Below are 57671 nucleotides of genomic sequence, written 5' to 3' on the forward strand. Positions count from 1 at the left end.
TACCTGAACTTACGATTTAAGAACTGACCCAGTTCAAACTATTTTTTTGCCTTCTAAACGGCTAAAAAAAATCTTTTGAACGTCTAAATAGTAACCAAAAAGAGTCAACCTATTTCAGTATAATACATAATAGATTACATTTAACCTACGCTAATCAAAGCGATCAAGAATATTTGTCTATTTATGGCAAAGCAAAAATTACCGAAAATAGACAAAAAGTGGATGACCTTTGGTCTTCATTTTTAAAAGTTTGGTTCAGTGGAAAAGACGATCCAAATCTAGCGTTACTTTGTGTAACGATTGAAGATGCATACTACTGGGATCAAAAAAATAATAAAGCGGTGACTATTTTTAAAATGGCAAAAGCGGCGATCACTGGCGAAAAAAGCGATACTAGTGATAAAGGAACATTAAATATATAAACATGGCAATATTAGGAAACATTATTAAAGGTGTTATTGAATTAAAAGACACCTTTTCTTCGGAAACAGATCATGCAGAAGCACAAAAAAAAGTCTTAACAGATTTGCTTCAAAAAGCTAAAGACACGCAATTTGGGAAGCATTATCGATTTGAAACGCTCTTAGAGTCTGCAAATCTTCAAAAAGCCTTTGCCGAGCATATACCTTATTTCGATTATAATAAAATTAATAAGGAATGGTGGCACAAACTTCACGAAGAGGAATCAGATGTTACCTGGCCTGGAAATCCGTCTTACTTTGCTATAAGTTCTGGTACAACTGGTAAAACTAGTAAACGTATTCCTGTGACTGACGATATGATTGATGCTATTAGAGACGCCGGAATTAAACAAGTTTTTGCTTTAAATAATTTTGATCTTCCTGCCGATTTTTTTGAAAAAGAAATTATGATGTTGGGTAGTTCTACAGATTTAGACGAAAAAGACGACCATCTTGAGGGTGAAATTAGCGGAATAACGGCAAGCAATATTCCTAATTGGTTTCGTAGTTATTATAAGCCAGGTATTGAAATTTCTCAAATTGAAGATTGGGACGAGCGCGTGCAACAGATTGCAGAACGCGCAGAAGAATGGGATATTGGGGCGCTTAGTGGAATTCCATCGTGGATAGAATTAATGCTTCAAAAAGTCATAGAATATCATGAATTAAAAAATATTCATGAGATTTGGCCAAACCTTCAAGTCTATACCTCTGGAGGTGTTGCTTTTGGGCCTTATGAAAAAAGTTTTAATGCGTTATTAGGAAAACCCGTAACGGTTATCGATACCTATTTGGCGTCCGAAGGATATATTGCTACACAAGTAAGACCAGAAACCGATGCCATGCAACTCAATACGGATAATGGTATTTATTTTGAATTTGTACCGTTCAAACCGAACTATATAAATGAAGACGGCTCACTTAAAGAGGAAGCACCAGCTTTGGCAATTAATGAAGTGGAATTAAATCAAGATTACGTTCTAATTATTAGTACAGTAAGTGGAGCATGGCGTTATTTAATTGGCGATACTATTGAATTTACCGATGTAGAACGTGCGGAAATTAAAATTACCGGTCGCACTAAGTTTTTCTTAAATACAGTTGGTTCGCAATTATCAGTAAATAAAATGGATACGGCTATGCGCGAATTAGAAGAAAAATTTGACACTACCATTCCAGAATACACTATCTGTGCCAAACGTGGAGAGGATGATGAATTTTACCATTGTTGGTATCTAGGATCAGAATTAAAAGGTGTTGATAATTCTGAAATTGCCAATGCTTTGGATGATAGCCTGAAAAGCGCGAATAAGAATTATAAAGTGGCTAGGAGTAAAGCGTTGCACGGCGTAAAGGTGGAAGTGATCTCACCAGAACGTTTTTACGATTGGAATGAACGAAATAAGAAAAAAGGTGGCCAGGTTAAAATGGAACGCGTTATGAACGAAGATAAGTTTGCGGAGTGGGAAGATTTTGTGAAACAGAATTAAGTTATTAATTATAATTATTCATTATCCTTTCTTTCAACGTTACTTATAACTCGTTTCTAACTTGAAAAAATAAATACTTGCAAACGACTAAATGTTTAAAATAACCCTTAGAGGACACTTTAGGGGTGTTTTTCATTTTAACATAATATTCCAATTAATTTACGTCATTAAAGAATTTCATAAAATCAATTTTCAATCGCACTTTTTTCTGCATCACGATGCTCTACTAATTCCATTATTTCTTCGGGAGATAAATAATATTTTGAAATTCTATCTTTATAGGTTTGGGTGATATCAGCATGATTAAGGATAAAATCCTTAGTTTTTAAAATATAATCCTCCATACCGTGTTTAACCGCAAAACTATCTGCACAACGTTCTGCTTCCACAATAGAATTTTCTGATAATAAATACGTAATACCAAACCAAATTAAATTAAGCTTGCTTCGATCTTGGTAATCCATAATATGACCTAACTCATGCCCAATCCAACCAATAAAAATATCATCAGGAATATGTCTTGTTAGAAACTCCTTATCTGCAATTTTAAATTTTTCACTTATTAAAATTATATAATTTCTATTTTTTCGGCTTCTGAAAAAACTACCCACAGTTGGCCTCGCTTGCATGGTCGATTTTTTTATATTCTTTTTAAATCGAAATTCAATATTGGTGTTTTCTAATTCAGGATAGTAGGATAAAGCTGTTTTTACATTGGTTCTTATATCTTCAGGGATTTTGTGCTGTGCACTCATATTGTAGAATAAAATTAATAAAGTTAGGATTATGAAGTTTTTCATATAATCGAAATGTAAGGGTTAGGTTCTAATTATATTAAAGGGTTTCGTAAAATTTTTGACCCATTTGGTGGGATAATTAAAATGGGTTTAAATAGTTACGGGCGCAAGCAGCATAGTAGTCTATTGTCTTCCAATCAAGACAAATCAATAATAAATAAAATTTATATACTTACTACAAATAATAGCACTAATAAACTATTAAATGTAGTATTTTTGTTTATCGAAATTTTTATAGAAAAAGGAGGAATTATAATTGTCTTTTCAACGTACCCAAGAAAAATTAAAAATATTGGCAGATGCTGCTAAATATGATGTCTCGTGTTCATCCAGTGGAAGTAAACGAGCCAACACCAATAAAGGATTAGGAGATGCCACTGGTATGGGAATATGTCATTCTTATACTGAAGACGGCCGCTGTGTGTCGCTATTAAAAATTCTTTTGACCAATCATTGCATTTTTGATTGCACATATTGCGTCACTAGAAAGAGTAATGATATAAAACGTGCCGCTTTTAAAGTTCAAGAAGTGGTAGATTTGACCATAAATTTTTATCGTAGGAATTATATCGAAGGACTTTTTCTAAGTTCTGGAATTTTCAAAAGCGCCGATTTCACCATGGAACGTTTGGTGGCTGTAGCTAAAAAACTTCGCTTAGAAGAAAACTTTAATGGATACATTCATCTTAAATCTATTCCGGGAGCTTCTGATGAGTTGATGCGAGAAGCTGGCCTATACGCAGATCGATTAAGTGTTAATATCGAGATTCCCACAGAAGCCGGACTCAAAAAACTGGCTCCAGATAAGAAGCGCGAAGATTTTATTAAACCAATGGTTAAGGTAAAGAATGAAATCATTCAGTATAAAGCCGAAAAGAAAATCATAAAAAGCACTCCTAAATTTGCTCCGGCAGGGCAGAGTACACAAATGATTATTGGGGCGAGTGGTGAAAATGATTTTCAGATTATGCAAACCTCAAATCATTTTTATAAAAATTATAACCTGAAACGTGTGTATTATTCAGGCTACGTGCCTATAAGTTATGATAATCGTTTACCGCAAATAGGAAGTGCGGTCCCGATGCTACGAGAAAATCGTTTATACCAAACCGATTGGCTCATGCGATTTTATGGGTTTGATGTTAGCGAAATTTTGAATGAACAACATCAGCATTTAGATTTAGATATTGATCCAAAATTAGGTTGGGCTTTACGAAATCTTCATGAATTTCCCGTAGATATCAATACTGCAGATAAACGCATGTTGGCAAGAATTCCAGGTTTGGGTATGAAATCGGTGTATAAAATTTTAAATGCTAGACGTTTTAGAAAATTGAATTGGGAACATCTTAAAAAAATTGGAATCGCACTCAATAGAGCTCAATATTTCATGGTCTGTGAGAGCAACCTCTATGAGAAACGAGATTTAACTGCAGAAAAAATAAAAGGTTTAATTCTTCAGAATTCCACAAGTAAATATCAGAAAAGTTTAAGCAATCAATTAAATCTATTCGGTTAGATGAAATACAAAAACTTAATTTACGACGGTACATTTGATGGATTTCTGTCTGCCGTATTTTATGTGTTTGAATATAAATTAGAGACAGTTAATATTCAAAATGAATTTGTAGTTCAGCAGGGGTTGTTTTCGGAAGTGGAGCGCATTATAACTGACGATGTTAAAGCCAATAGAGTTTGGCAAGGTTTAAAATCTAAGTTATCTACGCAAGGAAAGTATCAACTTTATTATGCTTTTTTGAGTGAACAGATCGGTGTAGAATTACTATTGTTAGACTATATACAGTATGCATTTTCTAAATCTAAAAATGTGGACAAGGATTATGCGCATCCGTCAGTTTTAAAAATTGCGCAAATTGCTAAATCTGTCGGACGTGAAAAGCATAGGATGGAAGCTTTTGTAAGGTTCAGATTAACTAGTGATAACATTTACTTTGCTAATATTGAACCCGATTTTAACGTGCTGCCATTAATAGAAAAACATTTTAAAAGACGTTACGCTGATCAAAAATGGCTAATTTATGACAAGAAACGCCATTACGGATTGTTTTATGATTTAGAGAAGGTAGAAATTATACGCATGGATTTTCCAGAAAATTTTGATTTCACAAAAACAGATGATAAGTTTTTTGCCGAACAAGAATTTGAATTTCAGAAATTATGGCAAGACTATTTTAAAGCAACTAATATCGCTTCACGAAAAAATATGAAACTCCATATTAGACATGTCCCTAAACGCTATTGGAAATATTTGAGCGAAAAACAACCCAATTAATGCTCGAGCTTTGCCACATATGCTTTTGCCCAATCTACAATTCGTGGTCCAAAACATTCTAAAATCGCATCGACACCAATCACACTCCCTTTTGCTAATCGTCCTAAAACGGCAATCGGTAAATTAGGTTTATCATCAGGAGAAATAACATAGCCATCTGCTGAAGTTTCGATGCCTAGTTCTGAATGAATGGGTTGAATCAACTTATTATCAAGTAAATTCTTTACTAGGAGCGTTTTAATATCCAGTATTTTCGGCTCATCCAAAATACTATTGATCATAACGGTACACACGATGGATTTTTCTTTGGAATTCGTTAAATGCCATCCATTGGAAATTAAGTTTATTTTTGGGTCATTGACAAATGCTAAGCTTAAAACATTAGCATCAATCAAAGTCAAGATTTGCTGCATACTTTCAATGGGTGGACCATAAGAATATCGTTTACTACGTTCATCCAAATCAATAACTTTTTTAATAATGTCATTATTTAATTTCGGATGGGAAAAAGACTTGTATAATGTGGGTTGGCAATGTCTCCAAACTTGTCCGATGCAAAAATCTAACGAAACAGGAACTTTTCCCAATGCCATATTTATATATGCTTGAATCAACTGCTCAGTTGGTATTTTTTCATCTTGAAGTAATTTATCTTGATAATCCGCATCTGCTAACCAATTCAAAATCTTAACTTCAATTGCCGTGGCAGTTAACTTGTGAGCTACAGCATTTTCGTTTAAATCCATAAAGATGCGTGACGCTATTTTTGCCATAGGCGCAATTAAAAAGTTGATGTCTTTTGGGTTTATTTCCGATTGCGCAACTGTTTCAATTTCAGCCTTAAAAAATTCTAATTCCTGTGTAGTAGGTTCGTACCAGTTATCAATGGTTTCATTAAGCGGCTTTGGTACCAAGGGCAATCCATCTAAAGAAAAAGGGATGAGCGTTAACTGTTGCTTTTTTACCTTATAATAAACGGTTTCTAATGTTGCATTATCCACCACTTTAAAATTCCCATAATTATTGATAACGAGATAGCGCATAACATCAATCATTCCCAATCCGAATCCTCTAATCCCAATAGTGAGACCGGTATTGTTTTTAATATCTCTTAATTCTGAAATAGGATAAGGAGTGTCATAAAGTCTCAATTCATTTTGGTTTGTGGCATGCGATTTCCACATAAGTAATTGTTCTGAAAGCTCAGTAGGTTGGTGACCAATGGTTAAAAGGACGTCATCGCAGATCCACGCCTTATTAGCCGTTTTAATCTCAATTTTATAATTATCAGAATAATTTATGGATTTAACTTCAGATTTTATAAGATTGAATGTCGCTAAATTTTTTACAGTTTTCTCGATAGATGAATAACGTTCAACTAAATATTTTCCAAGCTTATTTCTTGGAGGAAATGTGTCAATTTCACTAGGTTTTAAAGAAAAATTGCACCAGTCGTGATAAGAAGGAAAAGGCTCTATAACAATATCGGCATAAGTTATTTCAGGTCTTTTTTCAATACCGCTTAAAGCCCGTTCTGTAATGTTAATCCAGTTAGAATCGGGTTGAGCATCATGCCACACATAGCCTGCACCAAGTTGTTCGGAGTTTTCAAAAACAATGATGTCCACAACTTTATTTGATTTAGACAACTGCTCCAGTAAATTTTCTAGTGCATAAAGACCTCTTGGACCTAAACCAATAATAGCAAGCTTTTTCATGAATCGAAATTAATAAAAAACCACCTTAAATAAAGGTGGCTATATATATTTAAATAGTATTTGTTTTACTAAAATTGGTATCTCACACCTAAGGCGATATCAAAATCTAAGTCATCGTTATAATCACCAAAACCAAGTTCTGGTCTAAAATCTAAAGACAATAAGAGCGGAAAATCAAAACTATATTCTACCCCGACATTACCTGCGATAAATACAAATGTTTCATTATAATCTCTACCATAATCGCGGTCAAACCCATTGTCAAAATCATAAGATCCAAGACCACCACCAGCTCCTGCGTACCAATTAAAATCGCCATCTAATTGCCAAACCCATTGGTAAAGACCAGCAACTTTAAAGCCATCGTAGTTATCTCCACTTCTCCAGCCTAAATCTACTTCCAATCGGTTGTTATCGCTTAAAGCGCGTTGGTAAGAGATTTCAGGTCCAAAACCATCACCTCCACCTAATCTTAAACCAATAGCATTTTTGGAAATGTCTTGAGCATTGGTAACCGTAGCAAATCCCATTAAAATTGTACTTAATAAAATTAATTTCTTCATAATATTTTGAGTTAAAAATTCTTAGTTTTAGCAATCTTAAAATTGCATATTATTGTAATGTCAAAATTAGCAGTAAATTGAATACTTAGCCATAATTTTAAGATAAAATTATAACCCGTCTAAGTCTATTGTTAACGCTTATGCAAAATGAAAACATTAAAGAATTACAAAATTTAAAATCGCAATTAAAAGGCGAGTTGCATTTTGATGATTTAATGCGAAAATTGTACGCTACCGATGCCTCGGTGTATAGAAAATTACCTTTGGCTGTGGCTTTGCCAAGAACTAATGGCGATATTCAGCGTTTAATAGATTTTGCGAAAACGAATAACACGTCTTTAATTCCGCGAACCGCAGGAACTTCTTTGGCCGGACAATGTGTTGGAGAAGGCATTGTAGTTGATGTGTCCAAATATTTTACTCGAATTTTAAATATTAACGAAACCGAAAAAACGGTGACCGTTCAACCAGGAGTAGTAAGGGATGAATTGAATAATTATTTAAAACCATTTGGATTGTTTTTTGGTCCAAATACGTCAACATCTAATAGATGTATGATTGGTGGGATGGTTGGTAATAATTCGTCTGGAACCACATCGATTCAATATGGCGTTACTCGCGATAAAGTTATAAGTCTAAAAACTATTTTGAGTGATGGCAATGAAGTAGAATTTACAAGTTTAACTTCAGAAGAATTTCAAGATAAAATAAAATTAACGACACTTGAAGGCACCATTTATAAAACGATTTATAAAGCTTTACAGCCTAAAAGCGTACAACAGCAAATAAAGGAAAACTTCCCAAAACCAACCATACACAGAAGAAACACAGGTTACGCTATTGACGAATTGATAAAATCTGATGTTTTCTTAACTTCAAATTTGACCGATAGTCATCGAGATATTAATTCGAATTCGAGTTTAGACTTCAACATGTGTAAATTGTTGACAGGCAGTGAAGGCACCTTAGCTTTCACAACCGAAATTACATTACAGCTCGATACTTTGCCACCAACAGAAAGTGCGATGATTGCGCTTCACTTTGATAGTATTGAAGCTTGTTTAAAATCGATATCTCATTTGATGCAGCACAATTTGCATAGCTGTGAAATGATGGACGATTCTATTTTAAACCTCACCAAGCATAATAAAACCCAACAAGAAAATAGGATGTTTATTCAAGGAAATCCTGTGGCGATTTTAATGTGTGAGTTAAAAGCAGATTCATCCGCAGAATTAAAATTACAGATTGAAGCGTTTTTGCAAACTGTTTCAATGTTAAATCTTAATTATGCAAATCCCGTATTAACAGGTGACGCTATAGATAAAGCTGTAGAACTTCGAAAAGCGGGATTGGGATTATTAGGCAATCTTATTGGAGATAAAAAAGCCGTGGCGTGTATTGAAGATACAGCGGTTGCACTTGAAGATTTAGATGCCTATATTTCAGAATTTACGGCTTTGATGACATCCTTTAACCAGAATGCGGTTTATTATGCACATGCCGGAGCAGGTGAATTACATTTGCGTCCTATTTTAGATTTAAAACAAACCAAAGAGGTTGAACTTTTTAGGGAAATAACCACAGCAGTGGCTAGGTTGGTAAAGAAATATAACGGTTCTATGTCTGGTGAACATGGAGATGGCATCGTTAGAGCAGAGTTTATTCCAATGATGATTGGCAACGCTAATTATCAAATATTAAAAACAATTAAAACAGTTTTTGATCCCAACCATATTTTTAATCCGCATAAAATAGTAGATGCTTATCCTATGGATAAAAATTTACGTTATGAAACCGATAGAGTAGAACCTAAAATTGAAACTCTTTTAGATTTTTCGAGGTCTGAAGGTATATTACGAGAAGTCGAAAAATGTAACGGTTCTGGTGATTGCCGAAAATTACCTGAATTTGGTGGCACGATGTGTCCAAGTTACAGAGCGACCAAAAATGAAAAAGATACGACGAGAGCGAGAGCAAATGCCTTACGTGAATTCTTGACGAATTCCGAGAAAGAAAATAAGTTCAACCATAAAGAACTAAAAGACGTTTTCGATTTATGTTTAAGTTGCAAAGCCTGTGCAAGTGAATGTCCGAGTAGCGTAGATGTGGCCAGTTTGAAAGCCGAATTTCAGTACCAATATCAAAAAACAAATGGTGTGTCTTTGAGAACGAAATTATTTGCTTACAATCATAAAATTAATGGTTATGCAAGTCAGTTTCCGAAGTTAACAAATTTTATATTTTCCAACGGATTTACGAGTTCAATAATAAAATCAATTGGCGGAATTGCTAAAGAACGTAGCTTACCTTTAATTTCAAGTAAAAACTTAAATAAAGAAAGTGAAAAAATTAATCAGAGATTAGTAAATAATAATTTTGTTAAAGAAGTTTACCTATTTAATGATGAATTTACCCAACACTTAGATTCTGATATTGGAATAGATACCATTGCGCTTTTGAGCGGATTAAATTATAAGGTAAATATCATTTCGCATGCCGAATCTGGACGCGCGATGCTCTCTAAAGGTTTACTTGAATGTGCCAAAAAAGTAGCGAATGAAAATGTATCTATATTTAAGAATTTAATTTCTGAAAACACCCCTTTAATTGGCATTGAGCCATCGGCAATTCTAACTTTTAAAGATGAGTACATTAGGTTAGCAGATGATAAGGCATCCGCACAATTGATTGCAAAACATACGGTTTTAATTGAGGAGTTCCTTCAACAAGAAATTCAATTAGGACATATAACTTCAGAGCAATTCACAAAAGATAAAAAAACAATTAAGTTTCATGGGCATTGCCATCAAAAGGCACTAACGAATCAAAAATCGAGTTTTGATGTTTTAAGTTTACCCGAAAACTACAAAGTTACACTAATTCCTAGTGGATGTTGCGGCATGGCTGGTAGTTTTGGTTACGAAAAAGAACATTACGATGTTAGTATGCAAATAGGAGAGCAAACTCTATTTCCTGCAATTCGTAAAGCTGCTGAAGAAACATTAATTTCAGCGAACGGTACAAGTTGTAGGCATCAGATTAAAGATGGTACTGGTAGAGTGGCAAAACATCCTATTTCCATACTTAAAGAAGCTTTACTTTAATTTATCTTTCTTCTTTTTTTTGGTTTCGGGTTGTTCTACAATTGTTATGGCGGCAATTAAATCTTTAAATTCCATGTCTTTAATGTCTTCGTCAGCATAAAATGCCGATAGTTTATCTTTATTATAATTGTAAATTTTCCAACGTTTAAACTGGTACTCTAAAGCCGTAAAATTCTCAATCCAATCACCAGAATTTAAATAGGTAGTCTTGCCACGTTTATTCTCTTTTATAAACATTTTTGGTTGATGGATATGACCACAAATTACATAATCATAACCGTTTTCAATTGCTAAATCTGTGGCGACATTTTCAAAATCACTAATATATTTAACCGCTCCTTTTACACTGTTTTTAATTTTTTTAGATAGAGAATAACGCTCTTTTCCTAATTGGTCAGAAATCCAATTTGCCATTTGATTTATAAGGATCAGAAAATCATAACCCCAACCTCCGAGTTTTGCCAACCACTTTGCATTTTGAATAGAAATATCGAACACATCACCATGGAAAAACCAAGCTCTTTTGCCATCTAAATCTAAAACGAGTTTATTAACAATAGAAACGTTTCCAATTTCTGTATTTGCAAATTTCCGCAACATTTCATCATGGTTTCCTGTAATATAAATCACTTCGGTACCATTTGCAGCGAAATCCATTATTTTTTTAATGACACTAAGGTGCGATTTCGGAAAGTAACGTTTTTTAAATTGCCATATATCTACGATATCGCCATTTAAAATTAATTTCTTTGGTTCAATACTATTCAAATAAGTCAATAGTTGTTTAGCATGACAACCGTAAGTGCCCAAATGCACGTCTGAAATGACAACAATTTCTACTTTTCGTCTTATTTTCAAAATTCAAAAATTTGTATATCAAAGGACTACAATATTTTAATGAATTTAGTTATCTTATAATTAACTAACTATGAGTAGAATGTTATTAAAGTATAATCTAAATGTTAAGGATTTCTTGTAATTGATTTGGATTAATAGAGTAGGAAATATCTTAAGGTATTTTCGTTTTTATAATAATACAATTACATTAGCGTAAAATAAATTGTAATGGCAGGAAATTCCTTCGGAAAATTATTTAAGCTTACCACTTATGGTGAATCACACGGAAAAGCAATTGGTGGTATTATTGACGGATGTCCGGCAGGAATACAGCTCGATTTTGAAGCGATTCAGAATGAAATGAATCGCCGAAAACCAGGACAATCAAAAATTGTAACCCAACGGAAAGAACCAGATACTGTAGAGTTTTATTCGGGTATTTTTGAAGGTGCAACTACAGGAACTCCGATTGGATTTATTATTCATAATACCAACCAAAAATCAAATGACTATTCGCATATTAAAGATGTATATCGTCCTAGTCATGCCGATTATACCTACGATAAAAAATATGGCGTAAGAGATTATAGAGGAGGAGGACGAAGTTCTGCTCGAGAAACGGCGTGTAGAGTGGTAGCAGGTGCGATTGCTAAACAATTTTTAAACGGTATTAAAATTAATGCGTTTACCTCTTCTGTGGGTGAAATATTTATTGATAAACCCTATCAAGATTTAGACTTTAGTAAAATTGAAAATAATGCTATTCGTTGTCCAGATGAAACAATTGCACAACAAATGATTTCAAAAGTTGAAGTTATAAAAAAACAAGGTGATACCATTGGTGGTACCGTTACATGCGTATTGCAAAATGTACCGTCAGGTTTAGGTGAGCCAGTGTTTGATAAACTTCATGCGGAATTAGGAAAAGCAATGCTCTCTATAAATGCTGTTAAAGGTTTTGAATATGGAAGTGGTTTTTGTGGCGCAAAAATGAAAGGAAGCGACCATAACGATAAGTTTAATGAAGATGGAAGTACACAGACCAATTTATCGGGAGGAGTACAAGGTGGAATTTCTAATGGTATGGATATTTATTTTAGAGTAGCGTTTAAACCTGTAGCAACAACCTTACAAAAGCAAGAAACGATTAACAGTAAAGGAGAAACTGTAGAAATGCAGGGCAAAGGTCGTCACGATCCATGTGTTGTGCCAAGAGCGGTACCTATTGTAGAAGCTATGGCCGCTTTGGTTTTGGCGGATTACACGCTACTACGCCGGCAGGAATCTAAGCAATGGTAGTTCTAGTCTAATAAAAACCAAGCGTCTAAAATTTGATGAAGACTATTCAAACAAAGTATATGACCAACTTATAGTATTAGAAAAGGATTAAAAATACAACTTAAATTAATTTATAAAATTACCGTTTTAGCGGGAATAGTTACTGAAACAAATTCAGCATAATATGAAAAAACTAGCACTACACTGGAAAATTATTATAGGAATGGTACTCGGTATCATATGGGCTTTGGTATCGAGCTCAATGGGATGGAGCGAATTTACCATTGATTGGATTGATCCGTTTGGAACTATATTTATCAATCTGTTAAAACTGATTGCGGTGCCTTTAGTTTTGTTTTCTATTATCAGCGGTGTGGCTAATATAGGTGATCCCTCTAGTTTGGGCCGCATGGGAGGAAAAACTTTAGGTATTTATTTATTGACTACGATAATGGCAATTTCTATGGGCCTCTTACTGGTCAATGTTGTAAAACCTGGAAAACTTATAGATGAACAAAGCCGTATAGATAATAGAATAAGTTATGAGATTTGGGCAGATGCTGAAGGGTATGAAATAAAAGATGGTATTAACTACCTTAAAGATCCTGAGTTTTTTGAACGCGCCCAAGAAATTTCAAGTTTGTCTAAAAGCGAATTAGAAGAAGTTTCTGTGGCAGATAAAATGGAGACTGTAAAAAGTAGGGAAGACACAACTCCGTTACAACCTTTAGTAGATATTGTTCCAAGTAATTTTTTCCATTCCCTGTCTAACAATGGTTTAATGCTTCAAATTATATTTTTCGCTATATTTTTCGGGGTGTGTTTATTGTTTATACCCTCAGTTAAAGCAAAACCTGTTATCGATCTTGTGGATAGTATTAATGAGGTATTTCTCAAAATGGTAGATATTGTGATGCAAGCAGCACCGTTTTTTGTATTCGCGTTATTAGCTGGTGTAGTTAGCAAAATGGCAGGTAATGATATTGGTAAGGTTGTTGAAATTTTTAAGGGATTAAGTTGGTATTCGCTGACTGTTTTAGGGGGATTACTCTTTATGATATTTGTGATTTACCCAATGATCCTAAAACTTTTCGTAAAAAAGATACCATATTCTGGTTTTTTTAAATCTATGAGTCCAGCACAAACTTTGGCCTTCTCAACCTCGAGTAGTGCTGCAACGCTTCCGGTGACTATGGAATGTGTGGAGCAAAATCTCGGTGTAAATAAAAAAATAAGCAGTTTTGTATTACCAATAGGTGCTACCGTTAATATGGATGGTACAAGCTTGTATCAAGCGGTGGCGGTTATTTTTTTAGCGCAAATGCACATGATAGATCTTACCCTAGGACAACAAGTTACCGTAGTTGTAACTGCCACCTTGGCGTCTATTGGTTCAGCAGCTGTACCAAGTGCAGGTTTAGTGATGTTAATTATTGTATTAGGTTCTGTAGGCCTTAATCCGGCTTGGATAGCTATTATTTTTCCTGTAGATCGAATTTTAGACATGTTTAGAACCGTTGTGAATGTAACTGGTGATGCTACAGTATGCTCCATAATTGCCGATGGAGAAAATATGCTCGATTATGAGGAGAAAAATAGCCCAACAGAAACGTTTGATTTAGATTCATAAGTAGAATTTTATCACGATAAGAGATATTCTGGACTATATTTTTTGTCAACATCCGTTAGATAATTTAAAGATAGGTATAGCTTTTTCTAGATTAATGTTGAAGAAATATTATTTATACGTCTTTGTTAGGTAACTAGAGTTTAGAATGTTTGATAAAGTCCGAACATGTTTCTAATACCTATTAAGTTACAACCAAGAGATATTCCTTTTTAAATTATAATAACTATTTAAGAAATTGATTTTGTGATATCAAAATCACATAAGTTGAGATTATAAGTGAAACTATAATTACTTTTTTAATTAACAACATTCATTCTGAATAGATCTGAATGCTATCCTTAAAATGGCCTAGTAATCTATTATAATTTTTGAATTTTAAATTGGCGCTATATTAATCTTGTGAAGCGCTAAAATTATTTCTAACTTTAAAGCAATTAATTCAAAATAAAACAACTAGAATGAATATTTGCTTTATAATGTACCCTTGGGAACAAATTGATCCTGAAAACGATACAAGTCTAGCCTTAATTAAGGAATGTGCAAAACGTGGTCACGGAGTCGCAATGTGTACACCATCTAATTTAACGATTAGAGACAGTGTAACCAATGCCTTTTGTAACGTTGTTGGACGAATGGATAAAGTGCCGTCCACCTTAAAATCATTTTATAACAAGGTAAAGTTACGGGAGGAAATGTTACCATTAGCAGGATTTGATGCGATTTTTTTCAGAGCAAACCCTCCCTTAGATCCATTGATGTTGAATTTTTTAGACTCTGTAAAAGATGATGTATTCATTATAAATTCACTTCAAGGTATGCGTGAAGCTAATAATAAACTTTATACCGCGGCTTTTGGAGATGCTCATAGTAACATCATTCCTAACACCCATGTTTCTAAAAATAAAAAATATTTAGTTCAGCAAATAAAAGAATCAAAGGCAGATAAAATGATATTAAAACCACTAAATGGTTTTGGTGGATCTGGAGTAATACTCATTGAGAAATCTGCAATGAACAATATCAATTCTCTGTTAGATTTCTATATTTCTTCTGGAGATGGTACTTCTAATTATGTTATTCTACAAGATTATATCGAAGGCGCAGATCAAGGTGATGTTAGAGTTTTATTGTTAAACGGCGAACCTGTTGGTGCCATGAAACGTATACCGGGTTCAGAAGATCATCGTTCCAACGTTTCTGCTGGTGGAAGCATTGCCAAACATACGTTGACGAAAGAAGAAAAAGCCCTTTGTAAACAAATTGGTCCGAAATTAGTAAAAGATGGTTTGTATTTTGTTGGTATTGATGTTATTGGCGGGAAGTTAGTTGAAGTCAACGTTATGTCACCCGGAGGTATTACGTATATTAATAAAGTTTATAAAAATAAAACCCGGGTAGAGGAGAAGGTTATCGATTTTTTAGAAAGTAAGGTTTTAGATCAATTACAAGCGTTTGATAGGCGCACTCGATTAAGAAAGGCTGTTGATGAAGCATAGAGTTAACTTGCTAGTGGTGTGTATGTCGCACAAGAATATTTAAATATGAAAATAAATAAGATTCCAAATTTAGTTTCTGCTGATTGGCTGAATAATAATATACATGCTAGCAACTTAATTGTACTAGATGCCACAATTAATAAAGTTATAGATGCCGCTTCAATAAGAATACCTAATGCACGATTTTTAGACATCAAAAAGAAGTTCAGTGATACTTCGGCACCGTTTCCAAGCACGCTGCCATCAAAAGAACAGTTTCAAAATGAAGCTCAACTTTTAGGTATTAATCAAGATGCTGTTATTGTGGTTTACGATGATAAAGGTATTTACTCCAGTGCTAGAATTTGGTGGTTATTCAAGGTGTTTGGTTTTGATACTGTTGCTGTTTTAAATGGGGGACTTCCACAGTGGCAAGAACTAGATTACTCCGTTGAAAGTTATAAAAATGAAACGTATGATCAAGGAAATTTTGTTGCTAAATATCATCCTGATTTAATGACAAATTTTAAAGGCATAAATAAATTTAGTATCGAAACGGATACGCTTATAATCGATGCACGTTCAGCGGATCGCTTTAATTGTAAAGTTGATGAGCCTAAGGAGGGTTTAAGACGGGGCACAATTCCAAATTCAAAAAATATTCCTTATACGACATTACTAAATGGATATGAGCTAAAATCTAAAGTAGAACTTTCAAAAATCTTGAATAACTTAGTAGATGATAAAACGAATTTGGTGTTTAGTTGTGGTTCAGGTATTACGGCCTGTATTTTAGCTTTAGCAGCAACCATCTGTGATTATAAAAATTTAGTAGTCTATGACGGTTCATGGACTGAATACGGAAGTTTAACTTAATATAAAATCACCCCTACTTTTTGGGTTGTAAGTATGAATACAATCGACTGGACAAGAGACGAACTTGTCGCTTATATTTTATTATTTGCTGCTAATGCAGATTTTAAAGAATTATATAAAGAACGGGAAATAATAATTTCTAAAATAGATAAGACAACATTTCAAGATATACATGACGAATTTAATGGTGATAATGACTATCAAGGCATTAAAAAAATTACGTTGAGTTTAGATCAGCATAATTATAACAAAGATGAATTGGATATGCTATTAGAAGATATAAAAGTTCTATTTTTTTCCAACAAAGAATTCACTGTTTTAGAGCAAAATATGCTACGTTTTTTAAAACGTTTATTAAAAAAGTAACTATGCAAAAACTTTCCATAGCGCAGATCATTTCAAATATTGAAAACGAAAATATTTTTCATGCGGTTGCCGACGACTATTCATTTACTTTAAAAATAGATCATTATGTACCGTATGCTTGCGCCGCTGTACATGATGGTCATCAATTTAGAAAAGAACTCTGGGAAAATTGTTTGCATAATCAATATGAACGTTGGTATGAAGAAGATCCCGAAACAAAGAACATGGTAAAGTCGCATCCGATTGTAATTGCTGGTTGCGACTCACGTTTTGAGTATGATCTCAATCGAACACCTGAAGAAGCCGTTTTTGAAACCGCTTGGGGAAAAGAACTTTGGAAACAACCTTTATCTAAAACAGAAAAAGATAAAAGTTTACAAAAACACGCTAATTTCTATAAGGTAGTTTTTGCTTTAATTTCTAAATTAGAAGATAAATTTGGCACTTGTGTCGTCTATGATATGCACAGTTATAACTGGAGACGTTGGGATAGGGAAGTACCAACGTGGAATTTGGGAACTGTAAATATCGATAATGACCGGTTTAGAAATGAAGTAGAATCTTGGAGAGAAGCCTTAGCAAGTATAGAGTTTCCACATAAAATAAAGCAAACGGCAAAAATTAATGACACCTTTCAGGGTAACGGATATTTTTTAAAGTACATCACCAATAATTTTAAAAATACCTTAGTGCTTGCAACCGAAATCGCGAAAATTTATTGCGATGAATATCAGCAAATTATATTTCCAGAAGTAGTTACTGCAGTTGAAAAGCAGTTAAAAATTCTGCTAAAGGAGCATGCCAATAATTTTTATAAATCGTATTCTTAAAGTATGAGTAAAACTGAAGTAAATATTATCGATCCATCTATATTAGAAGATTTATGTAACAATGTAACAGATGGCAAACCCGTAAATTTTGAGTTGCCTAATCACGGTATTTTACATATCGATAAATTATTACCATTTATATGCGTTTATAGATACAGTGAGCTCGATTTTTATTTTGCGCGTGTTATAAAAACACAAGCGTCTTATATTATTGTTGATGACAATACGGATATTTCACATCTATTAGAAGGCATACGGTTAATAATGTCAGCAAAATTCGAAACATTTTTAGTATTAGAATGTTGGCCAATATCGAGCGAGGATTATACGACTTTTGAGATATTTTGTCCTGCTGGAAAAGCTCCGAGCACCGTAAAAGCCTTAGAAAAAGGATTCAAATCCTTAAATGAAACCTATCCTAATATTGCTGTTGAAGTTAATGATACACATGCCAGATATCCAGATCAATTAGAGCCTTTACTTAATGTTGAAGAATCGAAGAAAACCGGAACCTTAGTTATAGGATTAGGAATTCCTACACTGTATAAAAACAGTAAAACAAATGAGCTATACGCCTTGTTTTTTCGTGAATTTTATTCAGTATTTTCAGAAACCATAAAACGTGCTATTCACGAATTTATAAGAGTGCAAACCACTGATGATTTTGAAAATTATTTGATGTTTGGTAAGACAAACATTGATGAAATTACGTTAACATCGGATGCCGAGTTAGCAGAAATCAGTGAAGGCATGTCCTTTTTGCTTCGTACAACACCAGTTAACAGTAATGAAGAGTGGACCAATTTTAAGAAAAATGAATTTAAGAAGACACCAGAATTCAAATATCGACTTATCTCTTTAGATTCCGAAATTGAAAAACGAAAACTCTATAATATACCTATTGATAAAGTTGATGATCCTACAATAGCGTTTATTTTAAGAGGGAAACGTTTGGAAATCGAAAAGCAGCTGACCATGCTCGAAGAAAGAGGAACGAAAAATTTTCGTTTCGTTGGTGAGAGTTTGTACGGTGTAATTAAAAAGAACGTATTAGAAGAAGCTAAACATATTTTAGCAGTTTACCCAAAGCGTGAAGAACGAAAAAGCAAGGAGCGCTTTAACTGTCACGAATTTGCAGCGCATGCACAAAAAGAGCTCGATTATTACAATACTAAATTTCCAAATCTAGATTTAACGTTAGAAATTAGAAATGATGTTGCCGGTATTATGGTTTCAAAATCAAAACTATTAATTAATAATGAAATTAATTTAGATGCTAATCGTTGCGATGCTCTAATTCAACATGAAGTGGGTACGCATATCTTAACTTACTGTAATGGAAAGCGACAACCGTTACAACAAATGTACGAAGGTTTTGAAGGTTACGATCAATTACAAGAAGGCCTCGCGGTTATTGCAGAATATTTGGTTGGCGGACTAACCGTGAACAGATTACGACTATTAGCTGGGCGTGTAATTGCGGTAGAATCAATGGTAAATGGGGCAACGTTTATTAGAACTTTTAACTTACTTCGTAAAGAATATGGATTTAGTGACCGTATATCTTATTACATTTCAATGCGTGTTTATCGTGGTGGAGGTTTAACTAAAGATGCTGTTTATTTAGCCGGATTAATAGACTTAATGGCCTATTTAAAAGCTGGTGGAAATTTAGAAAACCTTTATACAGGCAAATTCAATATTACCCATATTGAGCTAATTGAAGAGTTATTGTATAGAAAAGTTTTGAAACAACCAGAATTACCTCGTTTTCTAGAACGAGAAAGTGTAAAAGAGCGATTTAAAAAATTGAGAAATGGTATAGATATTACGGAGCTAGTAAACTGATTAAATCAAAACATTATGAAAATAGCTTTTATTATAAATGACCACGATACCGAAAAACCAAACTACACCACGCCAGGATTAGGATATGCTGCCTACAAAAGAGGACATGATGTTTATTTTATTGGTGTGGGGGAATTGTCTTACGCTTCAAAAGGGCACCTGTCGGTACGATGTAAAACGGCTAGTGAAGCAAAATTTAATTCACAAGAAACGTACTTTAAAGCCGTTCAAAAGGCAGAATTCACAAGAATAAGTTCAGAAAAATTAGATGTTCTTTTTCTAAGGAATAATCCTGCTGACGAAATTGGGACAAGAAGTTGGGCCTATAGCGCAGCTTTTATTTTCGGAGAAATTGCGATGCGCAATGGCGTATTGGTTATTAATCATCCATCGAGTTTGGCGGTTGCTGTGAATAAAATGTATTTTCAACATTTTCCAGAAGTGGTGAGGCCTAAAACTATTATTTCTAGAGATCATGATGAGATTAAAGCTTTTTTCAAGAAACAAAAGCAAAAAATGATTCTTAAACCGCTTCAAGGTTCAGGAGGAACAAATGTGTTTATGATGGATAAGAAGAATGAACACAATCTTTCTCAAACCATTGATGCTATTTCACGAGACGGTTTTGTAATTGCTCAAGAATACCTAGAGGAAGCTACAAAAGGAGACACACGTTTGTTTCTTATGAATGGTAAACCTTTAGAGGTTAATGGTAAGTATGCAATGATGCAACGGGTTAACGCTACGGACGATATTAGAAGTAATATCCATGCCGGTGGAAAACCCGAGGCCGTTAAAATGACCGATCAAATTATGGAGCTTGCTGAAATAGTTAGACCAAAACTTGTTCAAGATGGTATGTTTTTGGTGGGTATAGATATTGTAGGAAATAAATTAATGGAAATTAATGTATTCAGTCCTGGTGGTCTAAATGTTTCAGGACAGATGTATGGTGAGGATTTTTTCACACCAGTTATAGAATCCATTGAAAAGAAAGTTAATTTTAAGAAAATTTATCCCGATTACCTATATAACAGTAGGTTGGCTACGTTGTAAGTTTTAAATGGTATTTGTAGTATTAAACCGTCCATGTTTTTATGGATTTACTTACATTTTTCGAAAACTTTGATCTTTAGTAATTCTTAATGTTATATGATTTTCTTAATACTGAAGTGGCTGAATACTACATATTTCAGTCGGTTTCATGTCTTGTAATGCATAATCCCCAATTCTAACTCTTACTAATCTTAAAGTAGGATATCCAACTTTGGCTGTCATTCTCCGAACCTGTCTAAATTTACCTTCGGTTATAGAAATGGATAGCCATGATGTTGGTCCATGTTTTTCATCTCGCACAAAACGTTCGATAATATGCGATGTATCATCTAAAATATGTGCTTTACTCGGTTTTGTTTTATATAGTTTTCCTTCTACAGATATTTCAATTCCACGCTGTAGTTCTAAAACAGCTTTAGGTGTTATTTTACCATCTACCATAACATGATATTCTTTTTCAATCTTAGAACTAGTGATATGATTACTGAATTTTCCGTCTGTTGTAAGCAATAATAAACCTTCAGATTTTTCATCTAAACGACCGACGGCCATTACATTATCTGATAAAGTAAAAAGTTGGCTCAACAACTTTTTATTTCGTCTTTTGTTTTGGTGGTTTACAAATTGACTTAAATAACCATAAGGTTTGTATATCTTATAATAACTGTGTTTCATTACCACCAAGTTATGAAACATTTTTTAAGTTTAGTATTATTATATTTCAACCATAACAATGGTGAACGTTGTGATTTAATATGTTCTTCTATAATCACAATGGCTTCTGTATAGGGCAGCCATGTCACATTGTTATGAGGATTAATTAACCAATCTAATTTTGTTGGAATATGGAACTCTAAATCAACTAAGGTAGAAATTTCATTAAACGACAAATAAAAACCACTTATACACTCTTGGTTAAGTGGTTCTATATTAAAATTATCATTAGAATAAGGTAAAAAAAGTTGTGCTTTAAAACAAACGCGCTGCTTAGCATTTTTAATATCAACATTCAATTGTGATAAATGTTCGCTGGTCTCTTTTCTATATAATAACGGAAATTGCTTCGCTCTTAGTTTGTCTAATTTATAAAGTAATGTGTCTTTGCGATTAGGACCTATCCAATAAGCAAGTGGATCGCTATATTCATGAAGAGTATCGTACAAATAAAATTTATATACAATTTCTAAATGATATAATGTTCCGTTACTGGCATAAACGGCATCAAGTTCTCCAATTGTTCTCTGACCTTTTTGAATCTGAAGATTTTCTAAAATCCATTGAACAGCGTTATCATGTTTAAGTTGAAAAAAAACAAATTCCTCAACAAGTTTTCCTAAACGCGTATTCTGAAATTGTGTATTATTTAAGGGAGAGGTTGAGGGGTGGAGTAATACCTGCTCAAATTCAAATACGCTATCATTGTTAAATAAGACAGGTGTATTATTATAACCCTTAAAACGTAATATTGAACTCATTTTAACTAATGTCCATAATTCGATAAAAGTATGAATAATTTATTCACTTCTTTCGTCCATTTAGGTTATAATAATTTTTAATAATTGCTGTTTAAGGCTTTTTTATTTCTGCACTATCTATATTAAAGTAATCTAGAACTTCGGTAACATTTGTAATATGCTCTGTTTTTGATCCGTTAATAATGATAGCTCCAATAAATGATTTAGGATTATTTTCTAATATAGTCACGTAGTCATTGGTGCTAAAATTTGAGTCCTCTGTGGTATTTTCCACTCGAGAAAAATCTATAAAGTCTTTAACTTTAATATTAAGTTCTATTGATAAATCTTGCCATTGCGTAGGTGTTAACATTGTCTTGTTAAGATTAATCATGAGTATATCTTTTCCTGACGATTCTAAATAACCCTCTAGCTGTTTGCCAAAATCTGATTCACTTGCATAGATGCAATTAATTTGGTCTTTATCTCTACTAATTACTCCCATAACCTTCTTTTAAAACGTTTTCATTTTATCCTTACGCTTTTCTAATTGACGCAAAAGTTCATTTACAGTCTCAGAAATAGCGTCATTGAAGTTTTCATGTGATGACTCAGCAAATAGCCGAGGTCCAGGTGCACTTAATCTAATGCCGCACTTTTTACCTGTCTCATCACTACTCGTATTTTCTGATTTAAAAAAGACATCAGCTCTTATAACAAAATCATATCTCTCAAACAGATTTTCTAATTTCTCTTTCGCAAAAGTTTCTAATCTATCGCTTTTTGTAATATCGTGATATTCAAATATAATATTCTTCATAATTTGTAGTATTTTAATATTTATAAAATTAAATAAGTCTTAGGTGCTTAATTAACTTAAATAAGATAATCTTTGACGTAATAAAAGAGTTAAGGCCATTGGGGCTAAAAATAGATTATAAATAGAATTAAATTAAAAGCCACAATTTTTAGTTCGTGGCTTTAGAATAATCTTATTTAAAAAAAACGTGTTCAGTTTAAAGTTAAACTTATTTAATCATAAGTTTTTGTATGCGCTTATTACCAGATTCCGTTTTAAGTTCTACGATATAAATTCCAGAATTTAAGTGGCTAGTATTTATAATCTGCTGCGTTGAGGAAATATCTAATTGTTTTGTTACTACCGTACGACCATGAATATCGTACAGATTAAGCCATGTCTTACCTAATAATTCTCCAATTATTTCTACGGTACGATTTTTCTGATTAGCTATAATCATAAGGTCTTCAAACGAAACCTTATCAGTACTAAGTGTTTCACTTTCAAAATTTAAAAAGAAGCGCCCATTACTCGTTAAATTTGTAGTTGTTGTGAATGTGTAATTTTCTGAACTTAATAAAGTAAAAGTATTAGTGCTAGCGTCTTCTAAATACACATTTATAGAATCTGGTAAATTTGATTCAGAGATATTAATAGTAATTTCTTGACCTCTAATAGCATGTATTCCTAATGCTACTTTTCCATTTATTAGAGCAGAGTCATTTAATGATTGTATTGTTAACGGTGTATCGTCATTATCTGCTAAAAAAGTGTATAAAGAAAACGGAGGTGGTGTGTTGCCATAAAAAGCAGCGTCATAACCAGGGTCTAAGCCCGTTGAGGCATTATTATTAAAATATAAATCTGTATAAAAATCGGAATTTATGGTACTAGCTTTTAATTTCAAATGACCATAATTTTGTGATACCGTTCTTCCCGAAATAAAATCGTCCGCAGAGCCTTTAACCCGAATTTCGGGGGCGAAAGTGATGGTTCCTCCACCAGATTTGCTTTTTACAAAGAAACCTTGCCCTGGTGCAATTAATTGCCCTGTATCTATATTATTAAGATTTAGTATCGTCCATCCGTTAGACGAATCCCCGTCATACCCATATATAGCCTGATAGGCACCGATATTTAATTGGGTTCTAATAGTATTAAAAAATGTATCAAAATCGATATAAGAAGAATACGGATTACCGATTAAGTTCCATCCGTCAAAAGAAGATCCAGATGTTGTAATATTTCGAGATACAACTCCCGTTTCAATGCCGCCATAAAAAGTTAGAGTCGTGCCGTTTAAGGCATCTTCGGAGGTGTCTCTTGCGGCTCTATATCCTTCTCCATTGATAAGCGTGGTATTGTCATTGGCCATCGTTGAATAAATTTCATATTCACCGGTAAACTCGTTAAATGGACCGAATAATTTTTGTTGAGTGTTATTAGGATTTTCGTAAAGATTAGGATTGTTAGAGGAAAAATTTCCAAAATTTTCTCCAGTTAAAGGAGAAGAAATTAAATCATTCCCTGTAACTCCATTATAACCATTAACATGCCTCTTGTAAAAAATATTCCCTGTGCTAGAGCCATTAACAATTAAACTAGAATATTTGTTTGAAATTGAGTTTAAATTTACTTGTCCATTTACGGTTAAATTACCATTGACAGTTAAACTTCCACCTTCAAGAATTTCTATACTGCCTTCCGATGACACTTCGTAATCACCATTTATAATCATTGTTTCATCTACACCTATTAAAATGTTTCTACAATTAGAAGGGGCAGTAAATACATTAACGTCTTTATAGAAACTATTATAGCCATCGGTAAAATCTGCTTCTATATCTACTTCAAGTCCATCAGCATCTAAGCCCGTTAAAGTGAGTGTCTGTGGACTATTAGTGATAGGAAAAGTCTGTTCATTAATAATTAAAGTACCAGTTGCAGGTGGATTGCTATAAGTCACTGTTAACTCTTGTGAATAGGTATTGTCTGTAATATTACAAGTTGATTGAGTTTCTGCAACGATAGTATCAATGGTTGTAAAATTATCATAAGGTAAAAACTGCATTAAACTTGCCTTTGGAGTTGTATTTACATCTGCTCCGTTACTAAATTGTGTGTTTCCACCACGTCCTCTTAAGTGAATACGATACAAGTCGTTGGTACCATCACTATACAATTGTAATCTTAGAGCTTCAGCGTATACTGGTGCTTCATTGGTGCCATCCCATTCATATATTGCCGTATCAGACCAGTTATTACCGGTACTGTTATCAATCCATCCTCCTTGGCCTTCTTCAATGGTATGCCACACACCATTTCTCAAATAGCTAACGCGCCACATTGTATATTGTTGACGTTGATTAGGGTAGGAGCCTCCAAAAGTTATATAATTTACAAATTTAGGACTTGGCCAATCCACTCTCCAATAGAACCCATTCTCAGCATTTACGGTTCCTAAATTACTGCCAGATCCATTGAGCGGAACCCCATATTCAGAGAACTGTGTGATAACCTTATAATCATCTACCGATGGATCGTAAAGTATATCTAAAGGTGTGCCTCGGCCAGAACTGACCGATCCACTAAGTTGTGCTGAAGTTAAAAGTGCTAAATTACTAACAGGATTTGGTCCGTTAGGAGTATTTGTACTATTACCGTCTAACTGGTCTATCCAGGCTTCAATAAGATCCACTGCTGGTTGATCTATAATCGTTTTAGCCAGGGGTGGCATCATAACATTGGGATTAACGCTGTTCATGCGATGATACAATATAGATTTTGAAGCATCTCCTGCGTAAACAATTTCTTCGTTCGGATCAATATTTAAAGGGTTTAGTATTCCAGCCGTTAATAATTCTGTAGCTTCCAGACTATTAAAAACGCGCAAATCAAATTCGGCTCTATTACTATTGTCATGTCTGTGACAGTAAGCGCAATTTAAATCTAGGTAAGATCTTGCTTTTTCATTAATTGTTGCCTCTGGGTCTTGTAGCGATTTATTAGATAAAATATTAGGTGTATCAGTATCCGTAATAGGTTGGTCGAGAATGCCAAGATGACTTAATGTTACTAATTGATTGCTGATTTGACCAGATGAATCATGTGTAGAATAATCATATTCTGTATTTAAATATCTTGCTCTTAGTCCCAGATTACCTTTATTTGCATCATTGTGGCAATCTATACATTCTGAATTTGACGGAAAATGCCACATTTGAGTTCTAGTACCACCTCCAATGGTAGTAATTTCTACGGGCTCATTTAGGCTCGTGGTTTGCAACACGGCGTCGGTTTGATCATCATTCCAATTATAGGTTAAAAAATACATCTTACCGTCGTTACCCATAACGGAGAATCTTGTTTCTATTTTCTTTATTATGGACGAATCATTATCGTCAATTGGTAAGTCAAACTGTTTAATGACTACAGTACCTGGAGGAAATTCCCATTCACCATATTCAGAATATTTTATTTGTTCGGCTGGGCCACTATGCACTCCATCATTATTTGGAACGGCAATCCATCGTTTTTTTAAGGCCCCATCAGACCAAAATGACTCATAGAGTTCGTATGGTACAAAACCATCAATAGGGGTTAAGGTCGTTGCCGGGTCTAAAGTTGGTAAATTTGTAAATATACCTGTTTCAGAAAGTAATATAGGTGCAGCCCCTCCGCCATTAACATCATCGTCTATTAATTTGAAAATATTAGTTGGATTTCCAAGTTTTAAAAGATAGAGCTCTCCATCATTATCTTCTCCAAAAGAAATAACATCTGTTAATGTTGCAATTTCTACATACTGCCCTGTAGTAACATCTACAGAAAATATTTCATCACCACTTCCGTAATCTGCGCAAATATATTTCCCATACAATTCAGGTATGCCAGTGCCACGATAAACAAATCCACCAGTAATTGAGTTAGCATCACTACTGCTAAAGGCCGACATAGGTTGTTTATGAGGCATTAAATTAAAAAGATTACCGTTAGGGTCACAACCAGGCCCATCAATTAAGCCTTCATATTCCGGCCAACCATAATTTACACCAGCTTCTAAGATATCAATTTCTTCTTGAGAGTCTAATCCAACATCACCAATGTAGAATGTACCTGTTAACTTATCTTTGGTCATTCTAAAAGGGTTTCTTAATCCTAAAGCGTAATATTCTTCATAGAAATCGCCTACTAAATAAACATCATTAGGGTCTGATGTGGTTAAATTTGGCTGCCCATATATACTAGTTAAAGAGCCTGGTGTACTATCGGAAAAAGGATTATCATTTGGTATAAAATATTCTAATCCAGAGATTTCACCTGGTAAAAATTCTGGACAAGAAGGATTACCTGCATTGTAAAGTGGATTAGGGATAGGGATCGATTGTTTTTTTCTGATAGGTGCATGACTAATTGAACCACCCTTTTTATCGACATCGAGTCTTAAAACTCCTCCAGCAAGATTATTAGCAATATCTTGAGCTCTACTCCAAGATCCCATTTCGCCAGTTGTAAGATATAGAAAGCCATCGTTACCAAAATCTAAACCACCACCATAATGAGTAGTACCGTACATTTTATTCCTTAAAATCGTAGTACGCGAATTAGTCACGACAGTCATTGTATTAGGATTGACTTCAAACTTTTCTAAAATTAAAAAATTACCTTGAAATTCATTGTCACTGTATGTACAACTTTGACCAGTATATTGTCCAAAACCAGGAAGATCTTGACCACAACCATTTTTTGTAGTATAATAAACGTAGAAGAAGTTTTTTGGATTGGTCGGTGCATCAAATTCTGGATGTATCGTAAGACCTAAGAAGCCACCATCGGAAACTAAACCAACTTCACCCGAAAGATCTAGTAGAACATTTTTATCTGTAGTGGTTTCATCATTATCAAATGTAAAAATTACACCGTTAAGTTGCCCTAATACAACAGTCTCCTGATTAGGGACCATCTTAAAAGTAATAGGGTAGAAAAATGTTAAATTTGGAAATGCAACTCTATAAGTTGCGTCCAGTTCGGTATCAATAGATTCTGGAAAAACACCATTTGCAAATGGTGCTATCGGTTTGGCGGAATTTAAACCTGACCCTGAAAAATAGGGAATGGCATTAAATAAGAACACTGAAGTAAAAATGACTAAAGCAACTCTAACCTTAAAAGATTTGGACTTAATAAAGGATTTTAAACTTCCAAAGTGTTCTTTGGAAATATGATTTCTCATTATTTTACGTATATATGTTTGATTAATAGCAAAGTAAAGATATTGAATAGTGAGGAATAAAGCGATAATAATTATCATAAAGTATTGAACATTTCGATTAATGTTCAATAAAACCGACTAATGTAAGTATCACATTTTTAATGTTTTATGATAAAAAAATAAAAGAAATCTTAGTAACTGAGAATAAATGTTATCGTATTTTTTAGAAAATCATTGGATTATTAACTTTTCTATACGTTTAACATTTCCTTGAGAGACCACTTCAACTAAATAAATACCAGTACTTAATTGAGATACATCAATAATTTGTTCGGTGATGTAGTTGTCAAGTTTTTTAGAATTTACAATTTTACCATTAATATCGTACAAATTGAGAACCATTTGCTGTTGTATTAACCCATCTATAATTATAGCTTTTTGGGATGAACTTGTATAAATTTTTAAGAGGTTTATGGTATGCTCTTTTAAATGAAGTGGATTTAATTCAAATCTTAAATAAAAACGTCCAATTCCAGAAATATCATTGAAGGTGGTAAAGGTATAATCTTGATCTGTTAATAAAGTAAAAGTATTAGTTTGTGTATCTTCTAGATAAACATTTGTGGAAATTGGAAGCGTAGATTCTGAAATCGAAATTGTAACATCGTTACCCTGTTGTGCATTAATGCCTAAAGCTATGGGAATATTGTTAGAATGATTAGTTCCTAAAGCCTGTATAGCCATAAACGAACCTGCGTTGTCTTCTACTAATTTTGAATAGATTGAAAAGTCAGGTACATTGCCCTGAAACAGAGCGGCGTCATAACCAAGATCTAAACCTGCAGTGGCATTATTATGAAAATGAATTCGGGTATTAAAACGGTCTGAATTTGAGTTGTTTATTTCTAGTTTTATAAAGCCTTCTAGTGTGTTGTTATTAGAATTTCTACCTGAAATAAAATCATCAGAAGCTCCTTTTACTCGCATTTCTGATGTAAATGTTATAATACCACCTCCTGGCTTAGTTTTTACAAAGAAGCCCTGTCCTGGTGCTATCAGCTGACCAGTGCTTAGATTATTTAATATCGTCCAGCCGTTAGCGGTGTCTCCCTGATACCCATAAATAGCTTGATAAGCTCCAATATCTAATTGGGATTGATTCAAATTAAAGAATGTTGTGAAATCAATATAAGAAGGGTAGGGATTACCAATTAAGTTCCAACCACTGAATGACGCTAAAGATTCTGTAATTGGTAATGTAAAACCTTCTGTTTCTACGTTACCTGTAAACGTAATGGTCGTTCCGCTAATACCATCTTCATTAGCATCTCTTGCTGCTCTATAACCCATGCCTTTGTTTAAAGTAGTGGTTGCATTGGATGTTGTAGAATAAATGAGATATTCTCCAGTGGGTTCATCAAAAGGTCCGAATAATTTCTGACTTGCATTTTCAGGATTTTCATATAGATTAGGGTTTGCAAGTGAAAAATTTTCAAATGTTTGTCCGGTAAATGGTGAGGACACCAAATCATTACCAGCAGGACCATTTATAAAAGCATTAATATGACGTTTGTAAGACACATTTCCTGTACTTGTGCCTTTCACAATTAAATTAGAAAACTTAGTGGATATGGACTCTAATTGTAGCGCACCGTTATTGATTAGATTTCCATTTACAATTAAGCTAGCACCTTCTTTTACAATAACTGTAGCACCACTGCGTATTTCCATATCGTTAACCGTGGTAATATTATCTTCATCTATTATAAATGTGCCATTGGCGATAATAATATTTCTATCTCCAGAAAATTCATCTGGGGGACCATCGTTATATATCCATGTGCTATCGCAATATACAATAGTGTTGCTCGAAATAGGAACCCCACAATTATTGCCTGGCGAAAGATATTGTATTAACGTCGCTTTTGGTGTTGTAGCGTTATCATTTGTGTTATTAGAAATCCCTCCACGTCCTCTTAAATGAATACTGACGAGATCAGCAAAACCATCACTATACAATTGCACTCTCAAAGCATCTGCTTCTATTGGATTTTGTGTAGCTCCTCCCCATTGATATATACCGCTATCAATCCAACCTCCTTGACCTTGTTGTAGTATTATCCAATTGCCATCATACCGATAGCTAATTCTCCATTTGGTGTTAGGCTGAGGTTGGTTGGGGTAGGTGCCTCCAAATGTGATATAATTAATATATTTAACATTAGGCCAATTAACTTGCCATTTATAGCCATTATGAACATCGGGCCGACCGATATTTAAATTATGCGAAACCCCATATTCATTATAAGCCGTAGTTATAAAATAATCATTTATTGCAGGATCATATAAAATGTCTAGTGGCGTGCCTTTCCCTGAGATTACACTTCCACTTAAAGTGGCTTCAGGTAATAATGCCAAATTTATAGCGTCGTTTGGTAAATTATCTGGTATGTTGCCCAAGCTACAAATCGATGGAGCTTCAAAAGCATTTAGCTTTTCAAAGTTACAAGTAGGGTCATCGGTAAAAAACACATTTAAATCGACTTCAAATCCATTGGCATCTAAGTTTGTTAGCGTTATGGTTTGTGGACTTGTGGTTATAGGAAATAATTGTCCGTTTACATTTAAATTTCCTGTTGAAGGGGGATTAATATAATGAACAGTTATATCTTGAGTAAACGTATCTGTTAATTCATTACAAATGCCTTGAGCGGATAAGGAGACATCTAAAATTGGGCAATTATGATAGTAGATAATTTTTAATTTAGCAGGACTGTTACCTTCGTAAGAACCAGCAGTGCGTCGTCCAGAACCTGTAAGCATAAACGATATTGAATTTCCTGAGGTCCAGCCAGGCTGGGCTATAACTTCATCGATAATTGGTTTTAAATTTGGTGTTCTTTCATAAAATCCCGCAATATCATTTGATCCCCAACGTTTAATATTAGTCCACGACACTGAATTTATAGTTCTTTGTCTAGCAGAAATATTATTGATCTCCGAACTAAAAGTATTGCTATTAGATGCCAATTCTCCATGAATAACTAAGTCAGTAGGATCAAGATAACGACTATAATTATCTGAAGTAAATTGAACATATGCTCTAACTATTGTTGCCGAATTTGGAATAGAAAGTTCGTCAAATCTTACTCCCACTATTTGATCACTAGAATCATAAATTAATTCTAAATCGCTACTATCTAAATACATAGATCCGGTTGTTATATCTTCTTCGGCATCATCGTTACCTGTACTAACTGTAGTTGTGAATTCCTCAATAAGATTTATGTCTAAGCCATCGCAATTACATGTACCATCTTCAATATCGAAGGCTGTTAATGGGTTGCCATCATCACAAGGAATGTTGGCTTCTGGACATGTTGAGTCTACTGCATTCTTTATAGTTATCACATCGCCGGTGGTAGGAGAAAAAACATCTAGAAGTGACGGTAACGTAAAAGGGTCGGTATTAGAAACTTCACCGACTACAATTGCATTGTTAACATTAATAGTTCTGAATTCTATTTTAAGAGGATCAACAAAAATGAGTTTAAATTGATTAAATGACCCTGAATTTCTTGTCCAACTTTTGTCATCATCATTGGGTCTCAACGGTGCACCCCAACAGCCTTCACCTGTATAGACGGTACCATTAACTTGTTCAGTGACAAAACCTTCATCATTATCAGGGCCTGAAGTAGGCATAACAGGCCATGTGGTTTTGGACATATGTGAATCACATTCTACTACGAGACGCACTTGTTCATCATAAAATAACTGTGCCCATGCATTATATTGATTGTTGTTCTCTGCTTTCCAGGCGGAATGTGGACGCATCGGTTTGTGATATTGCGCCATTTTCCATTTCACGTTTGCGTGCGATGGTGACGATAGATCATTTTCTAACCAAGTTTTTTGATTTCCTAAAACTGAAATTTCAGTATTTAGAGTATAGGCTCTAATTAAATTATTTCCGAAGGTAATAGCATAATAAGAATCTGAATTTGGAGTATCAAATAAATTATATATTGTTGAAGCATCAGATTCGTGATTACCTCGCGCTGGAATAATCGGAAACATTCTGCCATCGCTTGCAATAGTTGCTTGCCAATCATCAAACCAATTTTGCCATTGGAAAGCATTATTATCATCGGTCATATCCCCACCGAAAAAAACGGCGTGAGGCTTTAATTTACTCACTAAAATGTTGGCATTTTCTCTTGGGTTTCTATTATTTCTAGAATCACCACCGGCAATAAATGAGAGTCGACTATCATCGTCTGGTGCTGTTCTAAACCAAAATCTTTGGCTCGTGCTATTGCTATCTTTTATTATAAAATAATAGTTGGTATTTGGGGATAACCCACTCAATCGGACAAATCGATTATCCATGTCTTTATAGAAAACTGTTCTGTCAACGGTTTTAGAGTTTGTATATAATAAGTGATTTGTTCCATGATCTACCGAGTCGAAATACACAATAGAATTGTTGCCTGATACTTGATTCCATCCAATTGTTATTGTCGATGAAGGATTATCTGCAATCATAATACGATACTTATCTGTGTCGGCGAAACCAAAAAACACACTTAAAAATAATAATGAGGATATGAGTTTATTAGTTTTCATGCCATTTTAATTTTAAGAGGTTGTTTTACACGCTTCATTTCTAACAAGAGAACGATTAGAGGCAAAATGCCGTGTGCCAATCTATAAACAGTTAAATATGTAGATCCATGTAAGGTGCTTGCTATGAAATCGCTATTAAAACCAGAAATGAGTCGAGCAAAAGCAGTAATGAAACCCCAAAATATCATGTATCCAAGTGCATATCTTGATAATTTCGGAACAAATGCCATGATTGCCATGAACACATCTAAAAAGCCTATCATAAATAAAAATTGAGAAGCTTGTGTTTCATTTACTCCGAGAAGTATTATCGTCATATCTATAAAATGTCCTGGACGATATGGAATTGCCATAGCTAACAATCCGTGCGGTATGAAGGTAAGCGCAATTGATACCTTTAAACTAAATATTAAATTCTTATTTTTTGGATTCATATTGACACCTTTCCATAATAAAAATGGTGCTGTCAATTGAATACTCATTTCAAAAAGTTGAAGAAAATCATAATTTCGATCTTTTACCATACAAATGGCTAAAAGCAATAATAACCATAATCCTAATCCAACAAAAAAGCGTTTTATAGGCTGCCATTTTATTTGATTCCAAAGCAAACTGCAAATTGCAGCCATTAAAAAAATTATACTATTTAATTTTGTAAAGCCTTCTATCCAACTATTAACGGGTGAACTTGTTGCATATTCAAACCAAGTATAATTAAAAACATCTTCAACAATTGGTGTTAATAAGCTTTCATCCCAGAGTATGGCTCTATATGGCCCTCCAAAAAAATAAAGCTGATAGGCTCTACCAATAAATACGGCAAATGCGCATATTTTTACGAGCGATATTATTTTGGGTTTATTCATTCACAGCACTTAAACTTAACGATTTTACCCTTTAACTGCTTTTATTATCGATTAATAGAATATAAATCCTTTGAATTGATATATTCTATTTACTTTTCCGTCAAAATATTTTGTAAAATATAGAAATCCAGTTAATTAGGACTTTTTTTTGTTTTGTGAGTAGCTTTTAATTGTACCAACAATTGAAATTATTATAGTAACAGATAAATAAGACATTATTCTAAAGCTTGTAAGCACATTTAAATTTTTTATGTCATAAAAAAAGTGACGAGTAAACGTCACTTTTTTAATTCTGTTAAAGACACTTCTATTAGGATTTCAGGAAATCTAAAAGCATAGTGTTTAATTCGTCTTTGTGTGTAATATTTAATCCATGTGGACCATTCTCAATAACTTTATAGGTATTGTTTTTAATACTTATAGCGGCTTGGTCTCCAGCTGTTGATTTAGGTACAATGTTATCTGCATCACCATGAACTATTAGTGTATGTACGTCCACATTTTTAAGTTCTGTTCTAAAATCAGTTTCAGCCCAAGCTTTGGCAGTTTGTATAGTGGCAACGGGTGAGGCATGAGGTGCAATACTCCAATCATAATGCAATTGGGCTTCACTAACCGTTATATCATTTTTTTTATAATTATAAAAATTCTTATGAAAATCCTTAAGAAAACCAACACGATCTTTTTGTAATGCTTCTACAATTTTATCTAATTCTTCTTTGGGTACGCCATCAGGATTGTCACCCTTTTGAGCAACTAATGGAATAATAGAACTTATCAAGGCAACCTTCGCGATATTTGCCGTACCATAATTACTGCAATAGCGTACAACCTCGCCGCCGCCCATAGAAAAACCAACTAAAATAACATCTTTAAGTTCTAATTGATCTATAATAGCTTTTAAATCTGAAGCGAGAGTCGTGTAATCATAATCTCTAAAAGGAGCATATGAGTGGCCAAATCCGCGACGATCATAAGCAATACACCTATATCCTGCTCGGCAATTGCCCACATTTGATGCTCCCATGATTTATGACTCAATGGCCATCCATGTATTAGTATAACGGGTTGTCCTTGTCCGTAATCTTCAAAAAATATATCGATATTTTGTGTCTCCGTTTTATTTGTTAAAAATGGCATAGTTATTTTTTTATTCGTGATTTTCTGAATCTTCTAAATGATCATTATGGCCACTTCCTTGACTGTAAAGTTGATTTTCTTCATCCTTAAGTTTATTGGTATTGGTGGCTTTTGTACTAGGAATATTTCGTCCTGGTACATCTAATTCTTTACCTGTAAAATCTACGGGACGTTCTCTATTTGTAAACTGAACATCATCTCCTTTGTGATCTGTGCGTTGTTCTACCGTACGCTCACCTAACTTATTTAAATCTTGTTTGGTAATATCTGCATTATAGCTTTTATCCGTTTTTTTCGATTTATTCTTATTGCTTTCCATAATATCATTTTTATAGTTTTTTAAAAATAAATCATATAGCAAATCTTAATTAGCTGATTTGATAGTAAAATTGGCTTGTTTGGTAAATAGCAGCGTAATCCTAAACCAATTAAGAACAAAATTTTATGTAGGAGAGCTAAATACCGTAATCGAAATTAAAGCTAAATATTAGGTGTGATTACGATTTAAAACAGCACATTTTAATTATCAATCAATATTGCTATAGTTTTTAAAAAGAAAAATTCAATGCTCAATATGAATATATAGGTCATCCAAAAGAATAGATCGATAACTTATAAAAAGATAGTGCCACTTGAAACTCAAGTGGCACCTGCTAATTTGAAAACTTTTTTTAACTATCTATAATAACTTTGACTAGTACCTTTCGTACAGGCACAATTACTAACACCTTGCAAAAAGTCTAGACCAATTGTTACCATGTGTGTCCCAGAATTATAACCAGATAAATCATTTAAAGTCAGTTGGTATGAGTATGCAAAAAAGAACTTATTGAAAGTGATTCCTCCAATAGGACCAACATTTAAAGGTTTAAAAAATTGATCATTAAGAAAGCGGTACGACCCTCCTACAAAATAATAATCTCCTTTTCTATTAAATTTTCGATATTTAAAATTTACATCTGTACTGGAACGTTTGTCACTATCGAACATTTGGACAAATACAGAAGGTTCAAATTCAACATCTTTGTTTTGTTTACTTTTAATAACTAACCCTGAATACAATTGATAATTTAAAAGTTGAATTGGCTCAACACCTTCATATTTTTCTATGTCTTTTTTCATGATGTTGTTAGCATTTAAACTAAAGTAGAATGCCTTCCATCGGTATAAGAAACCAGCATCAAAATTATTATTAGAAACACCTCTGTCATTCGTAATGGCAGGATCTATAATTGGAATATCGTAAGTGGTGTTAAAATCTTCAATAGCAACTCTAAAACTGTTAATGTTATATGACAATCCAAAGGATAAAAATTGTTTCGATTTATAATCTAACGTTAAATGGTGAGCAAAAGAAAATTTGACACCTTTTTGACGCGTATTTCCATTCTTATCGTTATATGCTGAAATACCAGCTCCCGATCTATTTCCTATCCTAATATCTCCATATATCGATTGGTTGTCTGGCGCATTTTTAATACCAACCCATTGGGTTAATCCATTTGCTCTAATTTTAACATTATCTCCAATACCAGCATACGTTGGAGAAATAACGAAATCGTTATCCGCTAAATATTGTGTAAATACTGGTAAGTTTAATTCTTGGCCAAAGCTATTCGCAAAAACCAATAAAAGAATGTATAGTGTGAATTTTTTCATAAGGTAATTTCTTTAATGTGCTTTGCTATTATCTGTAAAGGGTGAAATGTCCAACAAATTCTTTATCGTGATCAGAATCATTAGTTTGAACCACGAACCAATAATCTCCCATTGGCAATTCCTTACCATTATATTTACCGTCCCAAGCTTCTCCAACATGATATGTAGCGACTTTTCGTCCATAACGATCAAAGATGTCGAAGGTTAAATTCGGATAATTTTCGGTACAGCCTGGTGCCCAAGTATCATATTGATTATCGCCATTTGGTGTAAACCAATTTGGAATACATATATCTTCAAACTCTAATTCTATTTGTGCTGTTGCAAAACAACCACTGCTATCCGTTACCGTCACCGTATAAGTGCCAGATTCGGTTATGATATAAGAAGTTTCATCCCCGTAATCTTCATTGTTCAAAGTATATTGGTAATCACCTGCACCACCAGCGGCATTGGCTATAAATTCATTAAGTCCGCCTGGGGTTAGGGTTAGAGTTACAGGTACAGTTGTTTCAATATCAAAAAATTCTGTAGACTGAATACAACCGTTAGTATGTCTAACTTCTATATAATGATCAGTTCCAACGGCTACGTTGATAAATTTATTTTCCGCTTGAAAAGGACCGCCATTAAGTGAATAATCAAGCTGTGTGAGATCTTCAATAGAAGCATCAACACTTACTGTTACTGCGTTTCCTTGAATGTTGTTTTCACAAATATTTTCAACGAGAATTTCTGGTAAAATACTAACAGACTCTGGGAAAGTTATATTCCATTCAGATTCACATCCCTCAGCATCTCTCACAAAAACAACATGGTCTCCACCAACTAAATCCGTAAAGTCAAATTGAGTTTGTGTAGCGAACCCTGTGGTATATGTACCGTCATAATTATCTAAACTAACGCTATAAGGCAATGTTCCTCCTGAGATATCAATACTAAATTCACCGTCTGCATTTCCACTACAAACTTCAGGGAAAAATGAATCGGCTACAATACTTAATATTACAGGTTCAGGTTCTATAACATCGAAATTAAATGTTAAGAAACAGCCTAATTCATCTTGAACAATGATTTCATAATTTCCTGGCGCTAAGTCTTCGAAAACATTGGTATCAAAAAACTGATTGAGTTGTGGAGAAATAGCATACTTAATGATTCCTGTACCACCTGTTGCTGTAATCTCAACCGATCCATTATTGCTTCCAGCACAACTAACGTTATTAACTACAATAGTGGCATCAATTGGCTCGTCTGGTTCAGTAATGCTTATTGGAGCAGAAGTGGCATTACAATCTCCACTTTCTACGTATACAACATAATCACCAGCAAAAAGATTTGTAAAATATCCAGGTGTATTTTGAGTCGCTGTAATAGTGTTACCTGCATTATCTTGTAAAGTGTAAGTGTAATTTTCAAGCCCACCTAAGGCAGTTGCTAAAATAGAACCATTACTATCTCCTGCACAATTGATTGTTGGATTTGCAGATTCTAAAGTTACTTCTAATGTTGGAAGGGGATCTACTGTAATTTCATTAGATACATTAGTTACACAGCCATTCGCATCTTGCACATAATAAGAATAAACTCCATCTGATACCGAAAATGTTGTGGATGTAGTAAATGTTCCTAAAATTGGTGCAAATGATGCATTATCACTATAGGAATACATTCCAGTTCCTCCAGTAGCACTCAGTGTTAAAGTAGATTCCGTTAAACACGTTTGAGTGGTTGTTCTTACTAAACTCGATACAATTGGCTCTGGTTCTGCAATCACTATATTTACTGATGAAAACTCGCAATCGTAACCATCCGTGATTCTTACAAAATAAGTTCCAGGTCCTAAGTTTTCAAAGATGTTAGAAGTTTGTGGTCCAGAAACACTTGGTGTTGGTGAAACCGTATTTAAAGTATAGGTATAATTAGAACCTTGCCCACCGGTTACATTAGAAATTGTTATACGAGCATCTTGATCTCCAAAACAAGATAAAATTGTTGTGCTTGGAGTAAAAGTTGCAGCGATAGGATCTGGAGTTTCAAGTGTAATTACTTCAGAGACGATACAACCACCTGAATCTCTAACATTAACCGTATAATTACCTGCAGAAAGACCTGCAAACGAACCATTAGAAGAATAAGCTACCGTCGCATTTCCTGTTAATTCATATTCATAATCTCCCCAACCACCGGTTGCAATAGCTGTAATTGTGCCTTCATTATCGTTACAAGTTACATCAGAAGTTTCCGAAACGCTAAGCGTCATAGCCTCTAAAGGTGAAACAATAGTCACATTTGCAGTTGTAGAACAAAACGGAATATCGGTTTCTGTAATTACAACAGTATATATTCCGGCTTCCATTCCTGTTACTAATTCAGGGTTAGTTGAGGTGTTAGCAGTTACAATGCCTGAAACAGAAACACCTGAATTATCTAAAATTTCATAAGTATAAGCACCACTATAATTAGCAACATTGATTCCGAATGTACCGGAATTATCTCCGAAACAAGTGATTTCATTTGGTGTTAATGTCAATGTTGGTACTATCGCCTCTGAAACCGAAATTGAAACATCTTCAGTACATGAGGTTACTGTGTCGGTAATAGTGATTGTATATGTTCCTGAAGGCACTCCAGAAAATACATTTCCCGCAAGGCTTATTGAAGCCGGACTTGGTAAAATGCTATAAGTATAAGATCCGGATCCTCCAGAACTTGTTACTGTAATGGCTCCATCATCATTATTACAAGATGGCGATGTTGTTACTTCTGGGGTAATGGTGATTGGTGCAACAATATCTAATGACACTGTATTACCACAACCATTTACATCTTGAATCGTAATAGAATGCGTTCCTGAATATAAATTTGAAAGTGTAAACGGGAATGTTTGAGTTTGAAATACACCACCGTTAATACTAACACTATATGGAGGAATTCCCGCCGTATCTAAGGTCACATCAATTTCAAAATCACCTTCTCCAACGGTACACTGGTTATTAAAACTAGCAGAAACCACGGGAGTTGCGTCCATATCCAAAACTTGAACCGGACTAGTAACGATACAACCATAAGCATCTATAACATGTACGTAATAACTATCAGCATCTAAATTAAATGTACTTGAAGCATTCCAAGCAGCATCCGAAGGAAGTGGAGCAGCAGGAGTTGTTGTGATTTGATATTGATATGGAGGCGTTCCGTTTGAACCTATAGCACTGATGATTCCTGAATTAGGATTACAATTTGCATTCTGATCAATTGAAACTGCTAATTCTAATAAGAAAGCCGATTCTGTAATATTAAAAGGAACAGTAATAACTCCACAACCAGCATTTGGTCCAGAAGTTTCACTAATTGAAACAAAGTAGTTTCCGAAAGGTAATGGTCCTAATTCTGTAACGTTTAATGATCCGTTTGCTGGTACAGATCCTGAACCTGTTATGCCAGTTGTTGTTAAACTTAACGAATCAAAAACTTCATAATTTACAGAAACGGTACTCCCATAAACACTATTAACTGTAAATGAAACATTACCATCTGCGCTTCCTGTACATGTAATATTATTAGCACTAACGGCTGTTGCAGTTAAGGTAGAGTTTGTTGGTATAGCAATCGTTGCTGGCTCATAGTAACTGCAGTTTGTAGATTGGTCATACACAATAAATGTATATAATACACCAGGTATTAAGCCTGTGAATGTTGCAGATTCACTTCCAGGGGTATCTTCTGCTAACCAAGTACCTGTTGGATAGTCAAAACCAGGACCTTCATAGATACTGAAGAAAAATGGCCCTGCACTTGTAAGCGTTGAACCTATGCTAACTTCAGCTTTACCACCAGTAGAACAATCTACAGTTGTAGTCACATCAATATCTAAATCCGTTGGAGGAGAAGCTACCAATACATCTTGAACTAAAATAGAACAACCATTAGCATCAACGATATTGATTTGGTACAATCCGAAATCAACAACATTAAAATTAACCGAAGTAGTCCCTGAATTATTAAGTTCAAAGTTTGAATAACCATTCGTTCCTGTTACAAAATAATTATAAGGAGATGTTCCACCTGTAACTGAATTAACAATTACAGAACCTTGAGAAACTCCTCCAACACCACAGGTAATATCAATAGCTTCATGGTCTACTACTATAGCATCTGGTTGGTCAATTGTTACGGTTTCAGTTGTTGTACACATTTTTGAATCTGTAAGTGTAACCGTATATGTTCCTGCTGGTAAACTAGACGTTTGTGTACCATAATTTGTTCCTGTTGTATCGTTATTCACATTAATAGTAAAAGGAGGCGTTCCAACAGACATATCGATAGTCACATCAATGGCTCCATTAGAATCTCCATTACATAAAATAGGTTGTGTTTGAGCTACCAAACTTAGAGCCGGTAATGATATTGGATTAACGGTTAGTTCTGAGGATTCTGCCGTACAACCATTAGCATCGGTAATTTGAAACTGATAGGTTCCTGCCGTTGCAGTAGTATAGGAAAAAGAAGTCCCTGTAGACCCTAAAGGTGTGTAAGTTCCACCGTTAATAGATACTGAATATGTATAAGGTGCTGGACCAGTAATGTTTCCAGTAATAACAGCGTCTGGTGAAGCTGTACAATCCAAGTCTTTTGTTAAAATAACAGCTAACGTTGGAGTAGGAATAGGGGCAATAGTATAAGATTCACTATACACACAATCATTTTCATCTTTTACTTGAAAAGTATAAGTGCCAGGTTCTAGATTTGCAAAATCAGTAGATTGTTGATAAACTGTTGCCGCAGACGCAGGAGCACTAATTTGATACTCTAATGTGCCAATACCACCAACAGTACTGGTGATGGAAACAATTGTTGTATTTGTAGGACAAGTAATAGGGGAATTATTAAAAGTTAAATCCGTTGGAGGGTTTAAAGCTTCTACGTCTATTTGATTCATGGCTGATGAACAACCGCTAGCATCTTTTACGATTATAGAGTATGTACCTTGAGTTAAATTATTAAAAACATTATTGCTTTGAAAATTAACTCCATCAATACTATACGTGTAAGGCGCAGTGCCTCCTGTAACTCCTGTAACTGTAATCGTTCCGTCTAAAATACAAGTAAAAGGAGCGGTTAATTCCGCAGTACCAGTAATAGCAGTGGCAGTATTTATGGTAGCTGATTGTGGAGTAGTTTCACAAACATCAGTGCCAGAGGTATATTGAAGAACTACATTGTAATCTCCAACTGGTAAACCTGAAAAAACATTTGAATTAACAAACGTAGTTCCACCATCGATACTATATTCAACGTTAGTACCATTAGCGTTGGTTACATTGATGGTTAATGCGCCTGAATTAATATCGTCTGCACAGGCTATATCCGTAATATCTATATTAAAATCTGGCTGAGGTATAGCATCAACTGAAAGTGTAACCTCTGCACTACAATTATTAGAATCTACAACTGTGATATTATAAACTCCAGCCGTAGTTACAACAATTTCAGGTACAGTTTGAAAATCTGTTGTACTATTTACAAAATAATAATAAGGTGGCGTTCCACCTACAGGATAAACTGTAATCTCACCATCAGAACACGATAATGGGTTTGTTAAAGCCGCAGTAGCAGTTAAAATTGGTGGTTGCGTAATGGTGATTTCTTCAGAGAATATACATCCATTTTCAGAAGTTATTGTGGCGGTATAAGTTCCCGAATTCAAGTTTTGAAACGTGTAAGTGTTATCAATTCGAGGGCCAACATTGTTTACTAAAGTTCCATTTTCAAAAAGTGAAAATGAATATTGTGGATCTATATCATTTGCTGCTAAATTTATTGATCCTTTATCATCATGACAAAGTGGTTGTGTAACAATTGATGAGCCCGAAAATTCACGCTCTCTAATTTGTACATCTGGCACAGTAAAAACACAAGGGTTCGACGTAACACCGACCTGTCTAATGTAAGCCGTGTAAATTCCTGCTGAGTTTACCGAAAATACGTTGCTATTTTGAAAATTGGAACCATCTAAACTGTACTCATAACCCGATGGTACACCGTTTACTGTTATGCTTCCAGCGGTAGTACAAATTATATCTGTAGCGTTAACAGTAGCATTTAAAAGATTTTCGTAGACGTTGAAATAAAACTGAACGAAACAACCTCCTGGATAATTGATGGTTATTCTATATTGACCTGAAGTATCAGCTAAAAAGTTAGAATCATTTTGTACTTCAACCCAAGTACAGCCAGCATCTTCATTTGCACAATCGGAATTGGAAACAGCAGGACAGCTAGATTCGTCAAGCTTTTCCCAAATAACAGAAGTAGATTCTGAAATGTTTGTTTCAATTAATCTAGAATCTTCCGCTCCACATAAGAAAATATTAGGTAATAATTTTCCGTCATTAGGACACGTAACCACCTCATCTGCATAAGGAATTACGGGATTTACAGTGTTTTCTCCAAAAATTTGAACTTCAAAAATTTGAACTATGGATTGGCATGGTGCAACGGCAGTATTAAATGAATAATAGGTACCCGTTTCGGTAACTGTTATGGTTTGTGTATTTCCTATAACAGGTGTTCCGGTTTCACTGGTAGACCATGCATAAGAATCGTAACCATTGGCAGCAGTAAGTTCTACACTTTCACCACATAAAATAATCTCTTCAGAAAAAGTACAATTTAAATCAGCTAAAAAATTAGTAGCTCGTGGTGACAATAGACATCCTGTATTACTACTTAAACTTGGATCATCTGTAATTGAGAAATTTGGATTGTAAAATCCGTTGTAAGACGCATAAGCTTGATTACTAATGATATTAGAACAGGCATCTATTAATAAATTACAAGATTCAACGACTTCGACTTCAATTCTAATTTCGTAAACAGGGTCGTTTTCTTCAACTAAATCATTATCAATTGCAAAAATGATTTCTCGAGTTACAGGATTGTAACTAGAGACGGTAACACCAGCAGGTAACACCAAATCTTCTGGATAGTTAAATATAATATTTACAGGAAGAATATCTCTAATTTGAAAATTAGTAGCATTATCATTCCCTGTATTTTGAAAACCAATAACATAGTTTAAGGAAGCTCCCAGACCCACATATTCATCACCAATATCATTTCCGGCATCATCTTCCACAATCTTAGTGAGTACAATATTAGGCTCTATAATTTCTACAGCAAAGGCAAAGAAATAAGGGAAATAAGTATCACCACTTGTTTCTAAGCGGATAGTACCAGCCGTTGCGTCATTAGCAATAACTGAATTTCCTGGATTAGGAATAGCAATTACTCCTGTATCAAACCCTAAGGTATTTGTACTATTGGGAACTCTATCATTGACAGGTGTGGCATCTAATTGTGTTACCGAACTATTGAAAAAATTAGCAACTGGGCGATCTGCAGTTGATAAACTAACACCGTTTAGTCTTAAACGATCACCTAAAATAGGACTATCACCTTCTAACGTGGCAAAGGCAAAATTAGCTCTAACTGGAGCAGGAGCAGGAACTGTTCTAAACCCATCAACAGGAATATCTAATGCAGGATTTCCACCTGCCACACTAATGGCACTAAAACCATCAAAACTTGTAATTGATTTACCTGGTAGAGTAGGATCTTCATACACCACAAATAAGGACCACCCAGCAGATTGCCCCGTGCCGTTATAAGGACTGAAAGTAGCCGTTTCGCCTTCGGCTGAAGATACGTTGGCAATGGTATAAGTTCCTAAATCTACACCAGACCCATAGCTGGTTACAATAGAAGTTACATCTGCAAAACAGGCATATGAAAAACTATCACCACCGTCTACACTAGAACTACCGGCGTCATAAATCACCGTCCCGCTGATATCATTATAACCACCTACTGGACCTTTAAATTTTACCTCTGTGATAGGTTCGTCGCCAGGGTTTACTGCGCCCCAATACAATCCGGCATAAATTATTTTGTAGCAATTAGGATTTGGAATATCTAAATCTGCACTAGAGGAACTAAACGTAGATGCATCGCTATCTATATCAATATAAGTCATATCGACTTGATGATTGTATACTGAATTGTCGTTAAAAGCATTATTATTTGGTCCAAGAATATTGTTTCCAATAAGAACAATATCCCCTTTTAAATCCTCGTTAAATCGCGGAGTAAAAGGTTCGTAGTTTTGAGCAAATGCTTGCTGTCCAAAAATGAGTATTAGAACAATTATGGCTATTCTAGAAAAAGTAGGTTTTTTCATGATATAATTTTTAAATTCTAGACTTTTTCTCGGGGCAGAGAAGACAGTTTAGAGAGGCTTAACACTTATTTAATTTTCAATTTTAACTATAGACATATTTCCATTATATGGTTTACTTCCTTTAGCTTTTAAGGCTTCATTGGCATCGCCAATGTAATCGAACTTGTCATAGTATATGTAATATTTACTTGTATTCACATCATGGAAGAAATCAATATTAGATTTTCCAGATGCTACCATATTGGTCAAAAACTTATTTCTCCGGTCGGTATCACTATGAACTGCAATGATTACATAATAACCGCTTTCAACATTATCAATATTCTTTAAAATTTTAATATTATTTCCAAGAGTCTCACCGAAATCAAAGTCATCAGTTTTTAATGGAGAATCACTCATCTGAGTGGTCTGTTTTATACTTTTTAATAGTGCTCTATCTTGGCTATATCGATCTTCTTCGTTGTTAAAGGCCGCTCGTTTAATTCGTCTTCTTTTTTCGAATTCTGTGGCGATTTTAATCGCTTCGAGTTTTTTATCTAATTGAATTTTCAGTTCGATAGCCTTTAATTGTTCATTTTTTAATCTCTTTATTTCTTTTTTATAGAATAGACTCACTTCATCTAATGCAAAGGTTCCTATAGCTGTTCTTTCTTCATAAAGCTGATTTAATTCATCAATTTTTTCACTTCGTGATTTAATCACATTTTCTAAATCTGCTTTAATCGCCTTAAGTGCATTATTTTCAGCAGTAACACTTTTAAAAGGTTTTGGTTGTACTGTAATTCCTTGATCACTTAAATCATTTTCTTCTTTAAGATCCTTAAGATCTTGGTCTTTAATGTTAACAATGTCGCTGAATTGTCTAAATAATTCATTTTGTATTAACCTAGATTCTTCAGCTCCTTTTGTTATGTTGTTCATAGATTTAGCCAAATCATCGGTAGCATTAGGGATGACATCTGCCTTAGCTTGTGCATCAACTTCTGCTTTAGCTTGTTGTTCTGCTACTAGTTTTGCTTGTACATCGGCTTCTTCTTTAGCTTTTTGCTCGGCTACTAGTTTCGCTTGTGCATCGGCTTCTTCTTTAGCTTGTTGTTCTGCTACTAGTTTTGCTTGTGCATCGGCTTCTTCTTTAGCTTTTTGCTCAGCTACTAGTTTCGCTTGTGCATCGGCTTCTTCCTTAGCTTGTTGTTCTGCTACTAGTTTTGCTAGTGCATCGGCTTCTTCCTTAGCTTTTTGTTCTGCTAATAGTTTTACTTGTGTATCAGCTTCTTCCTTAGCTTTTTGTTCTGCTAATAGTTTTGCTTGTGTATCAGCTTCTTCTTTAGCTTTTTGCTCAGCCACTAGTTTAGCTTTTGCATCGGCTTCTGCTTTAGCTTTTTGTTCTGCAGCTAGTTTAGCTTTTGCATCGGCTTCTGCTTTAGCTTTTTGTTCTGCAGCTAGTTTAGCTTGTGCATCAGCTTCCGCTTTGGCTTTTTGCTCAGCCACTAGTTTTGCTAGTGCATCGGCTTCTGCTTTAGCTTTTTGTTCTGCAGCTAGTTTAGCTTGTGCATCGGTTTCTGCTTTAGCTTTTTGTTCTGCAGCTAGTTTAGCTTGTGCATCGACTTCTTCCTTAGCTTTTTGCTCAGCTATTAGTTTAGCTTGTGCATCGGCTTCTGCTTTAGCTTTTTGTTCTGCTATTAGTTTAGCTTGTGCATCGGCTTCTGCTTTAGCTTTTTGCTCAGCTACTAGTTTAGCTTGTGCATCAGCTTCTGCTTTAGCCATCTGTTCAGCTTGAATTCTTTCTCTTGTTTCCGCTCTTGCTTCTGCTTGTTTATCAGCTTCAATTTTATCTAATTCAGCTTGTATCTCGGCTAGTTCTTTAGCTTTTTGTTCTTCTATTAGTTTGGTTTGAGCTGCAGTTTCTTGTTGTGCTTTTTGTTGTTCTGCTAATATTTTATTTTGGTTAGCTTCAGCTTTGGCTTTCGCATTTTGTGCAGCCACTAAGTTGGCTTGTGTATCAGTTTCTGATTGTTCCTTAGGCTCATTTGTTGCTTTTCGACTTGAGACAACTCGTGATTTGGACGGTTTTGATACACGACGTCTCTTGTTTCCACTAGAAAGAATACTGCTAACTTCATCTTCACGACTGTAATCATAGTAATTATCGTTTTTGAATCTGTATGCTAACGTTATTTCGTGAGACGATCCAAAATTATTTAAATCCCCGAAACCCTTTTCATAATTATACTCAATAGCAATTTGTTTTGTAATATTGATTCCTACACCACCAGATGCACCATAAAGCGAATTGTAACCAACTTGTCCCCAAATTCCTTTTGGAACTGTTACCATAACGACACCAGAAATGACGGTTTCGTCTTTCTGAAAATCTGATTTTAATAAGCCTGTAAACTTGCTTTCGTCAAAAAAACCTCTACTACTCATGTAGCCTGTATACATTATATGTGCCTGAATACTTTGTTGCGGATTATCTTCTATTAAAGTCGAAGATTCAAAATTATATAAGGCTAAATTGTTAACAGATAGTCCAAAATCTAAAAACTGGGTGCCATAGTTAATACCTGGATTAATTGTTAATAGTAAATTCTCTGGTACATTTTGTAAAGATGGATCGTCGAAATTTGTAACCACATTCCCTGTATTAACACCGCTTTTATAAGCACCGATATTAAGACCGAAAGTTAGATTGCTATCGTGAGCTATCTTAGCATTGTATGCAAAGTTTAAAATACCACCGAAAGTAGTAAGTACGCCATAATTTTGTTGAAACAAACCAATTCCTGCTCCTATATTTTCACCAAAGCGGCCAGAATAACTTGCTAAATAGGTGAGTGGTGCGTCTTCAAAATCTACCCATTCTCGTTTATTATAGACGCTGATAAATTTTGTTTGTTCTCTAACGAAACTGAAAGTAGGATTTATGGAATACCGATTAAAAGTTAAAGAATTCCTAGTTGGGATGGCAAGCGAAACCACTCCATCATCTTCTTGAGAATAGAATGTCTGTACAGAACAGATACAAATTATTAATATCAAAAGATATTTTTTCATATCACTTCAAGACGGTTATAGAACCTTTTTTTGTTTGGTTATCAGTTGTGGTGATGATATAATAGTACACTTGATTAATACTAGTAAGGTTTAAGTCGTCTTCTGGCCAATTGTTCAAATAATCGTTAGTTTTTAAAACCACTTTTCCGCGGTTGGTCATTATAATAATTTCAGTATTTGTGCCACTTACATATTCTGAAGGTATAATCCAGGTATCGTTGATTAAGTCACCATTTGGACTAATAATATTTGGAATTTTTTCTACATCAGGAAAAAGATCAAACGCTTCTTCTATAACGAATACATATTCTATTGAAGCTTCACAACCAGAGGTTTCCGAAATTACGACTGAATAGTCTCCAAATTCTGAAGCTTGAAAAGTAGCTTCTGTTGCACTTGCAATACGGTTATTATTTAAATACCATTCGAATATTGGATTTTGAGCCGTTGTAGTAACGTTAACTAATAAAGTTTCTTCCGACTGCATTTCATTATATTCGGCAACATCGATGGAACTTTCAAATAATTCACTAATCAAGTCTATAGAACCAGAAGCAGAACAATCTCCTAAATCAACTTGCACTGAGAATGTACCTGATTCGTTAGTTTGGTACATTTGATCTGTGGCATTTGGAATTATATTTCCATCTTTAAACCATTGATAAGAATTTCCTCCAATAGTACTTAATGTTGTGAAGCCTTGCTGCGGACAAAATGGATTTCCTAAACTCGAAGCAATAGTTGCATTGGCTTCACCAGCTATCGCTTCGCTAATAATAACGCGATTAGAAAATGAATTGGAAGTACAGGTGCCATAATTTGTTTCTGCAAAATAGGTGCCATTGGTATTAACAGATAAGGTTGGGCCTTCAGCGATAAAAACCGAAGTTGTAGGGCTCGTTTCTTTGTACCAATTAAACGTAAGATTAGGATAAAGCAAGGGTGAATCGTTAGAACCATTGCCAGGATTGTCAATCGTTAATAAATAGCTCCCACCAGAACAAAATGCACCTGTTGAAACCAAATTGTTAATGGTAAAAGGGGAATCTTGGGCTTTATAATAAGCTGCAAATGGGATAGATCTAGAACTGGTAGCTACAGGAGCACTACTTTTTATTCTAATACGATAGCCTTCTCCAGCTACTGTTTCTGGCAATGAAAAGCTAAGCGTCGTCGGTGACACTATAACTTCACCTGCATTAGTGGTATGTATAATTACTGGATCTGAAAAATCACCTTCCGCATCGGATAATTCTATTGAGAACTGATTGCTTTCACCTATAGCAGACGCTGGCGAAAAAATAAAAGTAGTATTAAAGGTGTTAAATGATTCGCTCGCACATGCCTGACTGAACCCTAAATTTGGTGTACTAATTACAACCTGCGCATTAGCACGTTTCGACATAAAAACGGTAATAAGGCAAATTCCAAGAATGAATTGGGTTAAGGGAGTAGGTATAAGCATCAGTTTGGGAATTGTATAGTTCTAGTCTATATGCTATTTAGGTTTTAAAATTGTGATTATATATTTTAGGTTGCTATTATTCATCTTCTTGATCATCTTCATCGAATAAGTTGTTTGATGCGATAATTTTGTTGATTCGTAATCTAAAATCTGGCGATCTATTGTTTTCTGAATCAATAAAAGTTTCAGAATCTGGACCCTTTGAATAGACATTGTCAAAAGCGCGACTTCCGTACCAACTTTCTAAATCGTCATTGTTTGTATAGTCTTTTCTGAAAATGTTTCCTTTACAATTGTTAAAATAAGAGCGCGTAAATTGAATCTTTTTAAGATTTTCGTTATTAATGGCAATTGAAGCATCTAAAATTACGGCAGGTTTAAATCCTGATATTACACTTTTATGAATATTAAATGATGTATCTGGTCCTATAAAAATGGCCTCTTGTACCAAACCAACTTTAATATCTGATTTTAAATCATTACTAACATTAAGCAACGTGAGGTTTTCAGCCGTAATAGAAGTCTCTTTTTTAGAAGCGTCTGCATTTTCTTTAATATCATAAGAATGAATAGACATACATCGCGATCCATCTGCACTAGAGATATAGGGTGATCTTACGGCTAAAGCATTTTCAATATGCGCCTGTGTACCAAAATTAAAAAAGTAATCATCTCTATTAGACCTATAAGAAATAGTTTTAAACAAATCGACTTCACCACCCAATATATTAAAAGAGTTGCCTTGACAATAACTTACCATTACATTGTTAATAGTTGTTCGTAATCCTACTCCGGCTAAAGTAAGTCCGCTATAATTTCCGAATTCTTTTGTTTTTTTTCCAGCATATTCAATTCTAACATATTGCATGTTACCAGCGTCACTATCGCTATTATCTCCTCCATAACTGATATGTTCTGTAGAGGAATGTTTTAATCCAAAATTTAAAGTAGCCACTTCACCAAAGGTATTAATAGGTGCGTTGCCTAATATAAAAAGGCCTCCCCAATCTCCTGGTTTTTTATCTGTTTTACTAGACGTAAAGATTATAGGATCAGTAGGCTTTCCTTCAGCCAAAATTCTGGAACCATTACTAATAGTTAAAGAACCTTTGGTTTTATAATCGCCTAAGATTACAGTACCAGCTTCAATGGTTATTGTGGTGCTGTCTGTAACAAATACATCACCTAACAATAGGTAAGTATTACTCTTCGTTAAAGTTGTGTTTTCAGTTATATTACCAGTTAAAATTTGTGTTGGTTCTTCATAACTAGTTTTATTTGGTTGAAAGTCTGTCCATGTGTCTAACCAGTTGTTGTAGCCAGTTATGCCTTTTTCTTGTTGGGCAAATAAATTACCAAACACTAAAAGAAAGAAAAGTGTAGAGGGCGTAATTTTTTTCATAGTAGGTAAATTTAAAGTTTAGATTTAAGGGTTATTTAAACTATATGAGATCAAACATAAAGAAAATACCCATGAAACACAAATAATATCGATGAAATGCTTAACATTATTTAATTAGTAAGTGCTTTCTCTCATTATATTACTTTTTATCGAGTAAAAATGGTTTTATTGAATTTTGTTAAATTATGAGGCCAATAAAAAAACCTCGTCAATTAATTAACAAGGTTTTTAAACACATATAAATAAAACTAACTAATCTTTTTTCAAATCTTCGTATGTATGTAAAGATTTTAAGGTCGACTCATAAAATAGGATTGCGGCTATTAAGTCTTTAGTATCTGAATAGGGTAATATCGATTTTTGAAACTCTATAGTACTATCAAAATAAGTAATAGAAGCCTCAATGTTATCTTCCAAAGCTTTCTTATTATCTTTTGTATCTGGAATCCCTAAAGATTTCATAGTAACTCCAGGTTTCGTCGCAAACGCAATATTTGGTAGAATATTTACGATAACTTCAATTCTTTCTATATATAGTACTAATAGATCTCCTTTTTTTAATTTTTTTAGGTCTTCTCGACTGTGATATTTTGCGATGTTAACTTTGCCACTAATTATACTCTGAGTCTCATTCTTTTTTTGAGCAAAACTCATGCTAATCATTAGAAGAAAAATAGCACAAAATAAAGTAGATTTGGTATTCATATTTACGCTTTTAAATTAATCTTAGTAGAACAAATCTATACAATTAATTACATAAAACAATTAAATATTGACATTTTAAGAAAATAATTTTCACTCATGAAATACAAATTTAGAGGATAAACTACGTCTTTGCTAGGTAAAATGCATATTTTATCGATGAAATACTTTTTTTTAATTACGCCTGTTCTTTTCCAATTGTCTCACATAATTTTGATAAATTATATAATTATCGTCTATTGGAATACATTGAAAATCTTTCTGAAGAATTAGTAGTTTTCTTATATGAATTGGACATTAAAATTATAATATAGATAGAAGGGATAGTCCTTGTTTTTTAATACGTTATGCATTAATTAATTCTGATATTTTAAATGCAATAATATTACTTTTTAAAACATAATATTTTAGACCTAGTATTTCATCGTGAAAATTTGTCACTTATTTCGGTTTGTCGTTAAAATAATGCATAGAGAAGATTTTTAAGGGATTAACCTATAAAAAACAGCAATTTTGGTATAAATCAAAAGTTTAATACCATGAAAAGCCTTATTCTGTTTTTTTGTTTTATTTGTTTCAATAGCAACCTCAATCCTATTTTTGCACAAGATGCTATTTCCGATCTAAACACACTTATTTTTGATCGATCTGAAGATCAATTGAAGAACACTGATACGATTCCTGATTTTAGATCAAAAAATAATCAATTAAAATTAACAGGTATTATCTATCAGAGCGATGGTGTAACTCCTGCTAGTGATATTATTCTATATATTGAACAACCCGATGAACATGGGGATTTCGAATTAAGAAATACAGGTAAAGACCGATATGTTATGCATCGAGGTTGGGTAAAGACTGACGCAAACGGTAGGTATACATTTTATACGTTTGTGCCAGGAGGAGATAGAAGATTTAATCAATTACAGCAAGTACATCCCATTGTAAAAGAACCTTCTAAGGATGCATACGCTATTGAAACATTTCTTTTTGATGATGACCCATTATTAACAAGAACTTGCAGAAAACGCATGGCTAAAAAAGGAGATCCTACTAGAATATTATCAACTAAAGTGGTAGATGGCATATTAGTGGCTGAACGTAATATAGTTTTAAAGCAAGATACCGCTTCTATGAAATCGTAATATTCCATCTCCTTAACATCGTATAAAATGTTCTAATAATTAATTTGGAGCATTTTTTTTTGTTTTTAATAATCAATAAATATTTAAAATTAGAGTCACCTTTCATTTAAAATTTTCTACTTGGTGCTTAGTTTTATAGATGTGCTAATACATCATGTTATGATATAAGTCCTGCATATTATTGACGCTCATACTTTTATTAGAAACGCCCAATTATCTCTATAAAAGGGTCTCTGTCTTATTTAATTAGCTAAATAATAAGATACAATTAATGTTACATAATTCGTATTTATTTACTAATTTAGTAACATTAGATATAATGCGTAATTTTTAATTAATTGAATCATGCCAGAATCAAATGAAACCAAAAGCAAATTGCTTAGAGCATCAAAAACATTGTTCTGGAAATACGGCATTAAACGTGTTACGGTTGAGGAAATAAGTGAGCAGGCCGAAGTTAGCAAAATGACTTTTTATCGGCATTATAAAAACAAAGAAGCTATTGCAGAAGCTGTTTTAGAACAGGTCTTTAATAAATCGATGAGACGTTACACTAAAATTATGAGCAGTGATGATGATTTTCGAGTAAAAGTAGATGCCATAGTAAAACTACAGTACGACGATGCTAAAGGAATTAGCGAAGAGTTTATTGTCGATATTTTAAAAAAAGATAACAGTCCATTACATAAAAAATTAGAAGAGTTAAATCAAAATTCTCTACAACAGGTTAAGAAAGATTTTATTGAAGCACAAAGGAAAGGTGAAATTAGAGCAGATTTAAACATCGATTTTATGATGTATATGTTGAATGATTTAAACACGAAATTAGTGGATAAGCAACTGATAAAATATTATAATACGGAAGAGGCTTTAATTATGGAATTAACAAATTTCTTTTTCTATGGTATACTTCCATAAATAATTCATATTGAAACAAATAGTTCATATAATGTTATTTATGTGCTTCTCATTTAGTGTTTTAGCACAAAAGCACCTTGATTTTAGAGGGCAATTATCTGTGTTGTCCAGTTATAGTCCGAACAATGACTTAAATGGTTTTATAGGTGCACGTTATATTCCCGAACTGTCTTACAAAATTGATTTGGATTCCATTCAATTTATAGATTTTGAGGCTTCGGTAAATTCAAGTGCTTCGATTTTGTTTCATCCTTTTGATGCATCAGATACCGATGCTGATATTAACCCTTATCGGATTTGGGCGCGTTATTCCAATGATCAATTCGAGATTCGTACTGGTCTTCAAAAAATGGATTTTGGTGTCGCTACTTTATTGCGTCCCTTACAATGGTTTAATCAAATTGATCCAAGAGATCCACTACAATTAACCAATGGTGTTTATGGCGTTTTAGCACGTTATTACTTTCTGAACAATGCAAATATTTGGATTTGGGGTTTGTACGGAAATGAAAAAACCAGAGGTTTTGATGCCTTGGAAACTAATGACAACCAACCTGAATTTGGTGGTCGTTTTCAACATCCTATTCCTAGAGGCGAAATTGGAATATCGTACCATCACAGAGCTATAAATACAACTTCTTATGCTGGGTTTAAAACGCTTGATGATATTACAGAAAATAAATATGGTATAGATGCTAAATGGGATGTAACCGTTGGTCTATGGTTTGAAGCAACATACAGCAAAAAGAGCAAAAATTTGGGGCTATTGACCAATCAAGCGTTACTGAATATTGGCAGTGATTATACTTTCGGAATAGGAAATGGATTAAATGTTATTGTAGAACATCTTATGGGTTCCTTTGATGAACAGGCTTTTAATTTTAATAATACCACTAACATTACTGCCATATCATCAAATTATCCATTGGGTTTATTTGATACTATAAATACTTTCTATTATTACAATTGGGAAACTAATGACAATACCATCTTGCTCAATTACGAACGACAATTCAAAAAAATTACAGGTTATGCCATGGCATATTACAATCCAGATGGTCAACAGGGCATTCAGGAAAACAATTTAGTTAACAATTTCTCAGGTCCAGGCATCCGGTTGATGCTAGTCTATAATTATTAATATTTTTCAATTATGAAAAGGAACATTATAAGTCTTAAACATATTACCAAGCGTTTTAAAGTTGGTGAAGGCGAATTTACAGCCTTAAAAGACATCAATCTCGAATTTAATAAAGGCGAATTTGCTGGCTTTGTTGGTCCAAGCGGTTCAGGTAAAACCACCCTGCTCAACATTATTGGATCATTAGATAGTCCAACAGAAGGTGAAGCATTGGTCATGAACAAAGATATCGCAACACTATCCCACAAGGCATCAGCGAAACTTCGCAATCATCATATCGGATTAATTTTTCAGGTGTATAATTTATTGCCAGTTTATACGGTTTACGAAAATGTGGAATTTGCCTTATTGCTTCAAAACCACACCAAAGCCCAACGTCATAAAATGGTAATGGAAGCTTTGGATTGGGTGGGTTTAACCAATTTAGCCAATAAAAAACCAGATAAGATTTCGGGAGGTGAAGGCCAACGTGTTGCTATTGCAAGAGCGATGGTAAAACGGCCAGAACTGGTTATTGCGGATGAGCCAACAGCCAATTTAGATGCCGAAAATGCTCATATCATTCTAAAAATGATGAAAAAACTAAACAAAGAACTCAACACCACTTTCTTGTTTTCTACACACGACGAAAAAGTAATGAAGTACTTAAATCGAATTGTCTCGTTACGTGATGGCGCTGTAGAAAAGGATGAAATTATTGTTAAAGAGGCTTATCAATAATGTAATGTATGATGGTGATTAGAGATGAGAAATTACAAACAATAAATTTTCATAGGTAGCATTCATTAATGAACTTTTTACTAAACACTAAACACTAAACACTAAACACTAAACACTAAACACTAAATACTGAAGACTGAATTATAAATTTTAAAACAAAAAATTATGATTAAACTGAAAGAAATAAAAAACGCCAACATTTTTGAATTTTCAATTGAAGGAAAAATTGAGAAAGAACATATTCAAAACTTGAATCAATTTTTCGAACAAAAATCAGAACAAAACGAAAAAGTAAAACTTCTGGGAACTATGAACGAGTTCCCCGATATTGATTTTTTCAAATCCTTTGGAAAAACCCTTAAGATGAAAAAGGCAGCTATGGAAAGCATTAGTAAATATGCGGTGCTCTCAGATCGCGACTGGACTGAAACCATATTGCCAATAGGTAATTTTGTAACCCCAAACATTCCCATTAAACATTTTGACCTTGACGAACGCGACGAAGCCATTGCATGGTTGAAAAATGATGATGATAATACGGTGGATGAAGATAAATACCTGACTAAAATGAACATCAATAAAATTGAAAATACAGATATTTTTACTTTTACCGTAGATGGGGAAATTGATGAAGCTGGTATGACTGCACTTTACAATATCCTTAAAAACAAGAATGATAATGAAAAAATAAACCTCTTGGGTTATTATAAGGATTTTGATGGCTTTGATAGTTTTAAAGCTTTTACAGAAGCTATGAAAGCTGATTTTGCGGCTTTAAGTAATATGAAAAAATTCGCCATTGTTACGGATAAAAAATGGGCTAGAAAGCTTGCCGAAGTAGAGTCTAAAATAATCCCAGGAATTTCCATGAAAGGATTTGCGGCGGATGAAGAAACTGAAGCCATCAATTGGTTAAAAATATAGACTTGGTATAATCAATGATATTGAAACTCATGTCATGAAACATCCATGATTTAATTTTAATCGCGCAGAAAATGTTTCCAAAGATGTTTCATTTAACTTTCGATAGCCATCGGAATTAAAAATCATGCTTGCATTGGGGCAGGCCATAAAAAACGCACATGAAACTCACTCTACAGCTGGCCTATAAGAATCTCATTGGGGCGGGACTACGCACCTGGCTCAATGTTGCGGTGTTGTCATTTGCATTCGTCATTATCATTTTTTTTAATGGATTAATGGATGGTTGGAATCAACAGGCAAAACAGGACACTATTGCTTGGGGATATGGTCATGGCCATCTGCGTAATAATAATTACGATCCATTTGATGCGTTTACCCTGCAAGATGGTCATGCTGAGATGCCTTCACAAATAGAGGACGTCAGACCAATTCTTATTCAACAAGCAAATATTTATCCTGAAGGGAGAATGGTCCCTGTTTTATTAAAAGGTATTCATCCAAACCAAAATGTCATTAAAATCCCAACCGAAACGTTTCAATCAAGTTCGGTAAGGTTTCCTGCCATCATAGGAAAACGAATGGCAGAATCCGCAAACCTGAAAGTAGGCGACGAGGTGTTGTTACGTTGGCGCGATAAGAACGGTACGTTTGATGCGTCCAACATTTTCATCATAGAAATTTTTGACACCACCGTTGCGAGCGTTGACAGTGGACAAATTTGGCTGCCAATAGAAACGCTTTGGGACATGACGGGTTTGCACAACCACGCCACCATGGCTATTGCAAATTCCAATTACAAGCATTCCAATATTGAAGGTTGGAATTTTGAAACTCAAGCCGAAATGCTTCAGGATTTAGATGCTATTGTTAGTATGAAAAAGTACAGTTCATCCATTTTATATCTACTGTTGCTTGCCATTGCACTGCTCGCTATTTTCGACACGCAAGTGTTGTCCATTTTTAGACGACAGAAAGAAATAGGAACCTATATCGCTTTAGGGATGACACGCCATCAAGTGGTACGATTATTTACCGTAGAAGGTAGTATGTATAGCTTTTTGGCCATGATAGTAGGATGTATCTATGGAATTCCTTTGTTTATCTATTTAAACAAAACAGGCATTGGAATGCCACAGGCATCACAAGATATGGGTGTGTCCCTAGCTGATAAAATCTATCCTGTCTTTGGTTTACAGCTTATTATAGGTACTGTATTGCTGGTAACCATTTCAGCAACCATCGTCAGTTTTATACCAGCAAAGAAAATTTCTAAAATGAATCCGGTCTTAGCATTAAAGGGTAAACTACAATGAAGCTAGCCTTTCAATTAGCCTATCGAAATTTAATTGGCGCAGGATTGCGCACTTGGCTCAATGTCATTGTGTTGTCCTTTGCATTTATCATAATTATCTTTTTTAATGCCCTATTGCAGGGTTGGAACAATCAAGCCAAGGAAGACGGCATTGATTGGGATTATGGTTATGGTCATATTTTAAATGAAAACTACGACCCTTATAATGCTTTTTCCATTCAAGATGGTCATAATTTAATACCTGAAACTATTGATAATGCCA

General features: G+C 34.1%; 39 protein-coding genes (1 of these 39 running past the window's edge). 20 read left to right on the forward strand and 19 right to left on the reverse strand.

Translation table 11 applies throughout. The annotated features are described in order from the left end of the window. Window positions 1–122 precede the first annotated feature (122 nt). Both QMA06_RS12685 and QMA06_RS12690 read left to right on the forward strand, forming a co-directional pair. Window positions 123–422: a pyridoxamine 5'-phosphate oxidase family protein gene (locus QMA06_RS12685; protein WP_290207473.1), complete on the forward strand. Its 300-nt coding sequence runs from the start codon at window positions 123–125 to the stop codon at window positions 420–422. Between the two features lie 2 nt (window positions 423–424). Beyond that, entirely contained in the window at window positions 425–1951 is a 1527-nt protein-coding gene (locus tag QMA06_RS12690; RefSeq protein WP_290207241.1) for a GH3 family domain-containing protein, read from the forward strand. A 185-nt stretch (window positions 1952–2136) separates the two neighbouring features. Here QMA06_RS12690 and QMA06_RS12695 read toward each other — a convergent pair whose 3' ends face one another. Beyond that, the gene (locus tag QMA06_RS12695) at window positions 2137–2751 is read right to left on the reverse strand and encodes a hypothetical protein (protein ID WP_290207242.1); all 615 of its coding nucleotides are present in this window, start codon (window positions 2749–2751) and stop codon (window positions 2137–2139) included. A gap of 253 nt (window positions 2752–3004) precedes the next feature. Between QMA06_RS12695 and QMA06_RS12700 the strand changes: the two genes are divergently transcribed. Together QMA06_RS12700 and QMA06_RS12705 are read left to right on the forward strand one after the other, a co-directional pair. Further along, window positions 3005–4267 (forward strand): putative DNA modification/repair radical SAM protein, encoded by a 1263-nt coding sequence (locus QMA06_RS12700; protein WP_290207244.1) that lies wholly within the window; start codon window positions 3005–3007, stop codon window positions 4265–4267. Next, on the forward strand, window positions 4268–5041 hold the full coding sequence (locus QMA06_RS12705; protein ID WP_290207245.1) for a TIGR03915 family putative DNA repair protein: 774 nt from the start codon (window positions 4268–4270) through the stop codon (window positions 5039–5041). It begins immediately after the preceding gene. On the opposite strand, the gene QMA06_RS12710 is transcribed toward QMA06_RS12705, so the two are convergent. Then, window positions 5038–6759, reverse strand: coding sequence for an FAD/NAD(P)-binding protein (locus tag QMA06_RS12710; RefSeq protein WP_290207246.1), 1722 nt, complete (start codon window positions 6757–6759; stop codon window positions 5038–5040). The two genes, QMA06_RS12705 and QMA06_RS12710, sit on opposite strands and share 4 nt — an antisense overlap. Before the next feature lie 68 nt (window positions 6760–6827). Next, entirely contained in the window at window positions 6828–7322 is a 495-nt protein-coding gene (locus QMA06_RS12715) for a hypothetical protein (RefSeq protein WP_290207247.1), read from the reverse strand. Between the two features lie 140 nt (window positions 7323–7462). On the opposite strand from QMA06_RS12715, the gene QMA06_RS12720 reads away from it, so the two are divergent. Next, window positions 7463–10429: an FAD-binding and (Fe-S)-binding domain-containing protein gene (locus tag QMA06_RS12720; protein ID WP_290207248.1), complete on the forward strand. Its 2967-nt coding sequence runs from the start codon at window positions 7463–7465 to the stop codon at window positions 10427–10429. On the opposite strand, the gene QMA06_RS12725 is transcribed toward QMA06_RS12720, so the two are convergent. Continuing rightward, window positions 10421–11287, reverse strand: coding sequence for a UDP-2,3-diacylglucosamine diphosphatase (locus QMA06_RS12725; protein WP_290207249.1), 867 nt, complete (start codon window positions 11285–11287; stop codon window positions 10421–10423). The genes QMA06_RS12720 and QMA06_RS12725 overlap by 9 nt on opposite strands. Before the next feature lie 207 nt (window positions 11288–11494). On the opposite strand from QMA06_RS12725, the gene aroC reads away from it, so the two are divergent. The 8 genes from aroC (at window position 11495) to QMA06_RS12765 (ending at window position 20625) form a co-directional block, all read left to right on the forward strand. Further along, on the forward strand, window positions 11495–12565 hold the full coding sequence (gene aroC, locus QMA06_RS12730; protein ID WP_290207250.1) for a chorismate synthase: 1071 nt from the start codon (window positions 11495–11497) through the stop codon (window positions 12563–12565). Between the two features lie 163 nt (window positions 12566–12728). Then, window positions 12729–14174, forward strand: coding sequence for a dicarboxylate/amino acid:cation symporter (locus QMA06_RS12735; protein WP_290207251.1), 1446 nt, complete (start codon window positions 12729–12731; stop codon window positions 14172–14174). Between the two features lie 458 nt (window positions 14175–14632). Further along, the gene (gshB, locus tag QMA06_RS12740) at window positions 14633–15670 is read left to right on the forward strand and encodes a glutathione synthase (protein ID WP_290207252.1); all 1038 of its coding nucleotides are present in this window, start codon (window positions 14633–14635) and stop codon (window positions 15668–15670) included. A 45-nt stretch (window positions 15671–15715) separates the two neighbouring features. Further along, entirely contained in the window at window positions 15716–16525 is an 810-nt protein-coding gene (locus QMA06_RS12745) for a sulfurtransferase (RefSeq protein ID WP_290207253.1), read from the forward strand. Between the two features lie 33 nt (window positions 16526–16558). Further along, on the forward strand, window positions 16559–16891 hold the full coding sequence (locus tag QMA06_RS12750; RefSeq protein WP_290207254.1) for a hypothetical protein: 333 nt from the start codon (window positions 16559–16561) through the stop codon (window positions 16889–16891). 2 nt (window positions 16892–16893) lie between these two features. Further along, on the forward strand, window positions 16894–17721 hold the full coding sequence (locus tag QMA06_RS12755) for an N-formylglutamate amidohydrolase (protein ID WP_290207255.1): 828 nt from the start codon (window positions 16894–16896) through the stop codon (window positions 17719–17721). Window positions 17722–17724: 3 nt separating this feature from the next. Next, window positions 17725–19569 carry a flavohemoglobin expression-modulating QEGLA motif protein gene (locus tag QMA06_RS12760; RefSeq protein WP_290207256.1) on the forward strand — a complete coding sequence of 615 codons (1845 nt, stop codon included), beginning with the start codon at window positions 17725–17727 and terminating at the stop codon, window positions 19567–19569. Window positions 19570–19584: 15 nt separating this feature from the next. Then, window positions 19585–20625 carry a glutathione synthetase gene (locus QMA06_RS12765; RefSeq protein ID WP_290207257.1) on the forward strand — a complete coding sequence of 347 codons (1041 nt, stop codon included), beginning with the start codon at window positions 19585–19587 and terminating at the stop codon, window positions 20623–20625. A gap of 105 nt (window positions 20626–20730) precedes the next feature. On the opposite strand, the gene QMA06_RS12770 is transcribed toward QMA06_RS12765, so the two are convergent. The 15 genes from QMA06_RS12770 to QMA06_RS12840 all read right to left on the reverse strand — a co-directional run bounded on the left by QMA06_RS12770 (window position 20731) and on the right by QMA06_RS12840 (window position 51252). Further along, entirely contained in the window at window positions 20731–21300 is a 570-nt protein-coding gene (locus tag QMA06_RS12770) for a pseudouridine synthase (RefSeq protein WP_290207258.1), read from the reverse strand. Beyond that, the gene (locus QMA06_RS12775; protein WP_290207259.1) at window positions 21300–22100 is read right to left on the reverse strand and encodes a DUF1853 family protein; all 801 of its coding nucleotides are present in this window, start codon (window positions 22098–22100) and stop codon (window positions 21300–21302) included. The genes QMA06_RS12770 and QMA06_RS12775 overlap by 1 nt, the downstream gene beginning before the upstream one ends. 91 nt (window positions 22101–22191) lie before the next feature. Beyond that, a complete protein-coding gene (locus tag QMA06_RS12780) occupies window positions 22192–22584 on the reverse strand; it encodes a hypothetical protein (RefSeq protein WP_290207260.1) in 393 nt (130 codons plus the stop codon). Between the two features lie 9 nt (window positions 22585–22593). After that, window positions 22594–22899, reverse strand: coding sequence for a ribosome hibernation-promoting factor, HPF/YfiA family (gene hpf / locus QMA06_RS12785; protein ID WP_290207261.1), 306 nt, complete (start codon window positions 22897–22899; stop codon window positions 22594–22596). A gap of 208 nt (window positions 22900–23107) precedes the next feature. Next, on the reverse strand, window positions 23108–28111 hold the full coding sequence (locus QMA06_RS12790) for a PQQ-dependent sugar dehydrogenase (RefSeq protein WP_290207262.1): 5004 nt from the start codon (window positions 28109–28111) through the stop codon (window positions 23108–23110). 210 nt (window positions 28112–28321) lie between these two features. Next, on the reverse strand, window positions 28322–32719 hold the full coding sequence (locus tag QMA06_RS12795; RefSeq protein ID WP_290207263.1) for a fibronectin type III domain-containing protein: 4398 nt from the start codon (window positions 32717–32719) through the stop codon (window positions 28322–28324). Further along, entirely contained in the window at window positions 32716–33585 is an 870-nt protein-coding gene (locus QMA06_RS12800; RefSeq protein ID WP_290207264.1) for a hypothetical protein, read from the reverse strand. Before QMA06_RS12800 ends, QMA06_RS12795 begins: the two co-directional genes overlap by 4 nt. A gap of 310 nt (window positions 33586–33895) precedes the next feature. Then, the gene (locus tag QMA06_RS12805) at window positions 33896–34612 is read right to left on the reverse strand and encodes an alpha/beta fold hydrolase (RefSeq protein ID WP_318036604.1); all 717 of its coding nucleotides are present in this window, start codon (window positions 34610–34612) and stop codon (window positions 33896–33898) included. Window positions 34613–34735: 123 nt separating this feature from the next. After that, complete coding sequence (locus QMA06_RS12810) at window positions 34736–35044, reverse strand: hypothetical protein (protein WP_290207265.1); 309 nt, start codon at window positions 35042–35044, stop codon at window positions 34736–34738. Window positions 35045–35400: 356 nt separating this feature from the next. Further along, the gene (locus tag QMA06_RS12815) at window positions 35401–36384 is read right to left on the reverse strand and encodes a PorP/SprF family type IX secretion system membrane protein (protein WP_290207266.1); all 984 of its coding nucleotides are present in this window, start codon (window positions 36382–36384) and stop codon (window positions 35401–35403) included. A gap of 28 nt (window positions 36385–36412) precedes the next feature. Further along, entirely contained in the window at window positions 36413–44626 is an 8214-nt protein-coding gene (locus QMA06_RS12820) for a T9SS type B sorting domain-containing protein (RefSeq protein ID WP_290207267.1), read from the reverse strand. Between the two features lie 69 nt (window positions 44627–44695). Further along, window positions 44696–47680, reverse strand: coding sequence for a PorP/SprF family type IX secretion system membrane protein (locus tag QMA06_RS12825; RefSeq protein WP_290207268.1), 2985 nt, complete (start codon window positions 47678–47680; stop codon window positions 44696–44698). A 1-nt stretch (window position 47681) separates the two neighbouring features. After that, on the reverse strand, window positions 47682–49145 hold the full coding sequence (locus QMA06_RS12830; protein ID WP_290207269.1) for a T9SS type B sorting domain-containing protein: 1464 nt from the start codon (window positions 49143–49145) through the stop codon (window positions 47682–47684). Between the two features lie 76 nt (window positions 49146–49221). Then, entirely contained in the window at window positions 49222–50547 is a 1326-nt protein-coding gene (locus QMA06_RS12835; protein WP_290207270.1) for a hypothetical protein, read from the reverse strand. Window positions 50548–50799: 252 nt separating this feature from the next. After that, window positions 50800–51252, reverse strand: coding sequence for a hypothetical protein (locus QMA06_RS12840; protein ID WP_290207271.1), 453 nt, complete (start codon window positions 51250–51252; stop codon window positions 50800–50802). A gap of 536 nt (window positions 51253–51788) precedes the next feature. Here QMA06_RS12840 and QMA06_RS12845 point away from each other — a divergent pair. The 7 genes from QMA06_RS12845 to QMA06_RS12875 form a co-directional block, all read left to right on the forward strand. Beyond that, window positions 51789–52394 (forward strand): peptidase associated/transthyretin-like domain-containing protein, encoded by a 606-nt coding sequence (locus tag QMA06_RS12845; protein ID WP_290207272.1) that lies wholly within the window; start codon window positions 51789–51791, stop codon window positions 52392–52394. A gap of 345 nt (window positions 52395–52739) precedes the next feature. Further along, a complete protein-coding gene (locus QMA06_RS12850; protein WP_290207273.1) occupies window positions 52740–53312 on the forward strand; it encodes a TetR/AcrR family transcriptional regulator in 573 nt (190 codons plus the stop codon). 10 nt (window positions 53313–53322) lie between these two features. Next, the gene (locus QMA06_RS12855) at window positions 53323–54453 is read left to right on the forward strand and encodes a hypothetical protein (RefSeq protein ID WP_290207274.1); all 1131 of its coding nucleotides are present in this window, start codon (window positions 53323–53325) and stop codon (window positions 54451–54453) included. Window positions 54454–54465: 12 nt separating this feature from the next. Continuing rightward, window positions 54466–55173 (forward strand): ABC transporter ATP-binding protein, encoded by a 708-nt coding sequence (locus QMA06_RS12860; RefSeq protein ID WP_290207275.1) that lies wholly within the window; start codon window positions 54466–54468, stop codon window positions 55171–55173. 165 nt (window positions 55174–55338) lie between these two features. After that, on the forward strand, window positions 55339–56097 hold the full coding sequence (locus tag QMA06_RS12865; RefSeq protein WP_290207276.1) for a SpoIIAA family protein: 759 nt from the start codon (window positions 55339–55341) through the stop codon (window positions 56095–56097). Window positions 56098–56255: 158 nt separating this feature from the next. Then, complete coding sequence (locus QMA06_RS12870) at window positions 56256–57410, forward strand: ABC transporter permease (protein ID WP_290207277.1); 1155 nt, start codon at window positions 56256–56258, stop codon at window positions 57408–57410. Further along, on the forward strand, window positions 57407–57671 hold the 5' end (the start) of the coding sequence (locus QMA06_RS12875; RefSeq protein ID WP_290207278.1) for an ABC transporter permease. The gene runs 890 nt beyond the window's last position; 265 of the gene's 1155 nt are visible here — the first part of the coding sequence; it begins with the start codon at window positions 57407–57409; the stop codon falls past the right edge of the window. The genes QMA06_RS12870 and QMA06_RS12875 overlap by 4 nt, the downstream gene beginning before the upstream one ends.

The organism is Winogradskyella bathintestinalis (assembly GCF_030407435.1).
Taxonomy (GTDB): Bacteria; Bacteroidota; Bacteroidia; order Flavobacteriales; family Flavobacteriaceae; genus Winogradskyella; species Winogradskyella bathintestinalis.

Excerpts from the sequence above, each read along its gene's own strand:
- QMA06_RS12720 (WP_290207248.1), top strand. The coding sequence starts at position 7,463 with ATGCAAAATGAAAACATTAAAGAATTACAAAATTTAAAATCGCAATTA.
- QMA06_RS12830 (WP_290207269.1), bottom strand. The coding sequence starts at position 49,145 with ATGCTTATACCTACTCCCTTAACCCAATTCATTCTTGGAATTTGCCTT.
- QMA06_RS12710 (WP_290207246.1), bottom strand. The coding sequence starts at position 6,759 with ATGAAAAAGCTTGCTATTATTGGTTTAGGTCCAAGAGGTCTTTATGCA.
- QMA06_RS12820 (WP_290207267.1), bottom strand. The coding sequence starts at position 44,626 with ATGAAAAAACCTACTTTTTCTAGAATAGCCATAATTGTTCTAATACTC.
- QMA06_RS12735 (WP_290207251.1), top strand. The coding sequence starts at position 12,729 with ATGAAAAAACTAGCACTACACTGGAAAATTATTATAGGAATGGTACTC.
- QMA06_RS12765 (WP_290207257.1), top strand. The coding sequence starts at position 19,585 with ATGAAAATAGCTTTTATTATAAATGACCACGATACCGAAAAACCAAAC.
- QMA06_RS12695 (WP_290207242.1), bottom strand. The coding sequence starts at position 2,751 with ATGAAAAACTTCATAATCCTAACTTTATTAATTTTATTCTACAATATG.
- QMA06_RS12770 (WP_290207258.1), bottom strand. The coding sequence starts at position 21,300 with ATGAAACACAGTTATTATAAGATATACAAACCTTATGGTTATTTAAGT.
- QMA06_RS12800 (WP_290207264.1), bottom strand. The coding sequence starts at position 33,585 with ATGAATAAACCCAAAATAATATCGCTCGTAAAAATATGCGCATTTGCC.
- QMA06_RS12775 (WP_290207259.1), bottom strand. The coding sequence starts at position 22,100 with ATGAGTTCAATATTACGTTTTAAGGGTTATAATAATACACCTGTCTTA.
- QMA06_RS12840 (WP_290207271.1), bottom strand. The coding sequence starts at position 51,252 with ATGAATACCAAATCTACTTTATTTTGTGCTATTTTTCTTCTAATGATT.
- QMA06_RS12745 (WP_290207253.1), top strand. The coding sequence starts at position 15,716 with ATGAAAATAAATAAGATTCCAAATTTAGTTTCTGCTGATTGGCTGAAT.
- QMA06_RS12825 (WP_290207268.1), bottom strand. The coding sequence starts at position 47,680 with ATGAAAAAATATCTTTTGATATTAATAATTTGTATCTGTTCTGTACAG.
- QMA06_RS12805 (WP_318036604.1), bottom strand. The coding sequence starts at position 34,612 with ATGGGAGCATCAAATGTGGGCAATTGCCGAGCAGGATATAGGTGTATT.
- QMA06_RS12690 (WP_290207241.1), top strand. The coding sequence starts at position 425 with ATGGCAATATTAGGAAACATTATTAAAGGTGTTATTGAATTAAAAGAC.
- QMA06_RS12780 (WP_290207260.1), bottom strand. The coding sequence starts at position 22,584 with ATGGGAGTAATTAGTAGAGATAAAGACCAAATTAATTGCATCTATGCA.
- QMA06_RS12835 (WP_290207270.1), bottom strand. The coding sequence starts at position 50,547 with ATGAAAAAAATTACGCCCTCTACACTTTTCTTTCTTTTAGTGTTTGGT.
- QMA06_RS12850 (WP_290207273.1), top strand. The coding sequence starts at position 52,740 with ATGCCAGAATCAAATGAAACCAAAAGCAAATTGCTTAGAGCATCAAAA.
- QMA06_RS12845 (WP_290207272.1), top strand. The coding sequence starts at position 51,789 with ATGAAAAGCCTTATTCTGTTTTTTTGTTTTATTTGTTTCAATAGCAAC.
- QMA06_RS12760 (WP_290207256.1), top strand. The coding sequence starts at position 17,725 with ATGAGTAAAACTGAAGTAAATATTATCGATCCATCTATATTAGAAGAT.
- QMA06_RS12810 (WP_290207265.1), bottom strand. The coding sequence starts at position 35,044 with ATGGAAAGCAATAAGAATAAATCGAAAAAAACGGATAAAAGCTATAAT.
- QMA06_RS12795 (WP_290207263.1), bottom strand. The coding sequence starts at position 32,719 with ATGAAAACTAATAAACTCATATCCTCATTATTATTTTTAAGTGTGTTT.
- QMA06_RS12815 (WP_290207266.1), bottom strand. The coding sequence starts at position 36,384 with ATGAAAAAATTCACACTATACATTCTTTTATTGGTTTTTGCGAATAGC.
- hpf (WP_290207261.1), bottom strand. The coding sequence starts at position 22,899 with ATGAAGAATATTATATTTGAATATCACGATATTACAAAAAGCGATAGA.
- QMA06_RS12870 (WP_290207277.1), top strand. The coding sequence starts at position 56,256 with ATGAAACTCACTCTACAGCTGGCCTATAAGAATCTCATTGGGGCGGGA.
- QMA06_RS12750 (WP_290207254.1), top strand. The coding sequence starts at position 16,559 with ATGAATACAATCGACTGGACAAGAGACGAACTTGTCGCTTATATTTTA.
- aroC (WP_290207250.1), top strand. The coding sequence starts at position 11,495 with ATGGCAGGAAATTCCTTCGGAAAATTATTTAAGCTTACCACTTATGGT.
- QMA06_RS12865 (WP_290207276.1), top strand. The coding sequence starts at position 55,339 with ATGATTAAACTGAAAGAAATAAAAAACGCCAACATTTTTGAATTTTCA.
- QMA06_RS12715 (WP_290207247.1), bottom strand. The coding sequence starts at position 7,322 with ATGAAGAAATTAATTTTATTAAGTACAATTTTAATGGGATTTGCTACG.
- QMA06_RS12860 (WP_290207275.1), top strand. The coding sequence starts at position 54,466 with ATGAAAAGGAACATTATAAGTCTTAAACATATTACCAAGCGTTTTAAA.
- QMA06_RS12705 (WP_290207245.1), top strand. The coding sequence starts at position 4,268 with ATGAAATACAAAAACTTAATTTACGACGGTACATTTGATGGATTTCTG.
- gshB (WP_290207252.1), top strand. The coding sequence starts at position 14,633 with ATGAATATTTGCTTTATAATGTACCCTTGGGAACAAATTGATCCTGAA.
- QMA06_RS12790 (WP_290207262.1), bottom strand. The coding sequence starts at position 28,111 with ATGAGAAATCATATTTCCAAAGAACACTTTGGAAGTTTAAAATCCTTT.
- QMA06_RS12755 (WP_290207255.1), top strand. The coding sequence starts at position 16,894 with ATGCAAAAACTTTCCATAGCGCAGATCATTTCAAATATTGAAAACGAA.